Annotated in this window: 53 protein-coding genes and 2 pseudogenes (1 of these 55 cut by a window edge); 28 read left to right on the forward strand and 27 right to left on the reverse strand. The window is 31.7% G+C overall.

The annotated features are described in order from the left end of the window. From AC1Q8L_RS27085 to AC1Q8L_RS27110, 6 genes are all read left to right on the forward strand, one after another. A protein-coding gene (locus AC1Q8L_RS27085) for a fructose-specific PTS transporter subunit EIIC (protein ID WP_071714052.1) crosses the window boundary here: on the forward strand, positions 1-709 show its 3' portion. The gene continues 1,247 nt to the left of window position 1, outside the view; the window shows 709 of its 1,956 coding nt (coding positions 1,248-1,956); the start codon falls outside the window, past its left edge; it ends in the stop codon at positions 707-709. A gap of 17 nt (positions 710-726) precedes the next feature. Next, positions 727-1,671: a mannose-6-phosphate isomerase, class I gene (gene manA, locus AC1Q8L_RS27090; RefSeq protein WP_071714051.1), complete on the forward strand. Its 945-nt coding sequence runs from the start codon at positions 727-729 to the stop codon at positions 1,669-1,671. Between the two features lie 586 nt (positions 1,672-2,257). Then, complete coding sequence (locus tag AC1Q8L_RS27095) at positions 2,258-2,551, forward strand: ArsR/SmtB family transcription factor (protein ID WP_086392981.1); 294 nt, start codon at positions 2,258-2,260, stop codon at positions 2,549-2,551. A gap of 245 nt (positions 2,552-2,796) precedes the next feature. Beyond that, complete coding sequence (locus tag AC1Q8L_RS27100) at positions 2,797-3,075, forward strand: hypothetical protein (protein WP_071714049.1); 279 nt, start codon at positions 2,797-2,799, stop codon at positions 3,073-3,075. A 188-nt stretch (positions 3,076-3,263) separates the two neighbouring features. Then, a complete protein-coding gene (locus tag AC1Q8L_RS27105; RefSeq protein WP_071714048.1) occupies positions 3,264-3,665 on the forward strand; it encodes a BlaI/MecI/CopY family transcriptional regulator in 402 nt (133 codons plus the stop codon). Then, positions 3,665-5,575, forward strand: coding sequence for a M56 family metallopeptidase (locus tag AC1Q8L_RS27110; protein ID WP_431170623.1), 1,911 nt, complete (start codon positions 3,665-3,667; stop codon positions 5,573-5,575). The genes AC1Q8L_RS27105 and AC1Q8L_RS27110 overlap by 1 nt, the downstream gene beginning before the upstream one ends. A gap of 401 nt (positions 5,576-5,976) precedes the next feature. Here the strand turns inward: AC1Q8L_RS27110 and AC1Q8L_RS27115 are convergent, their stop codons facing one another. Further along, complete coding sequence (locus AC1Q8L_RS27115) at positions 5,977-6,222, reverse strand: hypothetical protein (RefSeq protein ID WP_492339529.1); 246 nt, start codon at positions 6,220-6,222, stop codon at positions 5,977-5,979. A gap of 164 nt (positions 6,223-6,386) precedes the next feature. Then, positions 6,387-6,785 (reverse strand): hypothetical protein, encoded by a 399-nt coding sequence (locus tag AC1Q8L_RS27120; RefSeq protein WP_492339530.1) that lies wholly within the window; start codon positions 6,783-6,785, stop codon positions 6,387-6,389. Positions 6,786-6,911: 126 nt separating this feature from the next. On the opposite strand from AC1Q8L_RS27120, the pseudogene AC1Q8L_RS27125 reads away from it, so the two are divergent. The 15 genes and pseudogenes from AC1Q8L_RS27125 to xerS form a co-directional block, all read left to right on the forward strand. Further along, positions 6,912-7,090, forward strand: a pseudogene (locus AC1Q8L_RS27125) (MFS transporter); the annotation flags it as partial. Positions 7,091-8,032: 942 nt separating this feature from the next. Continuing rightward, positions 8,033-9,067 carry a bis-aminopropyl spermidine synthase family protein gene (locus tag AC1Q8L_RS27130; protein ID WP_151614276.1) on the forward strand — a complete coding sequence of 345 codons (1,035 nt, stop codon included), beginning with the start codon at positions 8,033-8,035 and terminating at the stop codon, positions 9,065-9,067. 20 nt (positions 9,068-9,087) lie between these two features. Further along, a complete protein-coding gene (locus AC1Q8L_RS27135; protein WP_151614275.1) occupies positions 9,088-10,755 on the forward strand; it encodes a carbamoyltransferase family protein in 1,668 nt (555 codons plus the stop codon). 13 nt (positions 10,756-10,768) lie between these two features. Then, a complete protein-coding gene (locus AC1Q8L_RS27140; protein ID WP_151614274.1) occupies positions 10,769-11,527 on the forward strand; it encodes a DUF5591 domain-containing protein in 759 nt (252 codons plus the stop codon). Then, complete coding sequence (locus AC1Q8L_RS27145) at positions 11,493-12,272, forward strand: glycosyltransferase family 2 protein (RefSeq protein WP_151614273.1); 780 nt, start codon at positions 11,493-11,495, stop codon at positions 12,270-12,272. The genes AC1Q8L_RS27140 and AC1Q8L_RS27145 overlap by 35 nt, the downstream gene beginning before the upstream one ends. An 11-nt stretch (positions 12,273-12,283) precedes the next feature. Continuing rightward, positions 12,284-13,078, forward strand: coding sequence for a class I SAM-dependent methyltransferase (locus AC1Q8L_RS27150; protein WP_016083418.1), 795 nt, complete (start codon positions 12,284-12,286; stop codon positions 13,076-13,078). Positions 13,079-13,210: 132 nt separating this feature from the next. Continuing rightward, a complete protein-coding gene (locus AC1Q8L_RS27155) occupies positions 13,211-13,867 on the forward strand; it encodes a PIG-L deacetylase family protein (protein WP_016083417.1) in 657 nt (218 codons plus the stop codon). Between the two features lie 17 nt (positions 13,868-13,884). After that, on the forward strand, positions 13,885-14,883 hold the full coding sequence (locus AC1Q8L_RS27160) for an ABC transporter ATP-binding protein (RefSeq protein WP_151614272.1): 999 nt from the start codon (positions 13,885-13,887) through the stop codon (positions 14,881-14,883). Further along, positions 14,880-15,671 (forward strand): ABC transporter permease, encoded by a 792-nt coding sequence (locus AC1Q8L_RS27165; RefSeq protein WP_016083415.1) that lies wholly within the window; start codon positions 14,880-14,882, stop codon positions 15,669-15,671. The genes AC1Q8L_RS27160 and AC1Q8L_RS27165 overlap by 4 nt, the downstream gene beginning before the upstream one ends. A 2-nt stretch (positions 15,672-15,673) precedes the next feature. Then, positions 15,674-16,462 (forward strand): ABC transporter permease, encoded by a 789-nt coding sequence (locus AC1Q8L_RS27170; protein WP_000621954.1) that lies wholly within the window; start codon positions 15,674-15,676, stop codon positions 16,460-16,462. A gap of 12 nt (positions 16,463-16,474) precedes the next feature. Beyond that, on the forward strand, positions 16,475-17,140 hold the full coding sequence (gene queC / locus AC1Q8L_RS27175) for a 7-cyano-7-deazaguanine synthase QueC (RefSeq protein WP_151614271.1): 666 nt from the start codon (positions 16,475-16,477) through the stop codon (positions 17,138-17,140). Beyond that, the gene (gene queD / locus AC1Q8L_RS27180; protein WP_016513434.1) at positions 17,140-17,631 is read left to right on the forward strand and encodes a 6-carboxytetrahydropterin synthase QueD; all 492 of its coding nucleotides are present in this window, start codon (positions 17,140-17,142) and stop codon (positions 17,629-17,631) included. The genes queC and queD overlap by 1 nt, the downstream gene beginning before the upstream one ends. Next, complete coding sequence (gene queE / locus AC1Q8L_RS27185; RefSeq protein WP_098212073.1) at positions 17,624-18,340, forward strand: 7-carboxy-7-deazaguanine synthase QueE; 717 nt, start codon at positions 17,624-17,626, stop codon at positions 18,338-18,340. Before queD ends, queE begins: the two co-directional genes overlap by 8 nt. Before the next feature lie 43 nt (positions 18,341-18,383). Beyond that, positions 18,384-18,971: a GTP cyclohydrolase I FolE gene (folE, locus tag AC1Q8L_RS27190; protein ID WP_000054144.1), complete on the forward strand. Its 588-nt coding sequence runs from the start codon at positions 18,384-18,386 to the stop codon at positions 18,969-18,971. Between the two features lie 952 nt (positions 18,972-19,923). Then, entirely contained in the window at positions 19,924-21,000 is a 1,077-nt protein-coding gene (gene xerS / locus AC1Q8L_RS27195) for a tyrosine recombinase XerS (protein ID WP_000386596.1), read from the forward strand. Between the two features lie 334 nt (positions 21,001-21,334). Here the strand turns inward: xerS and AC1Q8L_RS27200 are convergent, their stop codons facing one another. Next, the gene (locus AC1Q8L_RS27200; protein ID WP_098312203.1) at positions 21,335-22,540 is read right to left on the reverse strand and encodes a serine hydrolase domain-containing protein; all 1,206 of its coding nucleotides are present in this window, start codon (positions 22,538-22,540) and stop codon (positions 21,335-21,337) included. Between the two features lie 150 nt (positions 22,541-22,690). On the opposite strand from AC1Q8L_RS27200, the gene AC1Q8L_RS27205 reads away from it, so the two are divergent. The 3 genes from AC1Q8L_RS27205 to AC1Q8L_RS27215 all read left to right on the forward strand — a co-directional run bounded on the left by AC1Q8L_RS27205 (position 22,691) and on the right by AC1Q8L_RS27215 (position 27,142). Next, positions 22,691-23,290: a TetR/AcrR family transcriptional regulator gene (locus AC1Q8L_RS27205; RefSeq protein WP_098312204.1), complete on the forward strand. Its 600-nt coding sequence runs from the start codon at positions 22,691-22,693 to the stop codon at positions 23,288-23,290. A gap of 312 nt (positions 23,291-23,602) precedes the next feature. Further along, on the forward strand, positions 23,603-24,157 hold the full coding sequence (locus AC1Q8L_RS27210; protein ID WP_098312205.1) for a recombinase family protein: 555 nt from the start codon (positions 23,603-23,605) through the stop codon (positions 24,155-24,157). Between the two features lie 24 nt (positions 24,158-24,181). Continuing rightward, entirely contained in the window at positions 24,182-27,142 is a 2,961-nt protein-coding gene (locus AC1Q8L_RS27215) for a Tn3 family transposase (protein WP_492339531.1), read from the forward strand. A gap of 1,024 nt (positions 27,143-28,166) precedes the next feature. On the opposite strand, the gene rfbD is transcribed toward AC1Q8L_RS27215, so the two are convergent. From rfbD to AC1Q8L_RS27295, 16 genes are all read right to left on the reverse strand, one after another. After that, positions 28,167-29,015 carry a dTDP-4-dehydrorhamnose reductase gene (rfbD, locus tag AC1Q8L_RS27220; protein ID WP_098212070.1) on the reverse strand — a complete coding sequence of 283 codons (849 nt, stop codon included), beginning with the start codon at positions 29,013-29,015 and terminating at the stop codon, positions 28,167-28,169. A 45-nt stretch (positions 29,016-29,060) separates the two neighbouring features. Then, the gene (gene rfbB, locus AC1Q8L_RS27225; RefSeq protein ID WP_151614270.1) at positions 29,061-30,017 is read right to left on the reverse strand and encodes a dTDP-glucose 4,6-dehydratase; all 957 of its coding nucleotides are present in this window, start codon (positions 30,015-30,017) and stop codon (positions 29,061-29,063) included. After that, positions 30,014-30,580, reverse strand: a complete 567-nt coding sequence (rfbC, locus tag AC1Q8L_RS27230; RefSeq protein WP_001226084.1) for a dTDP-4-dehydrorhamnose 3,5-epimerase — start codon at positions 30,578-30,580, stop codon at positions 30,014-30,016. The genes rfbB and rfbC overlap by 4 nt, the downstream gene beginning before the upstream one ends. Positions 30,581-30,605: 25 nt before the next feature. Beyond that, positions 30,606-31,472, reverse strand: a complete 867-nt coding sequence (gene rfbA / locus AC1Q8L_RS27235; protein ID WP_098212065.1) for a glucose-1-phosphate thymidylyltransferase RfbA — start codon at positions 31,470-31,472, stop codon at positions 30,606-30,608. A gap of 124 nt (positions 31,473-31,596) precedes the next feature. Next, complete coding sequence (locus AC1Q8L_RS27240; protein WP_492339532.1) at positions 31,597-34,053, reverse strand: beta-ketoacyl-[acyl-carrier-protein] synthase family protein; 2,457 nt, start codon at positions 34,051-34,053, stop codon at positions 31,597-31,599. 12 nt (positions 34,054-34,065) lie between these two features. Next, a complete protein-coding gene (locus tag AC1Q8L_RS27245) occupies positions 34,066-35,109 on the reverse strand; it encodes an aminomethyltransferase family protein (protein WP_098212062.1) in 1,044 nt (347 codons plus the stop codon). Next, positions 35,102-36,406, reverse strand: a complete 1,305-nt coding sequence (locus AC1Q8L_RS27250; protein ID WP_492339533.1) for a DUF6365 family protein — start codon at positions 36,404-36,406, stop codon at positions 35,102-35,104. The genes AC1Q8L_RS27245 and AC1Q8L_RS27250 overlap by 8 nt, the downstream gene beginning before the upstream one ends. Beyond that, positions 36,403-39,519 carry a GNAT family N-acetyltransferase gene (locus AC1Q8L_RS27255; protein WP_071714031.1) on the reverse strand — a complete coding sequence of 1,039 codons (3,117 nt, stop codon included), beginning with the start codon at positions 39,517-39,519 and terminating at the stop codon, positions 36,403-36,405. The genes AC1Q8L_RS27250 and AC1Q8L_RS27255 overlap by 4 nt, the downstream gene beginning before the upstream one ends. Next, positions 39,516-40,001: a 3-hydroxyacyl-ACP dehydratase FabZ gene (gene fabZ / locus AC1Q8L_RS27260; protein ID WP_151614267.1), complete on the reverse strand. Its 486-nt coding sequence runs from the start codon at positions 39,999-40,001 to the stop codon at positions 39,516-39,518. The genes AC1Q8L_RS27255 and fabZ overlap by 4 nt, the downstream gene beginning before the upstream one ends. Then, the gene (locus AC1Q8L_RS27265; RefSeq protein WP_071714030.1) at positions 39,998-40,294 is read right to left on the reverse strand and encodes an acyl carrier protein; all 297 of its coding nucleotides are present in this window, start codon (positions 40,292-40,294) and stop codon (positions 39,998-40,000) included. The genes fabZ and AC1Q8L_RS27265 overlap by 4 nt, the downstream gene beginning before the upstream one ends. Positions 40,295-40,349: 55 nt before the next feature. Then, a complete protein-coding gene (gene fabG, locus AC1Q8L_RS27270; protein WP_000481738.1) occupies positions 40,350-41,096 on the reverse strand; it encodes a 3-oxoacyl-[acyl-carrier-protein] reductase in 747 nt (248 codons plus the stop codon). Next, on the reverse strand, positions 41,089-42,039 hold the full coding sequence (locus AC1Q8L_RS27275) for an ACP S-malonyltransferase (protein ID WP_071714029.1): 951 nt from the start codon (positions 42,037-42,039) through the stop codon (positions 41,089-41,091). The genes fabG and AC1Q8L_RS27275 overlap by 8 nt, the downstream gene beginning before the upstream one ends. Beyond that, on the reverse strand, positions 42,036-42,455 hold the full coding sequence (locus tag AC1Q8L_RS27280) for an acyl-CoA thioesterase (RefSeq protein WP_000281617.1): 420 nt from the start codon (positions 42,453-42,455) through the stop codon (positions 42,036-42,038). The genes AC1Q8L_RS27275 and AC1Q8L_RS27280 overlap by 4 nt, the downstream gene beginning before the upstream one ends. A gap of 9 nt (positions 42,456-42,464) precedes the next feature. Next, positions 42,465-43,622 (reverse strand): ABC transporter permease, encoded by a 1,158-nt coding sequence (locus tag AC1Q8L_RS27285; RefSeq protein ID WP_071714028.1) that lies wholly within the window; start codon positions 43,620-43,622, stop codon positions 42,465-42,467. 19 nt (positions 43,623-43,641) lie between these two features. Next, positions 43,642-44,589, reverse strand: coding sequence for an ABC transporter ATP-binding protein (locus tag AC1Q8L_RS27290; protein ID WP_335467390.1), 948 nt, complete (start codon positions 44,587-44,589; stop codon positions 43,642-43,644). A 34-nt stretch (positions 44,590-44,623) separates the two neighbouring features. Beyond that, positions 44,624-45,646, reverse strand: a complete 1,023-nt coding sequence (locus tag AC1Q8L_RS27295) for a glycosyltransferase WbsX family protein (RefSeq protein ID WP_492339534.1) — start codon at positions 45,644-45,646, stop codon at positions 44,624-44,626. Between the two features lie 262 nt (positions 45,647-45,908). On the opposite strand from AC1Q8L_RS27295, the gene AC1Q8L_RS27300 reads away from it, so the two are divergent. Further along, entirely contained in the window at positions 45,909-46,955 is a 1,047-nt protein-coding gene (locus AC1Q8L_RS27300; RefSeq protein ID WP_000007498.1) for a Fic family protein, read from the forward strand. A gap of 347 nt (positions 46,956-47,302) precedes the next feature. On the opposite strand, the gene AC1Q8L_RS27305 is transcribed toward AC1Q8L_RS27300, so the two are convergent. Continuing rightward, complete coding sequence (locus AC1Q8L_RS27305; RefSeq protein ID WP_492339535.1) at positions 47,303-48,280, reverse strand: DNA-binding protein; 978 nt, start codon at positions 48,278-48,280, stop codon at positions 47,303-47,305. A gap of 349 nt (positions 48,281-48,629) precedes the next feature. Between AC1Q8L_RS27305 and AC1Q8L_RS27310 the strand changes: the two genes are divergently transcribed. Beyond that, entirely contained in the window at positions 48,630-49,790 is a 1,161-nt protein-coding gene (locus AC1Q8L_RS27310; protein ID WP_492339536.1) for a tyrosine-type recombinase/integrase, read from the forward strand. 226 nt (positions 49,791-50,016) lie between these two features. Here the strand turns inward: AC1Q8L_RS27310 and AC1Q8L_RS27315 are convergent, their stop codons facing one another. Then, positions 50,017-50,265 carry a SunI/YnzG family protein gene (locus AC1Q8L_RS27315; RefSeq protein ID WP_098014646.1) on the reverse strand — a complete coding sequence of 83 codons (249 nt, stop codon included), beginning with the start codon at positions 50,263-50,265 and terminating at the stop codon, positions 50,017-50,019. Between the two features lie 433 nt (positions 50,266-50,698). Here AC1Q8L_RS27315 and AC1Q8L_RS27320 point away from each other — a divergent pair, with 433 nt between their 5' ends. After that, complete coding sequence (locus AC1Q8L_RS27320) at positions 50,699-51,469, forward strand: class I SAM-dependent methyltransferase (protein WP_161114556.1); 771 nt, start codon at positions 50,699-50,701, stop codon at positions 51,467-51,469. Positions 51,470-52,747: 1,278 nt separating this feature from the next. On the opposite strand, the gene AC1Q8L_RS27325 is transcribed toward AC1Q8L_RS27320, so the two are convergent. The 5 genes from AC1Q8L_RS27325 to AC1Q8L_RS27345 all read right to left on the reverse strand — a co-directional run bounded on the left by AC1Q8L_RS27325 (position 52,748) and on the right by AC1Q8L_RS27345 (position 55,369). Beyond that, the gene (locus tag AC1Q8L_RS27325; RefSeq protein ID WP_153601866.1) at positions 52,748-52,921 is read right to left on the reverse strand and encodes a hypothetical protein; all 174 of its coding nucleotides are present in this window, start codon (positions 52,919-52,921) and stop codon (positions 52,748-52,750) included. Between the two features lie 517 nt (positions 52,922-53,438). Then, a complete protein-coding gene (locus AC1Q8L_RS27330; protein ID WP_492339537.1) occupies positions 53,439-54,065 on the reverse strand; it encodes an SMI1/KNR4 family protein in 627 nt (208 codons plus the stop codon). A 284-nt stretch (positions 54,066-54,349) separates the two neighbouring features. After that, positions 54,350-54,520 carry an RNA chaperone Hfq gene (locus AC1Q8L_RS27335; protein WP_231009677.1) on the reverse strand — a complete coding sequence of 57 codons (171 nt, stop codon included), beginning with the start codon at positions 54,518-54,520 and terminating at the stop codon, positions 54,350-54,352. After that, positions 54,505-54,840: a hypothetical protein gene (locus tag AC1Q8L_RS27340; protein ID WP_000788511.1), complete on the reverse strand. Its 336-nt coding sequence runs from the start codon at positions 54,838-54,840 to the stop codon at positions 54,505-54,507. The genes AC1Q8L_RS27335 and AC1Q8L_RS27340 overlap by 16 nt, the downstream gene beginning before the upstream one ends. Positions 54,841-55,090: 250 nt before the next feature. Next, positions 55,091-55,369: an AbrB/MazE/SpoVT family DNA-binding domain-containing protein gene (locus tag AC1Q8L_RS27345; protein ID WP_071714021.1), complete on the reverse strand. Its 279-nt coding sequence runs from the start codon at positions 55,367-55,369 to the stop codon at positions 55,091-55,093. Positions 55,370-55,563: 194 nt separating this feature from the next. On the opposite strand from AC1Q8L_RS27345, the pseudogene AC1Q8L_RS27350 reads away from it, so the two are divergent. Beyond that, positions 55,564-55,721, forward strand: a pseudogene (locus AC1Q8L_RS27350) (IS3 family transposase); the annotation flags it as partial. A gap of 283 nt (positions 55,722-56,004) precedes the next feature. Here AC1Q8L_RS27350 and AC1Q8L_RS27355 read toward each other — a convergent pair. Next, on the reverse strand, positions 56,005-57,624 hold the full coding sequence (locus AC1Q8L_RS27355) for an S-layer homology domain-containing protein (RefSeq protein WP_492339538.1): 1,620 nt from the start codon (positions 57,622-57,624) through the stop codon (positions 56,005-56,007). Between the last annotated feature and the right edge of the window lie 47 nt (positions 57,625-57,671).

Here is a 57,671-nt window from a genome sequence, read left to right on the forward strand (position 1 = left end):
AGGAGACAGAGTGGCACATGGTGGTCCAATTGTTGCTGTGTTAGGAGCAGTAGATAATGTATTTATGTTTTTTGTGGCTGTAATTGTAGGCTCTATTGTGACAGCTGTTGTAGTAAATGTATTGAAAAAAGACGTTTCAAAGTTAGAAAAACAAGAAAATGAACAAATAAAAGAAGTTTCAGCAACAATAGAAGTGCAACAACTGGGACAAGAAGCTCAAGCAAGAGGCGAACAAGTAGACAAGGTAGAAATTAAAAAATTAACAGATATTACAAGTTTAGAATTAATTGAAACGGACTTAAAAGGGGAAACACGAGATGACATCATTGATGAAATGATTCAAAAGTTAAAGCAGGTGGGTGCATTACATTCAGTGATAGAATTTAAACAGGCTATTATGAACCGTGAGCAAGAAAGTACTACAGGGATTGGTATAAACATTGCGATTCCACATGGGAAATCAGCTGCCGTTAGGAAACCGAGCGTGGTATTTGGAATTAAACAATCGGGTATAAATTGGAACAGCCTTGATGGAACGGAAGCAAAGTTAATATTTATGATTGCGGTACCAAAAGGAAATGAAGGAAATGAACATTTAAAAATCCTTCAAATGCTTTCTCGAAAACTAATGGATGATAGTTATAGAGAGCGGTTATTATCTGTTCAAACAAAAGCAGAAGCATACAAACTACTAGATGAAATTGCATAGAATGGAGGATTCAAATCATGACTGAACCATTATTTTTTGCACCTGTTTTTAAAGAAAGAATTTGGGGTGGGACACATTTAACTTCTTTTGGATACGAAATTCCATCAAATCAAACTGGAGAGTGTTGGGCTTTTGCAGCGCATCAACATGGACAAAGTATTGTTAAGAACGGAAAGTATAAAGGGCTATCCTTGGGTGAACTGTGGGATAACCATCGAGATTTATTTGGAAATATGGAGGGGGAGCATTTCCCTCTTCTTACAAAAATTTTGGATGCCAATCAAGATTTATCTGTTCAAGTTCATCCTAATAATGAATATGCTAGCGTGCATGAGAATGGAGAACTAGGAAAAACAGAATGCTGGTATGTAATCGATTCCACTAAAGACGCAGAAATTATATATGGGCATCATGCGAAAACAAAAGAAGAATTAATGTCTATGATTGAACAAAAAGAGTGGAACCAACTGTTACATCGTGTGAAGGTGAAACCTGGAGATTTCTTCTATGTGCCGAGTGGAACTGTCCATGCAATTGGTAAAGGGATTTTAGTATTAGAAACACAACAAAACTCTGATACAACCTATAGATTGTATGATTATGATAGAAGAGATTCTGATGGGAATTTACGTGATCTGCATCTTGAAAAGAGTATTGATGTAATAGAAGCTCCCTTTAAATCGAATCAGTTAACGGTTAAACATGAAAAAGTAGATGATTTAAGTATAACTAACTTTATCAAATGTCCATATTTTTCAGTTGAAAAATGGGAGTTAGATGGATCAGTTCGTTTGGAACAACAAAAAACTTTCCTTCTTGTTAGTGTAGTAAAGGGGGAAGGTGAGCTAATTAAAGAAGGTGAGCACTATTTCTTTAAGAAAGGAGACCACTTTATAATACCTAATTGCTTTGGAAGGTACGATTTGGTAGGTAACTCTATATGTATTGTTTCAAGTATATAGTAAATTTTATAATTTATATATATTTATTGTTTAATGAAATACTTAAACACAAATTAACCAGTTCTTGAATTTGAGGAGCTGGTTAATTTGTTTGAAGAGTATTGGTCTTATAATCTTTTTATATTACCTGTAACATTTAGTATTCATTTTCTTGTTCTTTGTTACTTGAAACATAATCTTGCCAAAAGGGTAAAGTTATGGCTCAAATTGTGACAGATGTATGCTACAACTCACATTTATAGAAAGACGTGAAAATAGTAATTAATTTTATAGTGTATGAACGTAAGTATATGTAATAGAATTGTAGAAAATTCCTTCATTTATGACTGAGCCTATCCATTATTATTTACAATTTTAAAACATTAGATATCAGATACAAATTTATTTAATTGCATATCAGAATATATAAAAATCACGTAAACTCCAGATGAACTTCACACTCGAATACAAAATGCGTTATATAATAACTATAGAGTTTATTAATGTTACTTTAATTTTTATCTATTACAATATATAAAATATAAAATCAAACATAAGATACTAGGGTAAATAACTTTTCATAAGAAAATAATAAAGGAGAATAACGATGACAATCACGGTTCTAGAATCAAAAAAAACTAATATTACAGAAGAAGATGTTGAAATTTTGAAAATAATGGCGCATCCAATTCGTTTACGTATTATAAACGAACTAAGTAAACATAATACTTTTAATGTTTCCCAACTAACAAAAATTTTAGAGATACCCCAATCATCTGTTTCACAACATTTATCGAAAATGAAGGGCAAAGTACTAAAAGCTGAACGTAAAGGCTTAGAAATTTATTATTCAATTCGTAACAACAAAGCAACTCAAATTGTCGGCATACTCGGATATTAAACCGTATATACAATAACACAAAGATAGAGTAGTACCTGAGAAAGGGTGTTACTCTTTTTTGATTCTATAAACACAATATGACAAATGTTACTTTTCCATAAAAGAACAGGAACAAACTAGGAATTATGTTTTCCTACATCGAATTTAAACGTACATGTCATTCAAAATAGATGCCAAACACCTGGCTGCACACAGCTAAACGCAACTCATCAAACCGCAACTCATCAAACCGCTGGAGGGATACAATGTCTTATAGAACAATTCATACCGATTTTCGAAATGACTATACAAATGCTCGAGATGCCTTGTTAAATGAAGGAATCGTTGAAAGTGGCCATGTCCAATATGAAAGTCAAAAAGGGCTAATCATACGTCCTGCCTACGAAATAGAAGGAGAAATTTATTTTTTCTCGGGAATGAGAGCAGCGGGAAACACGATATACAGTGTACAATTACGTCCTTTTCATCAGCTAAAAGAGGCGGAATACATTCCACTAGAAGAAAAATCTTGTAACACTGTATAAATGAGAGAGATAGCTATCAGCTAGGAAGAGATGGAGCAATCTGAGCGATGTTAATTTCCTCGTTCTTATGTTAATGGGCATAGGAAAGGATTTCACAAATATAAAACAAGATTGACACAGAGAGATTACAAGTGTAATATTCAGTTGTGGATTACAAACGTAATCCGCGGGAGGTGTAATTTAAACGAATGAAAGAATTACCTAAAATTTCGGAAGCTGAATTAGAAGTAATGAAAGTATTGTGGTTAAAATCTCCACAAACGGCAAATGAAGTGATTGAAGAGTTAGAGAAGAAAATGGATTGGAAACCCAAAACGATTCGAACTCTGATTAATCGATTAGTTCAAAAAGAAGCAGTTGCTTACCATCAAGATAAGGGGCGTATGTACGCTTATTATCCCTTAGTTTCACAAGATAGTTATTTACAAGTAGAAACGAAATCTTTACTTAAACGTTTCTATGGTGCCGCATTTAAGCCCTTACTAGTAAATTTCCTGAAAGAAGAAAAGCTGTCTTCAGAAGACATTAACGAACTTAAACGTATCCTGGATGAGAAGACTGAGGAAAATCAGAGGAAGGATAGATCATAATGATAGAAATGTTTATTAATGTCTATCTGCCTCATTTTTTCGATTGGTTGATAGAAACCACTATTATGGCGAGCATATTAGTGGGTCTAATCTTATGTATCAAGGTTTTGTTTAGAAATAAGTTAACTCCACGTTGGCAATACATGCTATGGATTATATTAATAATAAGACTTGTATTACCTTGGTCGCCAGATAGTTCCTATAGTATCTATTCTGTTCTTACTTACAAGAATAATGATGCATTCATTTCTAGCCGAACCCCTGTAGCTATTTTTCCTTCAAAAGAACGTATGCAAGAATTGAAAGGTATAGACGTTACAAAGGTTCTTACAAAAGAAGATACTTATACCTCAAGTTCAACACAAACTAATCAGGCAAACAAGACACAAACACACAATAATGAAAAGCAGGATGATGGGACGGTTCCATTCTATACAATCTGTATATACATCTGGCTTACTGGCGTTATTCTTCTAAGCTTTGCTACATTTATTATGAACAGGCGTTTACTACTTTACATAAAAAAACAACCTGATATTACAGATGAGAAAATTATCCGGATTTTTGAAAAATGTAAGCAATCTATGTCTGTTCAACGAGATATCCCTCTACTTGTATCTGGAAAGGTTTCCAGTCCAACAGTGTTCGGATTTATTCGGCCCAAGTTGTTATTGTCAACTGAACATATGAAAGTATTAGATGAACAACAGTTACGATATATTTTCCATCATGAATTGGCTCACATCAAGCGAAGAGATGTCGGTGTGAACTGGCTTATGCATGGTTTACTCATTTTAAATTGGTTTAATCCCATTCTTTGGTATGCCTACTCATGTATGCGGGAAGATCAAGAACTAGCATGCGATGCATTAGCTCTTACATGTATAGATTCAGAGGAACAAATTGCGTATGGACATACTATTATTAGCCTTTTGGAACATTACTCAAGTTATTATCAAGTACCGAGCGTGGCAAATTTCAGTAAAAACAAAAGGATGTTAAAAAGGAGAATTCTAATGATTAAAAAGTTCCAAAAAAAATCGTATCGTTGGTCTGCGCTAGGAGTTGTGGCAATTATTGCAGTATCATCTGTATCCTTATTAAATGCCCGTGCCGATAAGCCGACTAGCCCAAAGAAACAACAAATAGAAGTGAAAAATAGTATGAAAGATTTAAAAACACAAACCGATATTTCTATACAACAAATTGTAGAAAAAATGATTGGTACAAAAGAACAGGCAGAAGCGGAATTTTTAGTTTCAGGTGAGGAGTATAATACTTTACTTACAGAACTTGGAGTAGCAAGGAATCTATTTACGAAGGAAGAATTTGAGCAATTTATTAATTTAGAAACAGAATCACAGTTTTTGTATAAGAAAGTAAAATTAGCAGGAAGTCCTGAAAAGTTAGACCTAGAAGAGCGAAAAAAATATGAAAAAAATGTTGAAGAAATTGGACCATTTAGACAGAAAATTTATTCGTCTTTAAAATTGACTAAAAAGCAAGCAGAGGAATATCTTGGTTTTCAAATTAAGACACCAACGTATGTAGTAAAAGGGTATAAATTTACTGGAGAAGATATTCAAACACCGATGTCTATTAAAAAAATGAATCCCACTATTGCTTATGAATATCGCAAGGAAGATTCCGTATATATGGTGTATCAATCTGCAGTTAGAGATCAAGGAGAAGATTCGTTAAAGGGGATAGTAGGGACTAGTGAACAGATAACTAATTATGAATTAGTAGGTATAAAAATAACTTTATCTGAAAGCACAAAGGATAAATTTAAAGTGATGAGAATGATTGTTCCTGCAAAAGGAAAGAATAATACTTATCAAGTCACAATTCTTTCAGATAATTTAAGTAAAGAAGAGTTAGAGAAAATTATGTTGTCCTGTTTAAAATAAAAAATAGAGTCTCAGGAACGGTATCCTGAGACTCTATTTTTTATTTTAGAAAGAATCCTTATACGCAATTGTACCTTTTAATTAATAGATTTTCTATTAAAAATCATGGTAAAGATGTACTTAGATATATATATAACTAAAGTAATTCCTTTATAAAAAAGTATCCATTTTCATGTCTTTGTACAGGAGGGGACAAAATAAAATTAAACTATAAATTTCATCTTCGCGTTAAATCCTTATTTAACGAACAGTTTTGAGCAATCTCTCATCAAAATGGAGTTATCTTTTTTATAATTATAGGAATGCTTGTAAGAAGGTGTATTCTTTCCTTCAACCTCACACTGTACAAATCTAATACAGACAACCCTATAGCTTATCGAAAACGGAAGAAGCCGCAGTACTTACGATGTAGTTTTTACTTTTTCCATAAATTCTTTATTTAATTTCAAACCTTTTAGATACGAAGACATAAACGTACTACCTGTTTCTCCTTTTGTTAATTTAGGATCAGAAAACAGTGCATCTAGTGCTGCGTCAAACTCTTTATTTGCTTCTTTAAACTTTTCCGCTGCCTCATCTAACTCTTTAGGCGGAACTATAGCTATTATGTTTGTTAGATGCCCTCTAGCCTTGTTCACAAGGTCCATGACAGCAAGATGATCTACTTTACCATCAACTGTAGGAACTTGCGCTTCTTTAAAGCACTCAAGAAATTCTTTTATTTCTTTTTGATATACTTTAATGTATTCTTCTCTTGATACTCTACGTAAATCACGATTTTTCTTATAAAGTTTTTCGCGAGCATCAACTCCTAACTTTTCAAGAAATAACTTGTCATATTTATCGTATACTTCTTTGTCTTTATCACTATAGTCATCAAATATAGATGATGTACGACTAAGTTTTTTTTCGCCTTTTCAAGGTTTTCAATCTCTAGATCTAATTTTTTAACGTATTCTTTGTGTGCGTCTTTCCATTCAGAAGGGGCGGATAGTTTCTTAGAATCTTCTAAAAGAGAGATGCGTTTGTCAATGTTCTCTTTTCTTTCAGCAACCGATAGGGATTTGTCATTCCCTTTTTCTATCCCTCCGCTAACATCAACCTCTTCTTTTGATACAGCATCCAAGTACTCCTCTGCCGTTAATGTTGAACATGCAGACAAGAGTAGCATTGGAAATAGAAGTGTTGCTATAACTTTACGTAACTTCATATATTTCTCCTTTCGAATATACACATTAAATACTATTCTAACATACAAGTGTTCGATTGCGCACAAAAAAGGTGCTACAAATAGGTAACATAAAAGGCTGAGTGCAGTCTATATACTTTGTTATAATTATTTCTTTTTGTAATATTCAATATTTTATCGATATTTACAACTAACTTTACCATTGCAATTATTGCTCGAATAATTCCGGCTATTTTTCAGCTGCTTTTACAATGGCTGCTAACTCTGTTAGCAAAGAAGAAGCGCCAAAAGCTGTTTCAAAAGTTTTTATTGGAGTATCTGCGGGTAAGGAGGGAAAGTGAACTTACCTCATAGATTAGCGATGGCACCTATGACACGTTGTTATTTTTATAAGATTGAATAGATTTATTGAACTATAAATCATCTGCCGCCTTACTGTAATTAAAAGTATGGTGAATTGTCATGAGTTGTCTTCACTGAAATAACCAAATGGAATATATGACATAAAACTTTAACACCCTCTTTTAATTCTTTTTCACTCATATAAGAATAACTTAATCTCAAATGATGATTTTCTAATTTTTCCGGATAATAAGCCGAACTGGGCAAAAATGTGACTTTTTTCTTTTGTTTTTCTATAAGAATAGAATTTGTATAGTCCAAAGAGAAAGAGAACCATTTTATAATTTTGATAAAGCTAAAAAGGGTTTTTAAAGTGACGTGTTTTAAAACTATATAAGTTATTATATAGCTTCTTTCTGTCTTGCCCCCATAAAATAGACATCCCCCAATAACCCACGAAAATAAACATTTTTTGAAAAGTTTATAAAAATAAAAATCGACAAAAACCTCTAAGAAAAGGCTCTATACTGGGTTTTTAAAAAATCCTAATATAAAAACTTAAATAAAATAAATACCCATAATTATTCCTAGTATTGTTTTATCAGGAAAAATTTAACTTAATTTTCTGAACAAATTTTATCTACAAATACAATTTTTTTATTAATCAGAAAATTCTACTTTTATGCTAATATTGGTTTTGCAGCTCTGTTACAAACATTTGGAATACAAAATTATCTATAAAAGGGGGAATGTGAAATGGAAAAGGAATATATTCATGAAGAAATGCTAGAGCTTGAAGATCTTGAATTAGATGAAGAGGATTTACTAATTCGTGCAGGCAAGACATTAGGTTAAGTTTTAAAATAAGGAGGTTACATATGCAGTTTAACTGTATATGTAACTTTTTTTAAGGTAGGGTATACAGTATGAAAGAAAATAAAATTATTTTATTATATGAAAGATTTATTGAATTAGACTATGAAGAAGAGTTAGATAAAGTACCAAAATTAAAAAACAGAGGGGTACTTTTGAATTTTTGGAAAAAATGGTATGAAATTAGTGAAAAACAATTTGAATTTATAATTTGGAAGTCCATTAATACTGTAGATACTTTAGATGATCTAGTCAAAATAACTGGGACTTTAAGTGTGGCTTTAAGATTATTAAAAGTATTAAAAGAAAGAAATTTAGTTGAAATTATAGAAAATAAAATAAGGTTTTCACAAGATTTCACAAGTAGTATTTTATATGAACCAACCGCTTTTCCTAATACAGTATATACGAATAAAATAAACAAAAAAAATTATGCTCAATTTAAAGCTACTTGGGATAGTTCACTGAGGAGAGCTGAAATAATAAATCAAGAGTTATCATCTAATAAAAATATCTTTTTTTGCGGAGACGATGATTATACAAGTTTGGCCCTTGAACAATATAAAAACAGAGAAATAAGTGTAGGAGATATTGACGAAGAGTTGATTGAATATTTGGAAAGTGAAAGTAATGATATTAATTTTTATAATTTTGATGTTAGAAATGAAGTTATAGAAGATTTAAGGAATAAGTATGATGCAATACATTGTGACCCTATAGATGATGGTAGAGGGTTAGATTTGTGGTTAAATAGAGCTAATGAATTATTAAAAGGTCAAAAGGGTGATTTAATTTTTTTAAATATAAGTGTTAAAAGATTAGGCAATAGGGCGGTTTATTTGCAGAATTTCTTGACCTCTTTAGGCTTTTATTTAAAAGAAATTATTCACGATTTAAGTTCTTATAAAGTGGCTGAAGAGCCTTACATTGATGAAGAATTAATAAAAAAGGACTTGGATAGCATTGGTTTTTCCAAAGAGACATTCCAAAATTTATATATTCAAACGGATATGTTGGTTTTTGTACGATTAATAGATAAACCAATCCTATTTCCGCAAGAATATTATGAGATTAGAAGAAAAATATAAAATAACTGCGAGGTAATATAATGTATGTTTTAGGAGTCAATGGATGGGACTTTGATATTCATGATGCAAGTGCGTGTTTATTTTATAATGGTAAATTAATAGCTGCAGCTGAAGAAGAAAGGTTTATTCGTCAAAAAAAGGCATTAGATAAAATTCCATATAATTCAATAGCTTATTGTTTAAAGGAAGCTAAAATTACTCCAAATGAAGTAGAACATATTGTTATGGGATGGGATGTAGAACAACTATATTTTGAAAAGTATTCAAAGAAGCTTAACAAAGAAGAATGTCTTGAAAAGATTTTTCCGAAGGGAATTTTTAAGAGAGATAAAGATCCTCAAATCCATATGTGTTCTCATCATTTGGCACATGCTTCTGGTGCGTTCTTTAGTTCGGGATTCAATGAAGCTACCATAATAGTTATAGATGGAAGTGGAGAAGAAGAGTCAATAACGATAGCAAAAGGAAAAGGTAATATAATAGAAGTACTAGAAAAATACCCGTTGGAACATTCTTTAGGTATTTTTTATGAAGCATTAACTGTGTTTTCAGGTTTAGGGAGGCATAATGAAGGGAAGTTAATGGGCCTATCTTCATATGGGGAAGAAATATTTGAATTTCCTGAAATACTGGAAAATCCTTTGAAACCAAATAAAAATACAGTTAGTATGAATGGTAAATATTTTTCTGTATTAAAAGATTGGATAAAAGCTATTAATAGTATAACAAAAATGGCTCCTAATCATATTAAATATGAATATAATTCAATAGATTCAATCCTATTAATGAATTCATCAGTAATGGAATATAAAAATATTGCAGCCTCAGGTCAGGCAGCCTTGGAAAGAGCGATTGTTAAGCTTGTAAAAAAAGCTGTTCATCTAACTGGAATTGATAATTTGTGTCTTTCGGGAGGAGTAGCATTAAATTGTATAGCGAATAGAATTATAGCTGATTTACCAGAAGTGAATAATTTGTACATTCAACCAGGTGCCTCAGATAGTGGGGTAAGTATTGGAGCAGCTACATGGTTTCTTGCCGAAAATGGAATAGCGCCTATGTTCACTGAAAATCATGTATATTCTGGTCCGGAATTTCCTGATTCTAGTATCTTAAATATATTAAAAAAATATAATTTATCATATATAGAATTAGGTTCTAATAAGTATGATAAATGCTCCGAGTTATTAATTCAAAATAAGATAATAGGAAGATTTTCTGGAAAGATGGAATTCGGTCCTAGAGCTTTAGGAAATAGAAGCATAATAGCTAACCCTCAGAATAGGGATATGTTAAATAAAGTAAATACTATTAAGAAAAGAGAGCAATGGAGACCATTGGCTCCTAGCATCATAGATGAAAACGCTTCTGTAGTATTAGAAGAAAAAATAAATAACCCTTATATGCTGTTAAATTCTACTGTTAAAAAAGAGGTACATCATTTAGTTCCAGCGATAGTTCATGTTGATGGGTCAACAAGGGCTCAAGTAGTTACAAAGGGTATGAATTCTGATTATTATGAAACAATCTATAACTTTTACCAGAAAACAGGAATTCCAGCAGTTATGAATACATCGTTTAATGTAGGAAAAGAACCAATTATATGTAACCCAAGTGATGCCATTAGGTCATTTTATGGATCAGAGATGGATGCCCTTTTATTAGGTTCATTTTTAATTCTTAAATAAAGGAGGAGAGATTTTGAGAAATAGAAATTATTCTAATCTACAGGATGAAAGGGTAAAGGATTCGGTACTTAATAAAAAAGGTTATCCTAACTACCCAGAATATATACTATTAGATTTAATAAAAGAGGAAACAGTTTTTAAACGAGGAGCTTGCTCAAAGTATATTCATCACGAAGAGTTCAATACATGGCAGGAATATTTTTGTGGGGAATATTACGAAAAGCCTCAAGGGAAAAGAATTGCTTTTTTACAAGTTTGTTCTTGGGCTAAACCATATGATTTTTCATATATTGGTAAAAAAATTAGAGAAGTTACAAATAAATACCCAATGGTTCATCCAATTATTCTATCAAATGCGGGAATTATACCATATGAATACCAAATGAATCCTACTTTTTGTGCGTACGATTGGATGGATGACATTGAGGATCCAGTAATTTATGAAGAATTAATGAAAGAATATAGGGATAAATTGATACAAAGAATTAGGAGCTACCTAGAATCAAATTCATACGATGTAGTAGTACAATATGGTATACCGGTAAAAAAATATTCAATGGCTCCTGTGATTAAAGATATTTGTATGGATCTAGGAATTACTTTTCTTTTAACCCCCGATATAGAAACATATAGAAATAATAAAGATAAATTAGTCGAGTTAAAGGATTCAGGGGAATTTTATTGTTTAGATGAAGTTTTGAGTAGTATGGATAATTGTTTAAATAGGGTGAGTAGATATGTTGAATCTATCAATAGTAATACCAGCTTATAATGATGTTAGATTGGAAAAGTGTTTAAAAAGTATTGATGAAAATGTAGAGGTTGTCGTTGTCTTAAATGGTGCAACAGAAGAAGTAAAAAAAATCGCTTATTCTAGCAATGCAGTAATTGGGGAATTACCTACACCTAATTTAGCAAAAGCTTATAATTATGGAATTGAAATTTCTAGTAAAGATAATGTGTTAATTATGGATTCAGATTGTGTTTTTATGCCAGGTACCATCAATAAATTATTCGAATTATTAGATACAGGACCTTTGGCTAAAGGAAGGGTGATGTTTTCCTTTAACAGCAAAATTGGAAAAATCATTGCACGCGCAAGACATATACATACTTGCAAAAAAAATGCATATTCACCTCCATTGGCATTTAATAAAAAAATCTTAGCGAAGGTAAATGGATATTATTTTGATGAGAATTTATCTTGGACAGAGGATTATGATTTTGATATTAGAGTTAAATCTGCAAATCTTAAGATTTTATATGATGATAAAGCAAGAATTATTCATCCAGAGTTAAGCATTAAGCAAGATTTGAAAAGTTCATTTAATTATGGTGTAGGTCATGCACGTGGGGTTTTACACAAAAAAGATGGTTATTATGAACCTAAAAATAAAATGAAGTCCATTATTAACTCATATAAGTATATCAAAAAAAAATACGGTTATTTAACTGCTTTCTATCTCATCTTTTGGCAGCTTGCCTTTTATAGGGGATATAGAAAAGAAATGAATTAAGGAGGAAAACAATGCAGCAACAATACGATGAAATTTCTGAATTGTACGACATTATCATCCCAGAACCTGATGGTATTTTTGATTTTTACAGTGGTTTGGTAAAACCAAATGATGAAGTTTTAGATTTGGGGTGCGGTACTGGTAGATTGTCTTTTATTCTTGCTGAAAAAGGTGCGAATGTAACTAGTGTTGATATATCAGCAGGAATGATTGAAAAAGCCAGTAAGAAGTTAGAGGAGATGCCAAATATTAAGGATAAAATAGAATTTAAGGTTTCTTCTGCTACAGATTTTAAGTCTGAAAGAAAATTTGATTTTATATTTATGTCTGGTGGTGTATTTGAATATTTACTTACATCGTCACAACAAAAATTAGCTCTTAGGAACATTAAATTACTATTAAAAGAAGGCGGGATTTTTGTTTTCGATATTATTACACCTCCAACTATTCTTCCTTATTCTAAGAGAGTGAGTGATGGGGGAAATAGTCCTATTAAAGGAGAGAATTTTAAAAAATATAAAATTAAATCATGGGATGTCGTAAAAGCAGATCATTATAAGCAAATAGTTGAAACCACTTGTTATTTTGAGGTTTATGATATAGCAGATAATTTTTTAAGTGAAAAAAATTTTAGATTTCTTGCAAAATATACTTTACCATCCGAAATGCAGTATCTCTTAGAGATAGAAGGATTCAATATAAAAAATTTTTATGGTGATTACAATAAAAATCCTTTTGGAAGGAATAGTGAATTTATGGTGTACGAGTGTAGGCAGCAAGGGGAAAATTTTAACGATATACAATGAAAATAGACGCTTTTAAAAAAGTATATTTTTCTAGTGGAAATAAAATGTATCCAGTTAGTTTACTCCAGAGTAGATAATTTTTAATTTAAATAATAGGTAAGTAATTTACCTGTTCAATAAAGGTGATGCTGAGTGAAGGGTATTGTAAAAAAACATTTAGTTATAGCGCCACACCATGACGATGAAGTCATTGGCTGTGGTGGAACAATTGCTCAAGCTATTAGTAAGGGTGAACATGTAAAAGTAATAATAATTACAAAAGGAGATTTATCTGGGGGGAGAGGGGATTTAAATGAAATTATTTCAAATAGAGAGAACGAGTGTATAAATGCTTGTAATACATTAGGGATAGAAAAAGAAAATGTTAAATTTTTAAAGAAACAAGACAGATCACTTGTGTATTCTTTAGATTTTGTGGAAGAAATTATCCATGAAATCTCAAAATATAAGCCTAATTTTATTTATTTCCCCCATGATATGGAAAGTGATAGGGATCATCGGATAGTAAATGAAGTTGTATCAGAAGCAATATTTCTGTGTCAATCAGGGTTCTTAAAAGAGAATTGTGCTCCGATGTGTTTACAGTATGAAGTATGGACTCCCATGAAAAACTATCAGGTTGTAAAAGATATTACCAGGTTTATTGAACTGAAAAAAGCATCAATTAAAAAATATGAATCCCAACTTAAAACATTAAATTTGGTTGATGGAGTTTTAGGGCTAAATTCTTATAGGGGTATGCAGGCAGGAGTTCAATTTGCAGAAGTTTTTAGAGTGGTAAGTAAGTAGTAAAAAGGAGAGAGAAGATGGATATGATTGAAATTGAAAACGTATCAAAAACTTTTGAAAGAGTAAAAATTGAAGAAGGATTAATAAACTCTTTTAAAAGTTTATTTAAAAGAGAAAAAGTCAAGGTTACGGCTTTAAGTGATGTGTCATTTAAAGTAAAAGAAGGTAAAATAATAGGGCTTATTGGCGCGAATGGTGCTGGTAAGTCTACCTTAATGAAAGCCATGGTTGGGTTAATTAAACCTACTTCCGGGACAATCTTAGTAAATGGATTTAACCCCCATGATAAGAAGAAGGAATTTTTAAAGTCTATTGGTGTTGTTTTAGGTCAAAAAAATCAGCTATGGTGGGATCTTTCTCCTTACGAAACGTTTTTATTACATAAAGAAATATATGAACTGTCTGATACAGAGTTTAAAAAGAATGTAGATGAATTAGCTAAAAATCTTGGGGTATTAGAAATTCTTAAATCGCCAGTAAGGAATCTATCGTTAGGAGAGAGAATGAAATGTGAGTTAATTGCATCAATCTTACACTCACCTAAGATATTATTTTTAGATGAACCGACTATTGGATTGGATTTTCTCGCTCAAAAGAATATCAGGAATTTCCTCAAAAATTATTGCAAAGAAAGAAATACAACAGTTGTAATAACCAGTCATTATTTCCCGGATATATATGAGTTATGTGAAGAATTAATAATATTGAAGAATGGAGAAGTTGTTTTTAATAACAATTTCCAAAAAATAAAAGAAGAAATTAAGAGTTATAAATATATATATCTTAGCTTTGAAAATGAAATAGATTCTCAAAATCTTAAGAAATATGGAGAAGTTAAAGAGTCGGATAAATTTAGTGTAACAATAAAAGTGCAAGAAAAGTTAGTGAACGAGACCATTTCTAGCATATTAAAAGAGTTCAATGTTATTGACTACAATTTGACTGAAATGTCATCACAAGACCTCATTGAAGATATTTATTCAATGGAATCGACTGGAGTGAAAATAACAGTATGAAGAAGTATTTAAAACCAATGATGCTTTCATTTCAAGCGGTTTTTCAGTATCGCATGAATGTTGTATTATATATGATTTTTGGTTTAATACCGCTTGTGGCTTTAATACTATTGTGGCATTCCCTCTTTGAAACACAAAGCAATATTCAAGGTTATACTCTTGAAATGATGATTACTTATGTAATAATTGCTAAGTTAATTGAACTTTTGCTAATTCCTGAAATGCACTGGTCGATAAATGATGAAATACAATCTGGTGAATTATCAAAATATCTAATAAAACCATTTTCATATTTTGGATATTGGTTCAGTCATAATTTAGGTAACAAAATTATTCATTTAGTGATGTCAGTGATACCGATAATACCGATAATATTCCTGAACAGGGATTATTTCCTTTTGCCAACCCTAAAATATACTTTCCTGTTCATTCTTTCAATAGTAGGAGCATTAATACTATATTATATGATTTATTATTTGATATCACTCTTCTCATTTTACTTTGTAGAGATATCATCCTTTTTCTTTACTGTAGATATAGTATTAGAATTATTATCTGGATCGCTTATTCCACTTGAATTTTTACCAGCTCCGTTAAATACAATAACTCAGTTTTTACCTTTTTCATACTTAATTCACTTTCCTGTAAATGTATATTTAGGAAATTTAAGTAGCGCTGAAATTGTAAATGGATTAATTTCACAAGTGATATGGTCTTTAGTTTTCTATGTCCTTATTAGAGTACTTTGGAAGAAGGGGTTAAATAAATATGAATCTGTTGGTGCATAAATATGATTAGATATTTAAAAATGTTAAAAGCAATTCTTAAAATTAATTTAAGTAATATTATGATGTATAGAGTTAACTTTTTTTTAAATATAGTAGATAGCGTTGTTTGGTTCATTGTTACATTAGTATTCTTTAATAGTATATTTGATAGTTTTGGTAATATTAATGGTTGGAATACAAATGATATTTATTTGTTAATTGGAACAAGTGAGTTGATAAAATCTTTGATGTTTACTCTTTTTATTAATAATCTACCTTATATACCGAGTTTAGTTAACCAAGGAAGTTTAGATCAGATATTGTTTAAACCTATTAATAGTCAATTTCTAGTTTCATTAAGAAAGCTTGATTTAGGGAATTTAGGGAACTGTTTACCAGCCATACTGTTAATTAGTTATGCATTATTACAAAAGGGAGAGAGTGTTAGTATTGTAAATGGATTTTCTTTCTTGGGTCTATTGTTTTTAGGGATTATACTCTCGTATTCTATGTGGTTTATTTTAATGACTTTATCTATATGGTTAACCAAAGTTGAAGGTATGCATGAGTTATTTCTTGGTACTATGACATTACTTAGATACCCATCTTCCTTATATAAAGGAATAAGTCGTTTTGTTTTTTTATTTATTTTTCCTATTGTTATTGTTAGTAATATTCCAACTTATGCTTTAATTAATCGATTAGAACTAAACGATGTATTCATGTTAATAGGTTATTCTATTGGATTTTTTATTATTTCAATTTATTTTTGGAAGTTTGCCTTAAGATATTATAACAGTGCAAGTAGTTAAGGGGAGAATAAAATGTACTCTAATGATAAAGCAATAGTTGTTTTTAGTGGTGGACAAGATAGCACAACATGTTTATTTTGGGCAATGCAACAGTTTGCGGAGGTGGAGGCTGTAACATTTAACTACAATCAACGTCATGAGTTAGAAATTGATTGTGCAGAGAAAATTGGGAACGAGCTTGGCATTAAACATACAGTGATAGATATGAGCCTACTAAATCAGCTATCTCCAAGTGCGTTAACAAGAATAGATATGGAGATTACACACGAAGAAGGTGAATTACCATCGACATTTGTAGATGGGCGGAATTTACTATTCTTATCATTTGCTGCAGTATTAGCAAAACAAGTTGGAGCTCGTCATATTGTAACGGGTGTATGTGAAACTGATTTTAGTGGTTATCCAGATTGCCGTGACGTGTTTGTGAAATCGTTAAATGTTACATTAAATTTATCTATGGATTATCCATTTGTCATTCATACACCACTTATGTGGATTGATAAAGCAGACACATGGAAATTATCTGATGAACTTGGCGCATTCGAGTTTATTAGAGAAAAGACATTAACATGTTATAACGGAATCATAGGTGATGGTTGCGGTGAATGTCCAGCATGTCAACTTCGTAAAGCAGGGTTAGATACGTATCTACAAGAACGCAAAGAGGGGAATAAATAATGGAAAACTTTTTCGGGTTTCGCATTGTTGAAAATTTGCAAAAAATGGACAAGGATATTCAGCTTGAGCAATTAAAATACCATAATAAAAGAGTAATGGTCAGCAAGGAATTTACATTTGATGCAGCACACCATTTGCACTGTTATGAAGGGAAATGCAAAAATTTACATGGTCATACATATAAAGTTGTATTTGGGATTAGTGGATATGTAAATGATATTGGAATTGCAATTGACTTTGGAGATATAAAAGAAATTTGGAAAAATGAAATCGAAATTTATTTAGATCATCGCTATTTAAATGAGACATTACCAGTGATGAATACGACTGCGGAAAATATGGTTGTCTGGATTTATGAAAAGATGGCGGAAGCATTAACAAAAGGGTATCGAGCAGAAGAATATAAAGGAGCTCGTGTCGAATTCGTACGTCTTTTTGAAACACCAACGAGTTATGCAGAAGTAAGACGGGAGTGGATACTTGATGAGTAAGATTCCTGTGTTGGAGATATTTGGCCCAACCATTCAAGGAGAAGGAATGGTTATCGGACAAAAAACGATGTTCATTCGCACAGCAGGTTGTGACTATAGCTGCTCTTGGTGCGATTCAGCCTTTACATGGGATGGCTCAGCAAAACAACAAGTTAGACAAATGGCGCCAGAAGAAATTTGGAATGAACTTGTTGAAATTGGTGGAGAAAATTTTTCTCACGTTACAATTTCAGGTGGGAATCCTGTTTTGCTGAAAAATATTCAGTTTCTTCTTCCTGTATTAAAAGAGAATGGAATTCGTACAGCGATTGAGACGCAAGGGAGTAAGTGGCAAGAATGGTTACTTCAAATTGAAGAAGTGACAATTTCGCCTAAACCACCAAGTTCAAAGATGAAAACAGATTTTATAATACTAGATTCTATTATTCGTAAATTAGAAAGAAAAGATTTTAGTTTAAAAGTAGTTGTATTTGAAGATTACGATTTTGAATATGCAGTAAAGGTACACAAGCGATATCCGCATGTACCATTTTTTTTACAAGTTGGTAACGATGATACGAAAACGATGGATGATGCAGCGCTTATTAAAAACTTATTACAGAAATATGAACGGTTGATTGAAAAAACTGTACAGTGTAAAGAAATGAATGATGCAAAAGTATTACCTCAACTTCACGCGTTAGTATGGGGAAATAAACGAGGCGTATAAATAAGAGTATATAATGAATAAATTAATAAGGTGGAGATAATATATGAGCTTAAAAACAATCCAAAGTGTAGAAATAGATACTGACAAAATTGAAGTAGCAGTAAAAATGATTCTTGAAGCAATTGGAGAAGATATTAATAGGGAAGGTATTTTGGAAACCCCAAAGCGAGTAGCAAAAATGTATAAAGAAGTTTTTCAAGGTTTAGGTCAAAACCCTTCTGAACACTTGTTAAAAATATTTAATGAAAATCATGAAGAATTGGTATTAGTTAAAGAAATTCCATTCTATTCTATGTGTGAACATCATTTAGTACCTTTTTTTGGAAGCGCTCATATAGGTTATATTCCTAATAATGGAAAAGTAACTGGGTTAAGCAAATTGGCTAGAGCTTTAGAAACTATATGCAAAAGACCACAATTGCAGGAAAGAATAACCAATGAATTAGCTAATGTAATTTTTGAAACTTTAGAGCCAAAAGGAGTAATTGTAGTAATTGAAGCTGAGCATATGTGTATGACAATGAGAGGTGTAAAAAAACCTGGTTCAATGACTATAACTTCGTCTTATAAAGGAATATTTAAAGATAATAGTACACTTCGAAGTGAAACTTTAAATTTGATAGAGAGATAGAATTATATCGTTATTATGTTAAAAAAGAACATACAGAACTCGTGTTAAATACAAATTTGTATTCTATTCATGAGCAAACGTATAGAAGAAAGTAGACGTTCATTATCGTAGTACGTCTAATCGAAATGCATTGCTGAAGACTTTGGCAGTGCTTTTTCTAAATCAACTTTTTGATATTTTTCATTCTGCTTACAATATCACTTTATATTTTTTGAGTATATATCCTAAACATAATTGATATATGAAAGGGTGAGAGTATGATTTCATCATATTCAGTAAGATCCCTTGAGAAAGATATTAAAGATGTAATTGAAGCACTAGCTAGAAAACAAATAAGGGCTAATCAACAATAGGAAGATAATAGTAAAGCTACTATTTTTCTAATAATTATAAGTTTGCACGAAATACCGTTTTTACGAACAATAAGATATATAAATAAAAATCTAGTACAGTATTTAGGGATTTCGAGCTCGTTAGCATTGATCTTCACATATTGGTATGTGTCCATATAATTCATATTTTATATAGAAATTATCAAATACTAAATTACTCATTGCAAAATTTTATAGTAAATTACATTTAAATTTATAAAAGTTTTTCTTATGTTGATCTATTTAACTCTTTATAATCATGATTAAATTAACCAATTCATGTTAGATAACGAATTTTAAACTGTTTTCATATATTGATTTTTTGTATGAATTTATATATAAAAATTGTTTTATTTTACATACATTTATATGTAGTTTTTGCACTAATTTTTATGGTCTTATACAAATTTATCATTTAGTTAGCTATAATTTTCATTTGACTAACTACACATACCATTCAGTTTTGAGCATATTTTAGTATTCCATAATTTAATTATGTAAGTAAGTTTGTGTAAAAATTGAATTTTACGCGAACTTGCGTTCGTGTATTTTTCTGTTATAGTATATATGAGGTGATTTTTATGGATTACAGCAAGCAACGTCAAAAATCCGTACATCGTAAAAAATTATACGAGAATCTAAATGAAATGCCCTTTTACATAGAAGAATTTGTGGAGTACAAAGAATTGCATGATGCCTCTCCCTCCACCCTACTGAATTATGTATATGATTTTAGAGTCTTCTTTAACTGGCTATTATCTGAGCAAATTATTGAATTTAAGCCCATTAAAGACATATCCTTCTCTGATTTGGAGAATTTAAAGAAAAAAGATGTTGAGAACTTTATGAGATTTTTAAAACTACAACAAAACATGCAGAATTCCTCTGTTAATAGAAAAATTTCAGCCTTAAAGTCTTTATTCAAGTACCTTACTTCCCTATCAGAGAATGATGAAGGAGAATGTTATTTTTATAGAAATGTAATGGCCAAAATTGAAATACATAAAGATAAAGAAACATTAAATGCCCGTGCAAAACGTATGAGATCTAAGATATTTCATAATGATGACGATCAAGAATTTTTGAATTACGTTAAGTACGAACATGAAAAATCTTTAACAAAACATCAGTTGTTCTATTTTCTAAGAGACAAAGATCGTGATGTAGCTATCCTCTCCCTCTTTCTTGGTAGTGGTATTCGTGTAAGTGAATTAGCAGATCTTCGTATGGAGGATATAAACCTAAAAGAAAGACTAATTGATGTAATCCGCAAAGGAAATAAAGAAGATTCAGTATGGATTACCCCGATTGCATTGAATGATCTTGAAAAATATATGGAAATTAGAGATAACAAATATGCCCCAGGAAAAGAATTAAAAAATGTATTTTTATCGAAGTATAAACATACTGCTCAGCCACTTTCGGTTAGAGCTATCCAAGATATAGTAGAAAAATATACTAAGGCCTACGGTAAAAGAATGTCTCCCCATAAATTAAGACATACATTGGCAAACAAATTATATATGGAAGAAAAGGATTCATTACAAGTGATGCAGCAACTTGGGCATACCAGTCAAGATACAGCTTTGCTATATACACAACTTGGGGAAACAACTATTAAAGATAGTTTAGGCAGAATAGGAAAGAATAAAGAATAAGGGGTTAGCAATTTTGTATTGCTGAACTCTTATTCTTTTCCCTATCCAAAAACCAAAGGGTTTAAATATTATATATATTTCGCTTGAAATGAAGTTTTATTATATGAAAAATACATGATATAAATTTCACATTAATTAGTTTATGGGGTCCCGCCCACATTTTAACGAAAATATACGCTAAGCGAATGTCATCATAAAACGAGTCATCTTTTTTCTTAAAATAAAAAGATGACTCGTTCTATTTAAACTGTTGAATACTTAATGTTTATTTCACTATTCATAGCTAAAAACCGTATGAAATGAATATATCCCTAACTATTTTTACGTATTTTTTTCAGAGGCAACTGTATAAGGCTTTTCTTAGTGCGAGTTCTCTTGGTTCATTGGCCATGCCAAATCCATGTTTGTTCATCGCGTAAGCATAACCTAACTTTTCATCTGGATCGGCAAAACAGAATGATCCTCCTGCGCCTGGGTGACCAAAAGAGCTTTCACTTCGCCCGAATTTCATATCTGAAAAGTGTTTCCAAAATCCCAAAGAATAGGCTATGTTTATACAATTCACATGATCATAATACCCTGATGTCGGAGGGATAGCTCTTTTCCTTAATTCATTTATTGTTTCTTCCCTTAATCCGAGAGTTTTTGCACCACTGGCAAAAGCACCATAAATTTTTGCCATTGCTCTCACTTGCCCCACTCCATTTCCTGAAGGGAATTCTATAGATAAAATAGGACGATGATTAAAATTATCATTTGCTACGAATTTTTTTGGATCTACTAAACTTCTAGCTACTAATGACTTTGTATTAAGAAAACCAAGTAACATTTTTATAGGTAACTTTGTCATCCCCTTAAGTAACTGAATGGGGTGATTTATTCCTTCAATAGTTGTTATTTTCTCTTCAGAAATATCTTTAGGAAGACCAATATAAAACTCTGCCTTTAGTGGTTCTGCGATTTCTTCTTGAAAGAAATCTTTTAGGGTCCTATGTCTAGGGTCTGTTCTTTTAATCAGTTCTCCAATTAAGGTTCCAATTGTCCAGGCATGATAGCCTTGAATTTTCCCAACCTCCCATGCAGGTTTGCTTGCAGCAAGGGAATTTGATAGACGAGAGGTATCTAAGTCTTCTAACATATCAATTTTAAGTTCATTGAGAGGTGACAATCCAGCTTGATGTGCTAAGAGCTGTCTAACGGTTATTTTGTCTTTTCCATTCTGAGCAAACTCAGGCCAATATGAACACACTTTCTCATCATAGTTAATGTAACCTCTCGAATGCGCTAAACTTAAAGCCAATGCAGAAAAACCTTTTGTAGCTGAAAACACTTGAACAAGTGTATCTTTTTCCCATTCCGCACGAGTTTGTCGATCTCGATATCCACCCCATAAATCAACGACTGCTTCATTATTAATGTATACAGAAAAGGCCGCTCCAACTTCCCTTCTTTCACTAAAGTTTCTAATAAACTCATCCTTTACCAGTTCAAATCCCGGTGCAACAAATCCATGAATTAATATATTATTTTTTGTTGCCATGTCTTTTCCCCTTTATTTAGTATAATTTAACCTTTTATCACAGCTAACATTTATGTATTTACAAAATACAAATAATTCAATAAAATAAACCTATCAGATATTTGACTAAATGTCTATAAATAGTCAAATAAAAATAGGTGGGGATACATTATGGCAAGAATTTCATCTGAGCAGAGAAAACAGATACATGAAAATCTTCTCGTTAAGAGTAAAGAACTGTTTATTCAATATGGATTCTCTAAAACTAGTATTGATGACATAGTAAATGCATGTGGAATCGCAAAGGGTTCTTTTTATTCATATTATTCATCAAAAGAAGAGCTGTTTTACGCAGTATTGCGAAAAGAGGAAGAAGTAAAAAGTACAATTATTTCAGAAATTATGTGTGAGTCTCTACCACCAAAAGAACTTTTAATTCGTTTCTTTGAATTATCTTTTAAAACTATAGAACAAAACCCATTTTTACAAAGTCTTTATCAAAGAGGTGAATATGATCGAATTGTGAAAAGACTTCCTAAGGAACTTCTAGATAAACATGCAAATGAAGATTTAAATAGTTCTTTAGAGTTTGTGAAATTTTTACAGGAAAAAGGTGTTACAGAAGATGATCCCGAAGTACTTATTGGCCTTTTTCGGACAACCATACTTATTCCATTACATCGTCAAGAAATTGGAGAACCGACTTTTTCGAAGATGATGAAAAAGATGATTGAATGTTTATCAGAAGGTCTAACAAAACATAAAGAGTAATTTTCATCTATTATAAAGTTGCTACTTTTGGGCTTCCGTTTTCACTTCTATAAAAATTATGATTCAGGGATGTAAGCTTTCATATCGAAAGCTTAGTACTTTATTTTATTATCTAAAACATTGTTTATGGAACAGCAGATAAAAAATAAAGAAGTCTCAGAAACCTCCGTTTTTGAGACTTTTTTATTTTTTCTATTCGATGTTAAAAGAATGCTATATTTCCAGTCTCAAAACTTGTCTTAAAATCAAAATCTCATTATTCCTTTATCTTATGAGTTATGAGACAATACAAAAGAATATGGGGGTGATAATTTGTTAATTGGCTACGCTCGTGTATCCACACATGATCAAAATTTGGACTTACAGAAAGATGCTCTTATACAAGCTGGGTGCAAACGGATTTTTACTGATGTAGTAAGTGGAGCTACATCATCTCGCTCTGGATTAGATGAAGCTCTTGATTACGTACGCGAGGGCGATACATTAGTAGTTTGGAAATTAGATCGCTTAGGTCGTTCCCTTAAGCACCTTATTGAAACCATCAATATATTAAATGAAGAAGGAATTGCCTTTCGAAGTCTTCAAGAAAATATGGATACTTCTACAAGTGGAGGGAAACTCATTTTCCACGTATTCGGAGCATTAGCTGAATTTGAACGAGAAATGATTCAAGAACGTACACAAGCTGGATTGTCAGCAGCTCGTGCACGTGGTCGTCTGGGGGGGAGACCTAAAGTGATGGATACAACTCAGGTTTCTATGGCTAAATCTTTAATGAAGGATCCAAATTATTCTACTGAAGATATATGTAACACCTTAGGTGTTTCAAGAGCTACATTGTATCGATATCTGCAGAAAGCGAAATAACAAATACAAAGGGGATGGCTTCTAATGTATGTGAGAGTAAGAGAACTTCTTACAGCAGAAGAACGAAAGCAATATATGCAAATTCCCTCTGATATAAGCGAATGGATATTAAGTACATACTTTTCTTTCAGTCAGCATGATATCAAAATCATTAATCGCCATCGGAGGGACTATAATCGTCTAGGTTTTGCTATTCAATTAAGTGTTTTACGATATTCAGGATGGCCCCTATCTGATGTAGGAGATATTCCGAATGTCGTTTTAGAATTTGTAGCTACACAAATTGGTGTAAATACAGAAGATTGGGGACTCTATGCTCAACGAGATGCTACACGATATGAACATATAGAAGAGATTCGAAAAGAATACGGTTTTCGTAACTTTACAATTACTGACTATCGAAAGTTATCTAAATTTCTTCAACCACATGCATTAAATAATGGAAATACAACATATCTTATTGAAACAGCATTTCAAGAACTCCGTACTTGGAAGATTATACTTCCTTCGATGGCAATTATAGAACGAGCAATATGGGAAACACGTAAACGAGCAGAGAAAAGCATATTTAAGACGCTAACATCATCTTTAACCTTTTCACAAAAGGAAAAACTAAGTGGGTTGCTCCATTTCATGCCTAACTCTTCAAAAACTTATTTAGCTTGGTTAAAAGAAGTACCTGGGCAATTTTCACCAGAATCTTTTTTAAAGGTTATTGAGCGCTTAGAATACATAAAAGGACTACAGTTAAACATTAATACAAAAGGGATACATCCTAATCGACTACGACAACTATCTCGAATGGGAGCACGCTATGAAGCTTTCTCATTTCGAAGGTTTAAAGAGATAAAAAAGTATGCCATATTGGTGGCTTATCTATTCGATTTAACTCAGGACTTAATTGATCAAGCTTTTGAGATTCATGATAAACAAATGATGAATCTTCAATTAAAGGGAAGAAAGCAGCAAGAGGAGATCCATAAAAAAAACGGAAAAGCGCTAAATGAAAAAATTCTTCATTATGCAGACTTAGGAACTGCATTAATTAAAGCTAAAGAAGAAAATGTGAATCCTTTTGTGGTATTAGAAACAGTCATGCCCTGGGATAAATTTGTAGCTTCTGTAGAGGAAGCTAAACAACTGTCTCGACCTATAAATTATGATTATCTTGATTTATTAGAAAGCCGATACAATTACCTACGAAAATATACTCCTACATTACTTAGAGCCTTAGAATTTCAGTCTACAAATTATGCTAAGTCTGTATTAAACGCTTTAGACGTCATCCGTGAACTAAATGACTCAGGAAAACGTAAAGTATCACAAGGAGCCCCATTAGCTTTTGTTTCAAACAGATGGCAAAAACATATATACGACGAAGATGGAAACATTAATCGACATTTCTATGAATTAGCTGCATTTACCGAACTACGGAATTATGTACGTTCTGGGGATATTTCTATTGTGGGAAGCCGGCAGCATAAAGATTTTGATGAATACTTAGTACCATCTCAAGATTGGATTGATAGTAAAGAAATAGGGACACGTTTAGCAGTTGCTACACATGCCGATGAGTATATAGCGGAACGAACACAAACTCTATTAAAGCGAATTGAAACATTCTCTAACAATGCTCACTCACTAGATGGAGTTGATATTGACAAGGGAAACCTACACCTCCAGCGTTTGGAAAAGGATACTCCAGAGGAAGCCAAACAACTAAGTGCCAAGCTCTATCACATGTTACCTCGGGTTAAGCTTACAGACCTACTTCTAGAAGTAGCGAACTGGACAGGCTTCGAGCAACAATTTATTCACGCATCCACAAACAAACCACCTAAAGGGGAAGAAATCATTATTTCTCTTGCTTCACTTATGGCTATGGGAACAAATATTGGACTTACGAAAATGGCAGAGGCTACACCAAATATCTCTTATCATCAGTTAGCTAATGCAAGTCAGTGGCGTATGTACGATGATGCATTAAATCGTGCACAAGCAATATTGGTTAATTTTCAACATCGGCTACCCTTGGCTTCTTATTGGGGTGACGGTACTACTTCATCATCGGACGGAATGCGGGTTCAAATTGGGGTATCCTCTTTGAGTGCTAGCTCGAATCCACACTATGGATCTGGTAAAGGAGCGACTATATATAGATTCGTAAGTGATCAATTTTCTTCCTTTTACACAAAAGTTATTAACACGAATGCAAGAGATGCTATACATGTGATTGATGGGTTACTTCATCATGAATCTGATTTAATAATTGAAGAGCATTATACGGATACAGCCGGCTATACTGACCAAGTATTTGGCTTAACTCACCTGTTAGGATTCCGTTTTGCACCCCGATTAAGGGACTTATCGAGTTCTAAATTGTATACAATTGGTTCACCTAAAGATTTTTCAAATATAGAAGGTCTTATACGGGGACAAGTGAATATGAAATTGATCTATGAAAATTATGATGATGTTTTACGTATAGCCCATTCAATTCGAGAAGGAAAAGTGTCCGGTGCACTAATTATGGGAAAGTTAGGTTCTTATACTCGCCAGAATAAAGTAGCAAAGGCATTAAGAGAAATGGGTAGAATTGAAAAGACTATCTTTATTTTAGATTATCTTTCAGATAAAACGTTACGTAGAAAAGTTCAACGAGGATTAAACAAAGGGGAAGCAATGAATTCACTAGCAAGAGCAATCTTTTTTGGGAAACACGGTGAATTCCGTGAACGTGCTCTCCAAGATCAGTTGCAACGAGCAAGTGTATTAAGTATTCTCATTAATGCCATCATTATATGGAATACCGTATATTTAAGCAAAGCTGTAGAAATGTTAAGAAGTACGCATGGTTTTAACGAAGAACTATTAAAACATATCTCACCACTAGGATGGGAGCATATCAACTTTTTAGGTGAGTATCGATTTAATATGAAAGATACTACAACGTTAGAATCTCTTCGTCCTTTACAACAAGTCTAAAAATAAGAGCCGGATTTTTCTTAGAGTAGAAAATCCGGCTCATTTTTTGTCGAAATTTGCTTAGAGTATATTTTCGTTAAAATGTGGGTGGGACGCCTTTATAAAAACATTTCATAAATCCATGAACCTCCAGCTATATTAGAATGTGCTGATCGAATTGGGATTTGAAAGTTCACTAGATTGGAACATTCAATCGAATCCAACTATGCTAAAATAATTAATGTAAGCGGTCAACCTCTCAGTGAATGCGTAACGGATTGTGTTTCAATTTAGTATTTGATCTTCATTACCCACAAAAAAGCCACTAAAGTAAGCGGCTTTTTTTGTTTTGAAGCTATTAATTTAGAGTGACAGGTTTGCTGTTATAAACCGCAGAGTATAATTTAATAAAAATGCTTAAAAACTTTTGACTAGATTCTTTGTAATTCCCTCTTCTAACATAATATTCCATTGAAATCAAATAATTAAATAAATTGGAAAGGTTCTGGAGCTATCTACCTTCACGAAAGTTTAGGAGGGAATCTACTGGTGAAAAATTATAATCTTTAATTATTAATATTTGTTACATAATAAGCTTTTCAAATTATTAAAGCATTACTCCTGTGATTTCAATGTTTATACATGTTTAAATTGTTTTTACGCCATAATTGTTTTTTCTGTTTGATTCTTTGAGGGAAACTAATTCAAATACTAATTATTAATTTATGCCCATCTGTAATAATGAATTAATTACATAATAGGTATTATCTAAATCTATTCAAACTTGAAAGTTCACTAGATTGGAACATTTATTTGAATGCAACTATGCTAAAATAGTGAATGTACCGTTAATCTTTCAGCGAATGTATAATGGCTTTTGTTACGATTTAATGTATAGTTGTAAAATAAAAAACCACTACTTTAAGTAGTGGTTTTTTATTTTACAGTTAATACTTTATAAACGACAAATTTCTAAAAAATTCAACTGCAACTTACTAAAAAATAATGCTATATTTACTGGCTAATTTTATATAAATTAAAATGATTATCTACTATTAAATTGTTCCTTATACTCTTTTAATGCTTCTTTCCAATGTCTTAATGGTTTTAATCCATTCAGGATAATGCAATCTTTGCTTAACACTGAGTATTTAGGTCTATTGGCTATTTGCGGGAATTCTTCCGTCATTAAGGGAATTATATTTATGTCTTTATTGAAGCCTTTAAAAAATTCAACTGCAAACTCATGCCATGAACATATTCCTTCGTTTGTCACATGATATAATCCGTATTGATCCGTCTCTATTAACTCTTCAATAAAATTTGCTAAATCTAGTGCATAGGTAGGTGAACCAAACTGGTCAGATACCACGCGGACTTCACCGTATAGATTTGCTATTTTTCTTATCTTAGCGATAAAGTGACCGTCTCCCTTTCCAAATATCCACGAAGTTCTTATAATAAAATGCTTATTCGTGTATTTTGTTACTAAATGTTCTCCAGCCAATTTTGTTTCTCCATATATATTTAATGGATTAGGATGATCCACAAGATTGTATGGTGTATGCTTTTCGCCATCAAACACATAATCCGTACTAATATATACAAATTTACATTTTATTCTTCCTGCAGCTTGAGCAATATACTTGGTACCTAATACATTTACTTCATATACCAATCCTTTATTTTTCTCTGCCCCATCTACATTTGTAAATGCTGCACAGTGTACAATTACATCTGGCTTTAACCTATCAAGATAAGAGCTAACTCTTATTTTATTTGTAATATCTAACGTGGTACGATTCACACCATATAGCTCATGATGTGTTCTGCTGAGTACTTGCATTAAAGTTTGTCCTAGTTGTCCATCTACTCCCGTTATCAGTATCTTCATTTTAAAATTCCTCGTTTAACTTATGTAATTTTTAGTTAATAAAATTCATTCCCACCACGTACGGTTATCTATATACCACTTAATTGTTTGGGTAAGTCCATCATCAAATAGATAGTGTGGTGTCCAACCTAATTCTTCTTTCAACTTAGTAGCATCCATGGCGTAACGTCTATCATGTCCTAAGCGATCTGAGGTAAATGTAATTTGCGATTGATCTTTATTTAGGAATTTGAGTACTTTTTGTACAATATCTAGATTTGTATATTCATTATCTCCTCCGATATTATAAATGTGCCCATCTGCTCCACCATGCAGAACTAAATCAATAGCTACACAGTGATCCTCTACATGAAGCCAATCTCTTATATGTAATCCATCACCGTATAGAGGAATATTTTTATTATTTAACGCATGAGTTATTGTTAATGGTATTAATTTTTCCGTGAACTGATAGGGACCATAATTATTGGAACAACGAGTTATATTCATAGGTAAACCGAATGTCTCATGATACGCTCGTACCATTAAGTCCGCACTAGCTTTACTTGCACTATAAGGACTATTAGGAGCTATTATTGAATGCTCTGTAAACGCACCCGTTTGAGATAATGTCCCATATACTTCATCTGTAGAAATTTGTACAAACTTTTTCACTTTTGTTTTATATGCTGAGTGTAATAAGGCTTGTGTACCTAATATGTTAGTTTGGACAAAGATATGGGGATTTTTAATACTTCTATCAACGTGAGATTCTGCTGCGAAATTTAATACATAATCAAATTTCTCTTTTTTAAATAGCTTATCTATGAATATTTCATTTGAAATATCCCCTTTGATGAATTTATAATTTTGATTTAGTGATATTTCCTTTAAATTAAATAAATTTCCTGCATATGTTAATAAATCTACATTTACAATTTGGTATTGAGGATATTTCTTTAACATATACCGAATAAAATTACTACCAATAAATCCTGCCCCACCCGTTATTAATAATTTCAATTAAAATCATCTCCATAAACAAAGTTGACATTAGTATCTTTTAATCTAGGTAGTTTTTTATCTTTCTCTGATAAAATTGGTTGATTAGTTGGCCATAAAATCCCTATTGTTTCATCATTCCATAGAATTCCCTCTTCATGGTTAGGTGAATAATACTCATCTACTTTATACTGGACAATAGTATTAGGTTCTGTAGTACAAAAACCATGAGCAAACCCTTTAGGAACGGTAAGTAGACGGTTATTATACTCATTTAAAATTGTTCCGAACCATCGTCCATACGTTGGGGAGCCCTTTCGGATATCTACAACTACATCGTAAATAGAACCAGAAATGCAGCTCACTACCTTCATTTGGGCTTTAGGATTCAACTGATAATGCAGCCCACGTATCGTGCCTGTGTGAACAGATAATGATTGATTATCTTGTACAAAGTCTCCCTGTATATCTAAGAGTTCAAATTTTTTCTTATTACATGTTTCAATGAAGTAACCACGTTTGTCACTGCATTTATCAAGCTCTATAATAAAAACACCATCTAATGCTGTATGAATTTTACGCATTCTTCTCTCTCCATTCATTTAAATGCTATTGATGGGCAACCCTTAATAAATATCGGCTGTATTGATTTTCCTTTACCGAATTTGCCATTTTTAATAGTTGCTGCTTGGTTATATATTTCTTTTTAAATGCAATTTCTTCTAAACAAGCTACTTTTAAACTCTGTCTTTTCTCAATTGTCTCTATAAATTGTGCTGCTTCTAATAATGATTCGTGTGTACCTGTATCCAGCCATGCATAGCCTCTTCCCAATAATTCAACTTCTAATTCTCCCATTTCAAGATATTCTTTGTTTATATCTGTTATCTCTAATTCCCCACGATTAGATGGTTTAATATTTTTTGCTATTCCTATCACACGTTTATCATAAAAATACAGGCCAGTTACTGCATAGTTTGATTTTGGTTCCTTTGGCTTTTCCATGATATCAATCACATGCTTTTTAGAATCAAACTCTACTACCCCAAAGCGCTCTGGATCATTGACATAATAACCAAAAACTGTAGCTCCCCTAGTCTTCTTAACAGCCTTTTCTAGTAATTCTGTTAGTCCATGACCATAAAAGATATTATCGCCAAGAATTAAAGCTACATTATCATTTCCAATAAATTCCTCAGCTATAATAAATGCTTGTGCTATACCTTCTGGATAAGGCTGAACAGTATATGAAAGGGTAATTCCATATTTTGAACCATCACCTAACATTTGCTCAAATTTATTAATATCTTGTGGCGTTGAAATAATTAGTATCTCTCTTATACCCGCCAACATTAGTACTGATAAAGGATAATAAATCATGGGTTTATCATAGATAGGTAATAATTGCTTTGATACAATTTGGGTAAGGGGGTACAATCTAGTACCGTTTCCACCTGCAAGAATGATACCTTTCATGGCATTATGCTCCTTCATAGTTTTTCTGATATGCTCAATTAAGAGCTTAAGCTTTAAAAACTATATAGCTTATTTTGCAGGAGACCGATACATACTTAATAAAAGTGGCCTCCTACATAAATAATTAATTTAAATATTTTCCTATTACAACAGAATTATAATTACCACCATAAGAATATGTACTAATTAAGGCATTGCTCACCGGAGCCTTACGAGGATTTTCTGTGACGAGATCTATTCTTCCTCTATGACTCTTTACATTTTGCGTAGCTGGTATTTCACCATCAAATGCACATATTACACTAATGAGAGAAAGAAGGCCTGAAGTTGCATGAGTTTCCCCAAAGATAGATTTTGTGGCACTAACAGGAGCCCCGATACCGAATGTACGTTCTATAACTCTCTCTTCAATACGGTCAAAATATTTATGACCATTGGCAGCTGCACAAATATATTCTATCTCTCCTGGAGAAATCATCGCCTCTTTCATTGCTAAACGCATAGATTCCTCCCATGCCTTTCCTAGATGATTTAAGTCCCCAATTTTACTGTCATCAGATGTTAATCCAAAACCTTTAATTTCAGCTAAAATATTACCATTTCTTTTTAACGCTGCCTCCTCACTTTCTACAATAAAGGCAACGCTCCCTTCACCAAGTATGGTACCGCTACTATTACAATCAAAAGGCCTTATATTCTCAGTTGTTAAGTACCTTTTTATTTTTGAGTGTCCCTCTATTATTGGATTATTTACTTCATCTGCCGTTACCACAATGAATGTGTCATAATCACTAGATTGAATCATGGCATAGGCATAGTACAGTGCACTAATACCAGAAACCCCACCACATGAAATAGTTGAAGTAGGCCCTTTTATTTTAAAGTTTAATGAAATATGTCCAGCTGCTGCGTTCATAACTGTGTTTGGAAATAATTTAGCATTGGCGGCCTTAACACCCTCTTGGATAATAATTCGGTTAAATGATTCTACCGTTCCAACTGGTCCTGTACCAGTTGCAAAAATAATTCCTATCTTGTCCCTATTGTTTTTATCTATCTTTAAGTTCCCGTTTTCTATAGCCATTTTCACTGACAATACTGCATGTTTGCTAATTGAATCCATCTTCCTTAATAAATTAGGATGTATTAGCCTTCGATAGTTTTGTTCTGGTATTTTCCCGGCTTGTATGCACTTAGGATTGTCGTTCCAATGTTTAATCTTTGAGGTACCACTCTTTCCCTTAAACATACAATCTTTAATTTCTTGAAGGTTTGAAGAATTCCCAGCAAGTCCCCCTACACCAGTAATTACGACTTTTTTTTCTTTAATTAGCTTTTCCTTTGCCGCTGATAACTCAAGGTTCTCATTGTACTTACAGAATAAGATACTTGCATTGTTTCCACCGAAAGCAAATGAATTTGATAGTACATAACTCAAATCACTTACCCTACCTATGTTAGGTACAAAATCTAGATTAAACTTTTGACTTTCAACTTCAAAGTTTATAGTTGGAGGTAAATATCCATGTTGAATAGCAAGAATACTTGTTACTGCTTCCGCCGCCCCTGCTGCTCCTAACATATGTCCTATCATTGATTTAGTTGAAGAAACTGGTGTCTTATTTTCATTAATTAATGTACGAATTGCTTTTGGCTCTGATACATCATTTGCTGGTGTACCTGTACCATGTCCATTGATATAGCTTACTTCCTTAGCATCTATGCTGGCTTTTTTTAAAGCACCTCGCATGGATCTCAAAGCACCTTCCCCACCTGGATCTGGTGCTGTCTGATGATATGCATCTGAAGATAAATCGTAATCTACTACTTCAGCTAGGATATTTGCACCCCTTTTAATCGCATGATCTAATGATTCCAAAACAAGAATAGCTGCACCTTCTCCGATTACCACGCCATTACTCTTGCTATAGGGCGATGGTGGCGTTGGTGCTAGTGCTTGTAAACTATTAAAACCACTCATTGACAATTTAGATAAGGGATCTACACCACCGGTTATCATGATATCTGCTTTGTTATTTCGAATTGTATCCAGCGCAAATCCAATTGAATTTGTACCAGCGGCACATGCATTCGAAATAATCATTTTTGGCCCTTTTATTTTTAAATCTCGCGTAATATTGTCACAGGGCGTATGGATTGGATACTTAAAAAGTAACGTTTCATCTGCTTTTTCAATTCCATCTTTAATCCACTGATTATGAAATTCTTCCCCGCTCAACATGCCTCCTAAAGATGTGCCTAATGATATTCCAATTCGGTATGGATTAAAGTTTTCTATTTTTAATTTTGCGTTTTCTACCGCTTCTCTTGCCGCCATGACACCTAATTTTCCACAGCGATCCATATCCTTTATTTCATCCTTAAAGAAGTAATCATCTACCTGAAGGTTTTCAATCTCTCCACCATAATCTGTTACCATTTCAGCCATATCGATATTTTGGATTACTTTAATACCAGATTTCCCAGATTGAATATTATCCCAAAATTCTTTTACACTATTTCCGTTTGAACAAATAATTCCCATGCCAGTTACGACGATTCGTTGATTATTCATGTTCATATGCCATCACCTTTACAGTATTTTGATTGACCATGATTTAGGTAGAATATATGGTGAGGACTGAGTATGTGCCTCATACAAAGCATTTTCTTTATTTTTCACATAAAATCCAATTCCTGAAACAGCAAATGGTTCGTCTAATAAAGCAATTCCGAGTCTCATGTCTAATACAGGACTTTCTTTAAGTTCAATAACTTTACCAATTAATTGTTCCTCTATAAAAATTTCATCATTAACTGTAATTCTGCTCTCTATTCCTGTCGTGAATCCCACAATTCTTTTATTTACGCCAGCTTCAGATTGCTGTTCTAAGGATTCTCTCCCATAAAATTCATCTTTATAAAAATCAATAAACCATTCTAAACTAGCTTCGAAAATATTTAGTTCTTCTAAATGTTTAAATTCAAAATATGGATGTCGAATTTCTAACATTAACGTCTCTAATGTTTCCCAATCCACTCTTTTTAAGTTAATATCGTCATCTTTAAAAGAATTTATGGTTTCAACTACTATTGGTTCCAAGTATTTTTCAAACAATAATTGATAACCATACTCTGCTGTTACACCTGTTCTTGCCAATAGAATTTCCTTTCCAAATAATTGATTTAACACAAACGATTGAAATGGTAGTGATGATATTTCGAAATCTAAAAATTTTTGAGCTAATCTCCATGCATAAGGTCCTTCAAATCCAAGGAGAGAATGCGTTTGACTTATATCTATAATCTCAATGCCATTTGTCTTTTGATTTTCTAACCAAGCTAGTACAGTACCCTTTTTATGCGCTGTAGTAATAATTGTAATAGAATCCTCATTTTTAAATAGATTAATTATATCGATTACAGTCCCATCTTCTTGTAACAATAAGGTAAAGAGTGTAGTTTCTTCTTCCATAAACATAATATCTTTCGTAACTAAACGATCTAGGAATTCTACATGATCCTCCCCTTTTACAACAATTCTTCCTGTTTCTGATAAATCTATTACACCTATTCCGCTACGTACTGCATCATATGCTTCATTTTTCTCTTTTTGTATATTAATTTGATTACTCATGATTAAGTGCCCCCAATTCTCTCTTTATCACATCATTTATTGTCGGTAAATTACAGACATTATCTATATAAAGTTGTTGCATTTTCTTTAATTTATCAATCTCATTTTTGCTATACAGCATATTAAATATTGTTTGACTAGTTTCCTTTAAATCAAAAATTTCACAAGTATACACACATTTAAAATAATCATTTTGCTCCATCAATGGAGCTAATTCTTTATGCCATCCATTTGGAAATACAAGAAATGGATAAAGTCCATTAGGTATTATATAATTCCATTTGTCTATAATGCTTCTTAAGGTAGGTTTAAAGCTATCTCTTTGAGCCCTTAACTCTTCATTTCCCATATGGTTTACAAGACTAATCACAGGTATTTTTCCAAATACCGCTTTTCCCATTGAGCAGGATGTAATATTATCGGTGATAAATAAATCACACGATAATATTAGTTGCTCGTATTCTTCCAAATGAAGAAATGGTAGTGAAACAAATTCTATTTTCCCTCCATTTTTCATAGAAACAAATTTAGTCTTATCTGAAACCCCAATAAATTTAATACATGTATCACTCGGAAAGTCCTGAAGATATAGACTTAATAGTTCTTGTAATACAAATTCATAGCTAAACTTTGCATCATTGTACTGTTTCTTCTCCATGAGCCTCATTTTTACTAATAAGTTGGCCCATGATGATTTTGCAATCATAATTAACTTATCTTGTTCTCTACAACCAAGTTGTGCTCGTATTTTCATTTTTCTCTCTTCATCTACTTGTAAAGCTTCTTTATACAACTTGACAGAAACAATCTTCTTATTATCTTGTTTATGACTATTCACTGGACACGTTCTAATTAGCTTAAATTGAGACGGGATTTTAGGCAGTTCAATCACTGACCTTTTCTTTAAGCTATTGTAGTTTGCATTTTTAAATAGTTTATTTTCTAATAATCTGTCCTCACTACCCCAAGCTAAAGAATCAATAGAGAAGCAAGGTATGTGTAGGTTAAATAGATAATCAAGATCAATAATTGGAGACTCTAAAAATAAATTATGGTAATCAGCTAAAACAATTGCATCAGGCTGAAAAGAATTAATTATCTGTTTAATAACCTCTTTTTGTTTTAGCCCCTTTGTTAGTGATGTAACATTGGCTACAGATTTACTGGCATACCATGAGAATTTTTCGCTTGTTAAAAAATAAACTTCCCCGTCTTTTTGAATTTGTTTAGCTAGACATAAGGCATTATGCAACTCACCAATGCTAAAATGACTAGGTGCAATAAACAATACTTTCATGTCTTATTCCCCTCTACTAAAATTTGCGAAAAGTATTCACTATCAAGTAAAGTTTCTCCAACTGCAATATTAAAGCGAATATCTCCATCATTAAACTCATTCTGATTACCATATATTCCGATTTGTATCCCTTTTTTGGGCCATTCGTATATAAAACATTTTGTACTATGTGATAATGCTAAAATAGATACAAATAACCCATTAGATAATTCGAGAATTACCTTATTATCTAAATAAATCTTTCTTTGTTTGCCATTTGGTATTAACGTGTTTTGCTCTCCATTCTGCCAATAATACATCTTTTTAATTTTTGTTTTTCCTTTTTTCTCCCAGAATAAGTGAAAGACACTAGTTTTTATTTTATCTTTCTGTAGGCTTTTCAATTGTATTTGTAAAACAGGTAGATCATATACAGTTGTATATTTAACTTTCCACTCATCAGATTGACAGAAAATCTGATTAATAAATTCCTTATATGTATTTTCCGTTGCTACTACTGAATGATTACTTTTATTGAGATATATTGAATTAATGCTCAAATCTTTCCTACAATCTGGAGTATAAGAGTTAGCTGTTGGTATCATTACACCGGGTAAAAAATTATAAGAACTTAATACTGAGTTTTCTTTTAAAATCTCTTTATCTTTATACATAAATTCCGTTATTTTACTACTTTGGTTTACTTTAATCTTTAAATTTAGTACATTATTTTGAACTAGATATTCTTGTTTTTTTTCGCTATATGTTAATTTATTTCTTCCTTTAAGGAAAAGATATATTTTTTTAGTTATCGCATTTCTATTTAATTCATCTTGATACGTAAGTACGGCATAATGTGCTTTTGACCAATTAACCTTTCCACTAAATTCAAAATTAAAATTGCTTATAGATTCTATGTCTTGTATAAACAATTGTTGTTCGTAAGATGTCTGAGGGAAAAACAATGTTAATTTCCCCTTTAATATGGAAGAAAATAAGTTTTTTAGACTTCCATGAATATGAAATTCCCCGTTTTCATTTATAATATGAAATTGGTCAGTCTCAATTGAGTACGGAATCTTATTAGATATGAACTTGGATGTATGACTAGTAATATCGTTATAGATTTCTTCCACTTCATCTTTGCTATCATGGGAACATAAAGTATAATAGTGCGTTTTTGTTATACATTTTTCTTTATCATTCCGTTTAAATATTACCGCTGGCATCCATCTTAATCCAAATAGGATACGCTCTATATTCCCTTTCCATATAAATCCAACATTAATATTTTGAGATTCAAACAATGTATAATTTCGCTCATACATGTTTGGGTGACTAGGTAGATCAAATTGATTTACAAATTCATAGTCATGTAGTGCATATGGATACTCACCATATACCATAGGTTTAGAAACTAGCCCACTCTTTAGTGGTACCGTCATTTTCGCATCATATAGCATGCACCAAGGATATATTTTTATATATTTTCCTTCCTGTGCGAAATCATTTATTTGAACTATCTTATCTGACAAAAAACAAATGCTTCTCTTTAATCCTGTGGCCTCATGAATAATTTCAAAACATGAATCAGATGTTATTTCCCATGACAGCTCATTTACTTTCGGCTCTTTTACTGCATTTAAAAATGGATAATCTAGATCTGGCCATGCTTCTTTTGCCAATAATTGCTGCTTTCTAAGGTCATATATATATAAACAACCAGTACTTTTACTTATTTGTACGGTTATATACATATTTTCTAGAACTAAGTATTCTTTTGTTTCATAAACATGATTTTTCCCATGCGCATGAATCGGAATTATTGCCTTTAATTCCCCAATATTTTTATTTTGATGACTAACAGTCGAAAATGTCATATTAGTGATACCAATTTTTTTAGGATTCAATACAATAATATGATCCTTTATTTCACTCGGCTCTATGATACAGATTTGGTGTTTTTCTAGCGGTTTGAAATCTAGTATTTTCGAGTTTTCTTGTTGAATAAGTAGTTTGTAAATTAATCTATCTAAAGAATTATTTTTTACATTAACGATACATGCAGATTCTTTTCCATTAATTAACTTAGGATAATTAGCAACATTTACTTCTAACGGATTTGCTATGGTTACTCCAAAATGAACAGATAATTCTAGTTCTTTTGCTTTTAACTTAGTAACAAGCTCTCCCTCTATTTCCTTATTTACTGTTATAACTTCTTCCCACTCGTACTTTTTATTTGGATAAAAAGTTTTCTTTAAATCAATTAAGTAATCGTCCCCTATCTTCGATGTAATACTAACTTCAATAGGATTTGAAAAATGATTTTCATATACATAACAGATATGAATCTTCTCTCCAACAATTAAATTGTTTCCTTCTAAAATATAACTAGTGAATCTTACTTGTTCTGTTTCTACCTCAGTAATTTTTTCACTTTTTATATCCACCCAACAATTCACATCTTTTGCTCCAAGATTAATAGCATATTTTACAACTTCAACTCCATTTTTTGTTATGGCGTTACTCTGAATAGAACGTAAGGATTTCAATCCCCTAACTGTTTTCCAACCTCTAGATAACCATATATCTTGGTCACTTTTTGAAATAATCGGTTTAAATGCATCTAACAGATAACTAATAACATAAGGTAAATAGCTCCTTAAATTCAAGTAGCCATCATAGTCTATATACGACCTACTTGTTTGATATAACCCCACTCTTTTATAGAGTGCCATGGCTACTTTATCATCCGGATTCACTTCTGTATCAATATACTTAATATCTTGTTGAATAAGATTTTTAATTGCATAAGCAAATAATTTATCTGGTATATTTCCCGAACGAAATTCTGGATGGATTAAAAAGAATCCTGCCCAGGTTCCATCTGAAACTGCTGCTCTTTGACCTGACAAACTAGAAAATAATAAGGTGGCTATAATTTCATTTTCATATTCAGCAATTAAATATAACTGTATCTTCCGCTCTCGAAATAATTGCTTGATGTCTTGCTTATTTAAGGGATACCCATATTTAATAGGTCCATATTGATATTTATTATAAAAGTGAGCTAACTTTTCACTATCTGCCTCTGTACACTCACGAACTTGAACATCTATACCATGGATCATATTTCCTCAACTCTTTTAGAAACTTGAATACTACCAGTAGCAACTTTCTTTTTATCTACATAAGCCGTGATTTCTACTTGTGAGATTACCCCAAGTGATCTTCCAATTTGGACATGTAATTCTAGCTGGTCTCCTGGTACTACAGGTTTTAAAAATTTCATATTACGTACAGAAACTAAATAACCCACATATGAACTCGGATCTATTTTAGGTGAACATGCGCCATGTGCATCTATTTTTGCTAGTTCTCCTGTAACATAAACAACAGCCGTCATTTGTGCCAAAGCCTCAATAATTAACACTCCAGGCATAATTGATTCATTTGGAAAGTGCCCTTCAAAAAAGGGTTCACTTATTGTTACATTTTTAATACCAATTCCACTCTTTCCTGGCTCAAGTTGAATAACTCTATCTAAGAAAAGGAATGGCCATTTATGTGGTAAGATATTTCGGATTTGATCTGCATTTAATACCGGTCTCACTTCACATCATCCTCCCTATTTTCTTCAATAAAATCAGCAATTTTATTAATGGAACCCAGTACTGCCATATTCTCGTCATACACTGCAACTCCAAATTCCTCTTCAATTGCCAGAAATAGCTCTAATGCATCCAAGGAGTCCACTCCTAAGCCTCTTCCGAATAATGGCTGATCATCAGTAATGAAATGCGGTTCGACTTCTAAATCTAATCTCTCAGTAATAATTTCTTTAATTCTAGTAGTTAATTGTTTTCTTTTTGCAGCAATAATTTTTGTTTCTACATACGTAAACATCTGTTTTCCCCATTTCCTTGTTTAACTCAAAATTCGTCATTTAATCATCTATTGTTTAGCCATTAACTAATCCACCATCCACTGTAAAAACTTTCCCAGTGATATAACTTGCATAATTAGAGGATAAAAATGTTGTTAGATGTGCTACCTCTTTAGGTTCCCCAATTCTGCCAAGTGGCACTAGTTCTAACATCCTTTTTAATGTTTGTTGATCCATTCCTTTTGTCATATCTGTTTGTATAAAACCAGGTGCAACTGCATTAACCCTAATGCCGAATTCCCCACCTTCTAATGCTAAGGTCTTGGTTAAAGAAATAACCCCACCCTTTGAAGCAGAGTAATTACATTGCCCCCTTGCACCCGTTATTCCACTTGTCGACGTGATATTTACTATAGAACCTCTTTTCTGTCTCATCATGATTCTTAATGCTTGTCGACAACAAAGAAATGTTCCTTTTAAATTTAAATCAACCACATGATCCCACTTTTCCTCGCTCATCATTGCAGCAAATCCATCATTAATAACTCCTGCATTATTTACTAAAATATCTATTCTTTTTTCCTTTGAGCGTATGTGTTGAAACAATTTATGAATAGAATCTTCATTTGTAATATCTACATGCATAGGAAATGCCTTTCCACCTTTTGCTTCTATAGTGTTGGCTATTTCATTTGCTGATTTTTGATTACTTTGAAACGTAAAGTAAACAGTTAAGCCCTGATTGGCTAGGTCCATTGTTATTGCTTTACCAATGCCTCTTGATCCTCCGATAACTAACGCCACTTCGTTTCCATTAAACATAGACCCGTTCCTCCTTAAATTCTTTCTCTATCATATTAAGACTTCTTTTTAAATACATCGGTGTTTCTGTAGAGGATACAGATATGTTCTGTTTAAAGGAGCGACATAACTTGGTTAACGTATTTCCGGGACCTACTTCTATAAAGTGTTTCGTACCATTATTCAATAAAGTATAGATAGTGTCTTGCCACATAACTGGATCTACACATTGTCTTTTTATATCTTGTAAAATATTGATTCTATCTGTAGTTGATTTTCCTGAACAGTTTAAAACAATTGGTATTTGGGCACTTTTTAACGAAAATAAATTTAAATACTCCTTAAACTCAAGAACCATTTCTTCCATTAAACGCGAATGAAATGCATGACTAGTTGAGAGTATTTTAGTTTTTATACCGTTTTTTTGATCTAATACCTTTTGAAACCTAAGAATGCTCTTACTCTCTCCAGAAAAAATAACCTGTGTAGGGGAATTATAGGCAGCAATATCAATTTCATATTGTTTAGATTCCTCTATAACTTCAAATAATGTTTGATAAGTATTCGACACAACCCCTAACATGCATCCCTCTCTCTTTACATTACTCATCAGTTGACCGCGCTTTCGAACAATGGATAGCGCATCTGAAAATTGTAAAGAACCTACTTCTACTAGGGCAGAAAATTGTCCTAAGCTATGACCGGCCACTTTAGATGGCCTTATACCGTTCAAATGTAAAAGCCTTGATATTCCTGTGCTTACCGTGAGAATAGCTGGTTGTGTAACACTTGTTTCTATTAATTTTTCACTTGGCCCATATAAACATAATTGCTTTAAATCAAATCCAAGCGTATCATTTGCTTCTTCAAATAATGGTACAAATATGTCTGGGTATTTATCTAAATACCCTTTACACATCCCTACTGATTGGGACCCTTGTCCTGGAAAAATAAATGTAATCATATGACACCCCCGCTATTTTCAAATTGAATCTTTTCTAAAATTTCTTCTGGTAATCTACTAATTAATTGATTATTCGACCGTGTTAAAACATGTTTTGAAAATCCTTCCGCTAGCAAAACTCGGCATCTCTTGCGGAATAATTTATAAACAAATTCTATATAAATTTTACTTTCATTCTTAAGATAGGTTTCTACAATTAAGTCGTCTTGAAAACGAGCTGATTTTTTGTAGGTACATCTTATATCAATAATTGGAAAATACAATTTTTCCTGTTTTAAATACTGGTTTATACCTGTCATATCTAGCATTTGAAACCTACCCAGCTCAAACCAATGAAAATAATGAGAATGGTGAGCAATTCCCATAGGATCGCATTCCCCAAAACGAACATTCACCTCATTTTTTACTAAGTACACTTATTTCACCTACTTTTCATAAGAACGTCGAAATTTTTGTATGGAGATTGTTAAAAATAAAATTCCCATACCAATTAATGCAGCTGATGGAATAAGAACAGAGGAGAATTCTTTGTTATATACTAATAAATCGTTAAAGCCTCCCATTGCCCAGGCTGTAATCGTAATATGCGCTAGGTTTTGCATCCATTCAGGCTCTATATAAAGTGGCCACCAAGATCCACCTAAAGCAGACATGGTTAACACGATTAAAATTGAAATACCATTTGCTTGGGATCTTGTTTGACATATAGAGGCTAATAAAATTGCTAGGCTTGAAGCTGCAAATGCAGTACATATCACTAGTAATATAATTCCTAATACACTTTTCCCTAGCCACATTCCAAATACAAAATGTCCTACGCTAAAAAGGACTGCACATTGAACAATAGCTGTTATAAAGCATGAGAGCATCTTTCCAAAAATGATTGATAATGTATTAATAGGTAAAGTAAGAATTTTTCTTAACGTTCCATTCTCTCTCTCTTCTACTAATGCACCTGCAGCTGCAGCAGTACCTAAAAGTACAAACATTACGGCATATCCCGGTACATTAGATTCAAATGGAGTAGGTTTATGTTCATTATCTGATGCTAATTCTTTAAACTCTACTTTCACATTTACTTCCATTTGGGCAGAGGCTTGTTTTACAATCTCTTTAGTCATATCTCTTTGTATTTCTGACACAATTTGAGTTACAGCATTTGAAACAACACTTGGAATAATGCGATCAACTTCATCTTCTATGATGATGACTTTGGCCTCTGTCCCTGAATATACATTTTGTGTGAAATCCTTAGGGATGACGATTGCCGCTTTTTTAGTTTGAACTTCCTTTTTTACCTGTTCTTCTGTATATGCTTTCTTTTTACCATTTAGTTCATAAGTTTCTTCTATCTCAAGGGCAGGGATTTTTTTCAATTCCTCAATAACCCTTTTAGAAAGTTCTCCATTATCATTTACTACTATAGGAATCTTGAATTTTTCTGTCTTACTATCAAATACATTTGATAATGCAAAACTAGCAACTGCAATAACTATAATAGGTGTAATAAATAAATAGATTAGACCAGGGATATCCTTTAAAAGAATAAGTAGATCCTTCTTAGCTATATACCAAGCTTTCATTTTTACCATCTCCTTTCATTTAAGACCTTAAATTTTTACCAGTTAGATGTAAAAATACATTTTCTAAATTAGAATTTTTAACATTAAATAATTCGATTTTCAAATTATACTTTTGAATTAATTTCATAACTTCTCTTGTAACATTAAAACTATCTACGCATTGAATGATGACTTTTTTATCTACCAAAGTGCAGGACTTCACATCAGCAATCATTTTTGTTTTATGTATAAATTCTTCTGGAATATTTGATATTACAACCTCTAAATAATTTTCCCCATACTTTGTTATTAAATTTTTTGGGGTATCAATATCTAATATTTCACCCTTATCATAAATTGCTACACGATGACATAACATCTCAGCTTCTTCCATATGATGAGTTGTATATATGACAGTGATTCCTAGTTCTTCTACGAGATGGCGAATACAATTAAAAATATGGTTTCTTGATTGTGGATCAATTCCCACTGTTGGTTCGTCTAAGAAAATAACTTTTGGCTTATTTAACAAACCGATCACTAAATTAATTCTTCTTTTCATACCACCTGAAAATGTATCAATTCTCTTATGTGCCCAATCCTCAAGCTGTGCGAATTGCAAAGCTTCTTTTATGCGGCTTTTTTTCCTATTTCCCTTTAATCCATACAAATCTGCATAAAAAGATAAGTTATCATAGGCAGTTAAAGTCGGGTATAGCGCTAAATCTTGAGGTACTACACTCACATTTTTTTTAATCTTATTCCGTTCAGTATACAAGTCATAGTTACATACTGTACCATACCCTTCATCTGGCAGAGTAAGAGTAGATAAAATCGATATAAGTGTTGTCTTCCCAGCTCCATTCGGTCCTAGTAATCCTATAATTTCACCTTTACGGATATCTATGCTTAAATTCTTAATAACTGTATAATCTCCATATGATTTCTTAATGTTTCGAATGGAAATCATAGTATTTATATCAGTCATAATATTTCCCCCTTCTTCTTGCTGTTACAATTTATTAGAAGTGACTCTTCTTTATCTCCATTAAAGCTTCAAGGTATTTATATCCATACTTTTCATCTGGTTCTAGGTATGTGCCTTCTGCCCACTCATTCCAAGCATTAATAAATAAAAAGTCAGTGTCCTTACTATGTTGTAAAAGATATTTCTTAAACTTATCAGGATTAGCCCCTTTCATAATTAAAGCGCTTTCTTTTTTCCTTGGAGAGTTATCCCAATCTACAAATGCCCCTTTATATATGCTTTCACGTTCTTTAATTTGACGGTTTAATATTCTTTTCCATACAAAATCATAACTTAAGTGAAAATCTTTTTTTTCTTGATGTAGTGAAGTTGTATTACCTATTAGTTTTTTTAAAGTGTACATAGGTTCAAACTCTATAGCAGCATCAAAAGGAAAATCTGATTTATCTTCAAAAATTGTTAACATTTCTACAAAGTGTATCCCCAGAAGCCCTTCAGATTGAGCCCATTCATTCCATAGACTCAACATTTTATTTAGGTTTGGTATAGAAGCTGGTCGGTAAATTACAAATATCGGTTTATCTTTAATATTTAAATAGTTTTTGTTTTTAAAGAATGGCAAAAGATAATTAAAGTGTTCTTTCCAATCAGACTCATCCCCATATTCTTGTCGCATTAATACTTCTTGGTCTTTTCCATCCCATGATCTTGTCCAAGATTCATTTGCCCAACATAAGCAATATGGGAAATCAATCTCCTTACATTGATTTCTCAATTCTATTGGTTTTTCTAGTAATTTTTTCCCTTTGAACCAATAGTGATAATAGCAAAAACCATCTAAACCATACTGTTTTGCTAAATTTATCTGCCACTTATGTACATCTAAATTTAACAAATTGTAATAATAATCCCTTAATGGAGCCCTAGGCTGATAGTGTCCCAGAAAACGTGGTTTTGCTTTTTTTACATTGGTCCATTCTGTAAAACCCTTTCCCCACCATAAATCGTTTTCAGGTATTTCATGAAATTGTGGTAAGTAAAAAGCAATAGTCTTCATTAGTAAGGACTTCCCCCTTCCCCATATGCAATGACTCACTTATTGATAAAAAGCAATTACACAATATAAAACTCTGCTTTTTAACATGAAACTATTTAATCTGATGTTAAATCTTGTCACAAAATAAGGCAAAAAGACCCTAATTATTGTAATTTTCACACATAAAAAACTATATTTTTAATTTTTTTTAGAAAATTATTCAAAAAAACACTTTAAATCCAGTTAAGTATTGTATAGTTTTATATTATAGGAGGGGAAAAATATGTCGTTTTTTGGCGAAAAATTCACAAATTTATTGGTAAATTTAGATGTAGCAAGCCTAATTGGAAAAATAAAGCAATACCAAGGGAGATTGGAGGTCTATGAGAAGGAATTTCCATGTACATTAGAAAAGTTGCAAATATCTACTCAACTTCAACATACCAAAGATTTTGTCGCAATGTATAAAAACTTAAAAATAACAAATAAAAGGTTAAAAGAATTAATTACATATGATCTGTCGCCAAAAACAATGATTGAAGATGAAATATCTTGTTACGTTGATGCGCTATCACTCATTCATAATAACTATGAAAGGCTTACTATTGATCCAAGCACAATCTTAGAAATACATTTTCAACTTTTTAAATATGCTACTTCGGATAGTGGAACGTGGAGAAAACAGGACATCTTACTTGAAGAACATGAGCAACTTAATTTCTCATTTTATTGCTATCGCCCTTTAACAATTAAAGAAATCCCAGAAGCAGTAAAAAATTTATGTGAAGAATATAATTATTTATTAAATCAAAAAGATATTGATCCACTAATTTTAATTTGTAATTTTGTACTTAATTTTATATGTATTTTTCCTTTTGAATCTGGAAATGGAAGAATGGTACGTCTACTTATATCTTTATTACTATTACAAAGTAAACATTCACTAGTGAAATATATTTCACTAGATAAAATAATAAAAAAATACGAGAGAGATTATTATGATGCCCTATATAAATCTTCAGCAAATTGGCATTTTCAAGAGCACAATGTATCCTTTATATTAAAATGTCTATTACATATTATTCTAGAAGCATATAAAGAACTAGACGTACATATTACAAGTTACCAACTGAAAGGGAACAAAAGCTTTAAAATTAAAGAGTATATATTAAAACAAGAACTCCCTTTTACAAAAGAAGCAATACGGATGGTATTTTCAGATGTTTCACCAAGCACGATCAATAAAGCATTTGCATGTTTACAAGAAGAAAAATTAATTAAACTAATATCAAAAGGCCGTAATGCAGTTTGGACTAAAACAAAAATATAAATAATATCAAAAATATAGGGTAATTTTTTAACATTAATAATTAAAACATACATATAAATTTATTTCACATACACAATAGATATTTTTACATAATACATAAAGAGATAATTTGTCGCTACATTATTCATACAACTATTTTTGAATTTTTTCTTTCCTTCTATACTTCCGAAAGTCTGATAACAGACTTTATAGGAAGTATTAAATATATAAAAACTACATATTCAGTTTTTATATCCCAACTATTAGTAATAGGAACTTAGTATTTATTCCGTTTCACCTAAAGCATTTTAATAAAAGTAAAAGAGAAAATACCTAGATTTAACTTTAATTCATTAAAAAATTCGATTTCACTTAAGTAAGTGCCCATTAATCTTGTCTCTAATGGCAATGGCTATAAATTCTTCAATAGAGCTATTTGTTTCATTTGTAATTTCTTTCAAGTATTTGTATTCCTTACTTGTAAGTATGACAGACTTCGTTACTGTATTACTATCCAAATATACGCTATGATTCATTCTTGGAACAATTTTCCCTTCTATTATATAAGGCGTTAACTCCTCAATCCATTCCATTTGAATTCCTGGTGGTAATGTAATTAATGATTGACGAATCTCAAAATACCAAAATGTTTCTTCTTCTAAAATCTTTATATTTCTTGGAGATACGTACTGTAATATATTATCGATTATGTGAAAAATATTGTTTCGTAATTGCGCAGATTTAGGAAAACGAAACTTAACAAACCTTTGATGATGACTTCTAGGTTTATCCGACAGTTTATAAGCGGACTCATATCCTGCTTTTAATGCCTCACTAAGTGTCATATTAGTTCCAAATTCATCAAGAACTATAATATCACCACGTTTTGGAATAGAAATAACACGTGCCAATGTATTGCCTTTTACAAACTTTTGAAATAATACTACATTATATTTCTGCGAAAATGTATATATATGATTAACTTGTTCTACTTGCTGAACAAGTTCACGAACCTCCTCCTCCTTCACAAATTTCGTTTGTCGATTACGATGTTCTATTAAAAAATAAACTAACTTTCCTTCTTCTATCCATTTTTCAAGCTGATTCATACTAATATGATACTCTTTACTTGCTTGATATAAAGTAATCCCCTCAATTTTACGTTCTTCTTTTACTTTTTCTACTTCTTCTCTACTAAATAAAAAACTACCATCTAAACGCCACGTATCCTTATTGATTGGTGTTAGCTTTCCTTGCTTCATTAAATTATTAAAAATAAAGTGACTTATATCTAAATAATCTTTTACTTCATTTGTAGTCATAGTCATTTCATATGCGCTAATCATTCTAATTCCTCCTCGCACCTCGTAATTTACATAATAATATTATGTAAATTAAAATTTATAGTATTTACATTTTAAATAAATTATAACATATATCGATATATATATTAGATTCTAAATTAGAGTAATGTCTAATTTAAGTTTCTTTTTAAATTTAATTTTATAAAATATTAAACTATATAATAAAAACACTATTTTTAAAATTAAATAATAACCATAGAAAATGGGAGATTTTCTATTGTTACTATTTACTTATTACTTCATAAAATTTAATTTTAATATGTAATTTAATTTATAATTGATTACGTTATAATATTTAATATAAAAGGAATTTATAAGGGGTTGAATTACATTGAAATTTGAATTAGATATTATTCATAGTGAGACTTCTTTAAATAACATAGAGAAACAAAAACAAAATTTTACAAATCTAATTGCATTATGGAACCCTGATTATATAAATGAAGCGGAATTAAAAAAGGAAAATAACGAAAGAGAAGATTCATATACATATGAAGGATTTTCAGATGAAGAAATACTGTACTACTACTTGAATCGACAAACACATTTTGACCAAGGAAAAAGAATCAAGGATGCATCAAGAATCCTATATGCACGTGATTTAAGTCAGTTTTATTTCTTTATTAAACAAAGTGAGGAATTTCTACAGAAAGATGTAAAGAATTATAAATTTGGTCAAGTATGGAGAAACCTTAGAAAACGGCATATCCGTAATTATCAAAAATGGTTATCTCAAGAGGCAATCTCCTATCAGTCAAAAGATAAATACAAACCATCTACAATTAGTAGAAAGCTTGGTGTTATTCGTTCATATTTGAAATGGCTATATGAAATCCAATATATTCAGGATCCTCTACATGTTGAAATACTAAGTACAACTGTACATAAACAACATAAACCTAAACGTGAATTATCATATGAGGAAGTAAAACAGTTACTTCATTACTACAAGGATAATGAAATCAATTACGCTTTATTGTCAGTTCTAGCTACTACAGGGTTACGTGTTGCAGAAATAGCACATGCAAAATGGGAAGATCTTGAGTATGATGCTATACGAGGTCGATACTATTTAAAGGTTGATACAAAGGGGGATAATGAACGGATCGTTTCTATTAATAAGGAGATTTTTAATCGGATTGTAGCATTTCGAATTCGGCGAAGATTACCTATAGACATTGGGAATAGAAATGGTGGAAGAGTATTTCAAACTAAAAACCATACTCCTTATAGAGAGAATTATTTGTCACAATATATTTCTAAAATCATTAAGGATACCCAGCTATCCTTTACAGTAAATATTGGAATTACTCCCCACTTCTTTAGACATTTTTATGTGCAGTACTTGTATGATTACAAGAGATTACCACCTCATGTTATTGCAGCTGCAGTAGGTCATAAAAATGATAGAACTACAAAAGAAAATTACCTAAATCAGCGATTGACGAAAGATAATGATGCCGGTAATTTAATTTTAGAAGATGAATTTTAAATTGTCACCTTATAATTTAACATTAAATAAGTTGAATGTTGCTATTTATAGTTATGTATTTTTTATACAATTAAAAACGATTTACCTTCTATTTATTTTTACCTTTCTCATATCCATTCATTAGTTATTCGAAAAGGTTTCCTATAAATAGGTGATATTTTCAGAAATCTTTGCAGGCACTATTATAAAATACTTAGAAAAAATCGCACCATAACTTATCATAAGTTTATGGTGCGATTTTATTTAGAAGCGTTAATTTATCAGTAGTAAATAATATATAATCCAATTTTTTTGTTCTAATAAAGATAGTTTCTGAATGCTTAAACTTATTACCGATTTCCACTGCTTTGTTAGTACCCTTACACGTATTATTATTATTAATCTCAATTATATCTTCTAATGGAATACTTATTGTTGCGCTTTGCCATGTAATGGTTATTTTTTCTATTGATTTTATAATTTCTATCTCTTTCATATTTCTAGTAACTCCCTAATTCACTTGTATTTATCTATATAATAAATTATATATTTAGAATAGAAACCAGCCAATTTCATATATATTCACTCAGCCATTGTGTAAATAGGTAATTCTTGTACAAAGATTTTTAGATTTAGTTACAATCTAGGGCTAATTTGCAAATTTCTTTTTGGGTTGAGTTTTTGGATAATCTAGATTATGATGATATCATTTATAATATAAAATGCTATGAAAATATAAATAAATTCAGCAGAGCTCAAGTCCAGACAACATATAGAGCTATGAAAATGAGTTGAAGTGGCTTTAGCATTGCTTAATACCTATAACCAATTATTTGTTAATAGCTAAAAAATAATCTTATAGGAGGGGATAGATAAAAGTATCTTATAACGAATAAACCATATGTGAAAAATATCTAGGAATGGTGCTAATGAGAAAAAAAACTAAATATCAGACTTGGATTCGAATGAAAAAACTGATTGTATTTTTGATAAGCTCAATAATTCTTCTATTGATAACATTATTGCCTATTACTTTCTATCTGCGAATCCTATCAGGGGTTATAGCGATGCCTTTTATTTATATAACGTTTATACTTTCTTATTCTACTTACCAATTCGCAGCATTCGGAGAGGATTACCAATCAAAAATACATGATTTAATTGTTAAAAAAGTGAATTGGGATGGAGAAGGAAAAATATTAGATATTGGAACAGGTAGTGGGTCATTGATTATTAAACTTGCAATGACTTTCCCTAAATCCTTTTTAACTGGAATTGATTATTGGGGGAAGAATTGGGAATACTCACAAGATCAATGTCAACAGAATGCTAAAATAGAAGGTGTATCTGATAGGGTTAATTTTTTAAAAGCAAGTGCCGCTGCGCTCCCTTTGCAGGATGATGCATTTGATATAGTTGTAAGTTGCCTAACATTTCATGAAGTGAAAGATACAAACAATAAAATAGAATTAATTAAAGAGGCTATAAGAGTATTAAAACCTGGTGGTGAATTTATCTTCTTAGATTTATTTATGGATGAAAAAATATTTGGGGATACAGAAGAGTTATTATATAACCTAGAGAAACTCGATATATCTAAATTGAATAGCTACAAGCTTGCTGAAGAAATGAAATTACCAAAGCTTTTATTAAATAAAAAAGTATTAGGAAATGCAATGATTTTGATTGGCAAAAAGTAAAAGGGTATTAATTGCTTACGAAAGTATTGAAGAGTTTTCTAAATAAGGGTACTAACTTTATTTAACAAAGTGATGTAACTCTATGTATTTTTATTAGCGAGTGGACGTAGACCTATTTAAGCATTTAGTGTGTTTGGTAATCAAATATGAATTTTTCAAACGTAACGTAGTGAAGCACATTATATTAGGGGTAGCGCCACATAGCTATTAAGCTAAGATTATGTAAAATCAATTTCAGGTGAGAAGGTTTTGAAAAAGCTGATTTTGTATTAAATAAACCAAAAGATATTTTGAATTTACTTTAACCAAGCTCGTGTCTAATAAAGAAATTAAGTTACTCACTAAAAAGTCGATTTCTTAACGTACAGGAAATCGACTTTTTATTTATAGGATTAGCGAAAGGAATTTGGTTTTTGTTGGCGCTATCTTTCAGTGAAGGTTTTATTGATATTCTAATTTTATTAGCATAAAACACCTTAATTCTAGTTACCTTTATGCTTCTTATTAAAATTCCTGGCAAAGTTTATGGGTTAATAATTAACCTACGGCTAATTTATAGGTAAACTGATAATCAAAGTGTTAGCTTGATGGAAATAAAATAAAAGAACTCTTTTTAAATGTAGTTGGAAATTTAATTAAAAAATATGAGGTTTAATCCATAATAATTACAAATTAATTAATAAGAAAACAAAGAGTGATTCCTCTTTTTATACCGTTTTATTAAACCGGAAAAACTTCAATTTTTGTTGGCTTTGAAAACCTACGTTCTAATTCTCTTTTAATCTTATTAACAGCAAAAACTTCTGAGGATGCATGAACTTTAGCTACCTTTTTTATAGCAGTATTACCCGTGACTAAAATATAACTTACCGAATACGATGAAATCATATATTCACCCTTTCAATGTAACATGTTGTTATAATATATGATCCTTATCTTAACTCTATGAAAGAAATGTAAATTAATATTAAGTTTCCTTTTTAATTCATAGCATATACTTAACTAAATATTAATGAAAAAAGGCCTCTTTTCTCGTTGAAAAGAGGCCTTTTACCGTATCATATTAAGGTTTTTCGGGTACTAGTAATAGTAAGTAATGTACTGGGATACAATTTATTTACTATGCAATTAAGTATAGCATGTATATATCATAAAAGGCTGTGTCAAATTTACGAATAAATATAGTATCAAAATACTTATAGGTAACCAAGTACTGAAGTTAAACTATTTTCATACTTCTGCAGTTGACTAAAATTTAAATGAAACTTTAAATTGAGATTAATTATCCAATGTTCTTATCTCTTCGGGAGTATCTTTGTATTTTTTATTTTCTTTCAACAATCTATAAAACTCACTTTTTAATATATTTTTTTCGCGTTCTAGTTTCTTTTGATGGTTAGTTAATTCATTTATACGCTTCGCACTTTCTTGTATTTTTAAATACATGCTCATATCAACCTCCCAATAAATTATGCTTAAATATATGAGGTTTTTGTACAAAAAATACGGTGAAATTTTTCTACAAAGAGAGCTTTTCTTTGGTAGTCATTATAACCTTGCTATCTGGAGTTTATGTGGAGACATAAAAACTTCATAGGAAAATTATCTTTACTTCATATCAGCTTCAGGAGCATGCGATAATTTATGTGCATAATAACACTAAAAAGAAAGAGGTAATCAAGATGTCACTTGAAACAAACATTATTCTTTCTTTATTAGATGTACAACTGTGAATTGCTCATTATCGGGATAATAGTCGCATACAAGTAAAATTAATTCAGCACCATACTCAAATAAGTACGCAAGTGTAAATAAAGTAAATTAGACATTTATACATATTTTGTATATAAATTAACCAGTTCCTTATATGTTAAGGAACTGGTTGTTGACTTATTAGAAAAAGTTATATTTTATTAATTAGTTCTTGGGTCTTTAGTTTTCGTTATTGGAAGTTAAAAGTGCCTATGTTTTAAAATTCTGTGAAGAGTTTTTTCCATTTTTGTGCTATTTCACTATCTGTATTTATACCCTTAGAATCTATGAAGGTTTCCCATTGCCAGATCTCAGCCCCAATTAAATGCAAATCAGTAAACTTTTCAATAAACTCAATAAAATTATCTGCTACATAAGTGACTGAATCTTCTTCATGGTCCCAGTAAACAACAGCTGCATCTTCGTTATTAGAATTCAAATCTAAAGCAAGATAATCACCGTTGGGAACGGTATAGAATGCTAATTTTTGTCGTAAATTTTCACCATAATTATCTCCTACATCCTTTAAGCTATCTGCAACTTCTGCTAAGTCCTCAACCGACTCTAAATTCCAACATAGTTCACCTGCAAAGATATCATCAAATTCAGCTGGTATAGAAAGTTCATCTGGAAAGGACCATCTAAGCTCTACTTGCTTTGAAAATTTCACTAAAACTTCTTTGAAGCTAATAGGGAGAGGATAGCCTAATTGTTGTTCTGTTAATTTAATTTCTTCTTCTGTTGCTGATTTTTCAACAACGAAAGATTCAATATCCCCTTTAATTTTTTCTATTTGATGAAACGTTTCGTTCCAGTTATTAATCCAATTTTGACTGTTCAACATAGCCAGTCCTCTCTTTTTATGTATTTATAAGATTAGATTATCATGGTAAAGCTTATTTGTATTAAAGTTTTTTTAATGAATACTCTATTCATTTCTAGTTCACATAACGTCTCATTATCGGTAGCAAGGAAAAAGGAGAAATCCTAGTCTTACAAGGAAACCTCCTTTTTTGTTCTATCAATCTATGCAATTTTTAATACATTCCTAGTACGGTTTTAGGTTTTAGGTTTTAGGTTTTAGGTTTCTTGTTTGTTACTAGATCAGCCGAAATGCTGCGGTACCCATTAAATAGCAAGTGTAGAAATTGCTTGTTTGTAGATTAATTGTTGTTTATTACGAATCATCATTAGGATGGTAAATTTATCTGTTGCAAGAATCTTCCCACGTACTGGAACGCCATTCTTTAAAATTAATGTAACTCCCCCTTGTTTCTTTGTATTTACTTTTCTTCTAATACCTGCTGCTTTTCACTGTTGGATATTTGTGATTCCCATTCACTTTCTATTTTTCTAAACCATTTTCCTATTTTGCTTAGATAATATCTTTTTATTTCACCATTAGGAATCCAAATTTCACGTTCCTGTATTTGATTCATCACTTCATGAAGAATCTCATCATGTTCATACTTTCTAGGTTTTCTATAATGTGTTTTTACAAACTGTGTATATTCTCTACGTAACCAATTAGAAATATGTTGTCTTTGTCTTTGCTTGAGATGTGACCATTTTTTATTTGTTTGAAGGATTTTTCCATTTACTTTTATGTGGTTTTTCATCGACACTCATCCCCTTTTACTAGCAAAACGAATATATCACTATCGTATCACATTTAAATCGAAATACTGCTCTAGGTACATATTTTGCAAGAAATCTATCCAAAATATATACAATATATTCTCCATTTAGCTGATTAAGTCTACACAAGATTAAATGTAGACTATTATTGTATTGTTTTAGTTTTTTAAAGTATTACAGTATGTGAAATTATTATGCTAAGCATAATAAAAAGCCCCTTGAAAGGAGCACTTATTTGACAAGGTACTGTTCTATTTCTTTTATTAATAGTTCTGCACCTTCTGGACTTAATGAGATCTTACCATTTGCTAATGCCATGTTACGATTTGACACTTCTCCTGTTATTGCACAAACATGACCAGGCTGATACTTCTGTAAAATGATGTCTTCCCCTTCTACAAAAATCTCTAATGGTGATTTTTCTTTAATCCCAAGCGTATTTCTAAGTTCCTTTGGAATCACTATACGCCCTAATTCATCCACTTTTCTAGTTACTCCGGTTGCTTTCATCCAGCATATTTCCCCATTTCATTATCAATTTTTACCCAATTTATTCTTTACTATTGTAACAGGCTTTCACCATACATGAGAAACATAATAAACCAAAAACAGACAATCATAATAAAAAACTCTTTAAACCCTTGCTGAAAGGAAATACGACCTTCTTCCTCTTTTCGCAATACTGCATAAAATAACTATTCTTTTATGGATTAAGGCATGAATTTCCTGTCAAGGAGTTACTTCAACTCGTTAATATTACTCGTAGTACGTACTATTATTGGATGAAACAGCTCAATCATCCTAATCCAAATGCGGAGGTAAAAGAACTGATACAAGTGATTAAAACGATGGGTGTTATGGCTAGTAACAATACAGCTCATTCTTTCGTTTTGGAGTATTTCAAAATGTTAACTGGATGGGTATGTACGGTGACCTCTACTTAATTATCAGAAAAACATTAACCTTTAATTGTATACAGGGTAATTACCATGATTTTCCGATAACAGCATCATAATAAATCTTTCCTTTTCCTCTTTTTATCAGTATTGGAAGGTAAAGAGGGGGCTAGGCACAAAAACAGGTTGTGGAGAAAGTCTTCTTCACAACCTGAGAGTAAGTTATATATCCAAATATGATCTGTTCTTTTAACTATTTAGTCTTTTATAGTCGATATAACTAGAGTCATAATAAATCCACTGACCTGTTCCAATTCTTAGCCAGCCATTCTTTTCTTCATATACTGTAACTTTTTCACCTTTACTTGTCTTTCTAACAATAGAATAGTTTGTACCTGATCCGCTTCGAACATTTACCCCAATACCATTAATTTGAGCCGTTCCAATTACCTTTTCAACACTACCATTTTCAATTACTTGTAGCATATTTAGAATGAATGTTGCTGTTTCACCACGAGTTGTTGTTCCTTTAGGGTCGTATTGATTGTCACCCTTACCTCTTACAATACCTAGGCCATACAGTCTTTGTACGTCTTCTTTATAAATAATTTGGTCTTCGTCTGAGAATGGTAGGTTTACAACTGGTCCCCATATATCTTTATACTGTAAAGCCTTGTTTACAATAATTGCTGATTCTTCTCTTGTAATAGGTGTGTTTGGGTCAAAATAACCATCTCCTCTACCTTGAATGATACCTGCACTTGCAGTACGTTTAATACCATCTCGTAAAGTTGAATTTGCATCGTTCAGGTCTTTAAATGAAGCATCTCCAGCTGGCAGGTTTAGAGATTTAGAGATTAATTGAGCAAATTCGGCTCTTGTTATCGCTCTATTTGGTGCGAAAACTCCGTTTCCTTCCCCTATCATAATACCCCTTCTATTTAACTCTCGAATAGCTTCTTCATACCAACCTCCTGTAATGTCATCTTTTGGTTGATAAAGATTATTATAATACCCCTCAACGCTATTTACGAATACATCCCATTGCCCATTATTAATCATGTTAGCAGGGCAGATTTTACCGCTCCATTTTTGATGTTTTACAATGTTATTTAACGGTACACCAGTTTCTTTCATTAAATACGCTACAAGTTTCTTAGCGTTATCTACCGCTTTACTGTAGTTTCCGTCACTGTTAACTGCAATTTCAATTGCAATGGATTCTCTATTACCTGGACCATCACCGTCTCCTGCGTGCCATCCGTTCTCGTTTAATGGTAGATGTTGATAAATCTCTTTATCGTCTACTGTAAAATGCCACGATGCAGCTCGGTCTGTGTTCCCTACTGCTTGGTTATATAGGTATTGAGCGTGGTTTCTAGCACCTGCTCCTACACTTGTATTATCAGTCTCATGAATTGTAATATACTTTGGACTCATGTAGTTTTGAGGACGAATATTATCGTTACCTGCTGGAACAATCCATTCAGTGAATGGAACACCGTTTATTGTACTAGAGGTGCTAGGTGATATGGGAGACAGACTACGTTTTGTTCTGTTTGAATTGTTAGGAACAGTTAATGTACCTGTTTCTTCATGAATACCTTCTGAACGTTGAAGACTATCTACTTTCTTATTGTCGACAGTACCTCCACCACGTCCGTCTACCTCTTCAAAACTAGCTTCAATACTTTTTAAAGCCTGTTCATCTGTTGTTTGAAGTTGGTCTGTGTTACCTTGCACTTGAAGGCTTGTAGATTGCTTATTGTTTACTGATTGTTGTTCCTCTGCAAACGATACCAATGGTGAAGATAATACCGTTAATCCTGCCGTGAATGCTACTACTTTTTTATTAAATTTAATATTCATTTTGAATTTGGTATATCTTACTACTTTAATAGATATACCTTCCTCCT

It is taken from the genome of Bacillus sp. GW823-FHT06A11, assembly GCF_058795355.1.

Coding starts and splice junctions, on each gene's coding strand:
- manA (WP_071714051.1), top strand. CDS start 727: ATGACTGAACCATTATTTTTTGCACCTGTTTTTAAAGAAAGAATTTGG.
- AC1Q8L_RS27095 (WP_086392981.1), top strand. CDS start 2,258: ATGACAATCACGGTTCTAGAATCAAAAAAAACTAATATTACAGAAGAA.
- AC1Q8L_RS27100 (WP_071714049.1), top strand. CDS start 2,797: ATGTCTTATAGAACAATTCATACCGATTTTCGAAATGACTATACAAAT.
- AC1Q8L_RS27105 (WP_071714048.1), top strand. CDS start 3,264: ATGAAAGAATTACCTAAAATTTCGGAAGCTGAATTAGAAGTAATGAAA.
- AC1Q8L_RS27110 (WP_431170623.1), top strand. CDS start 3,665: ATGATAGAAATGTTTATTAATGTCTATCTGCCTCATTTTTTCGATTGG.
- AC1Q8L_RS27115 (WP_492339529.1), bottom strand. CDS start 6,222: ATGGACCTTGTGAACAAGGCTAGAGGGCATCTAACAAACATAATAGCT.
- AC1Q8L_RS27120 (WP_492339530.1), bottom strand. CDS start 6,785: ATGAAGTTACGTAAAGTTATAGCAACACTTCTATTTCCAATGCTACTC.
- AC1Q8L_RS27130 (WP_151614276.1), top strand. CDS start 8,033: ATGAAAGAAAATAAAATTATTTTATTATATGAAAGATTTATTGAATTA.
- AC1Q8L_RS27135 (WP_151614275.1), top strand. CDS start 9,088: ATGTATGTTTTAGGAGTCAATGGATGGGACTTTGATATTCATGATGCA.
- AC1Q8L_RS27145 (WP_151614273.1), top strand. CDS start 11,493: ATGTTGAATCTATCAATAGTAATACCAGCTTATAATGATGTTAGATTG.
- AC1Q8L_RS27150 (WP_016083418.1), top strand. CDS start 12,284: ATGCAGCAACAATACGATGAAATTTCTGAATTGTACGACATTATCATC.
- AC1Q8L_RS27160 (WP_151614272.1), top strand. CDS start 13,885: ATGGATATGATTGAAATTGAAAACGTATCAAAAACTTTTGAAAGAGTA.
- AC1Q8L_RS27165 (WP_016083415.1), top strand. CDS start 14,880: ATGAAGAAGTATTTAAAACCAATGATGCTTTCATTTCAAGCGGTTTTT.
- AC1Q8L_RS27170 (WP_000621954.1), top strand. CDS start 15,674: ATGATTAGATATTTAAAAATGTTAAAAGCAATTCTTAAAATTAATTTA.
- queC (WP_151614271.1), top strand. CDS start 16,475: ATGTACTCTAATGATAAAGCAATAGTTGTTTTTAGTGGTGGACAAGAT.
- queD (WP_016513434.1), top strand. CDS start 17,140: ATGGAAAACTTTTTCGGGTTTCGCATTGTTGAAAATTTGCAAAAAATG.
- queE (WP_098212073.1), top strand. CDS start 17,624: ATGAGTAAGATTCCTGTGTTGGAGATATTTGGCCCAACCATTCAAGGA.
- folE (WP_000054144.1), top strand. CDS start 18,384: ATGAGCTTAAAAACAATCCAAAGTGTAGAAATAGATACTGACAAAATT.
- xerS (WP_000386596.1), top strand. CDS start 19,924: ATGGATTACAGCAAGCAACGTCAAAAATCCGTACATCGTAAAAAATTA.
- AC1Q8L_RS27200 (WP_098312203.1), bottom strand. CDS start 22,540: ATGGCAACAAAAAATAATATATTAATTCATGGATTTGTTGCACCGGGA.
- AC1Q8L_RS27205 (WP_098312204.1), top strand. CDS start 22,691: ATGGCAAGAATTTCATCTGAGCAGAGAAAACAGATACATGAAAATCTT.
- AC1Q8L_RS27215 (WP_492339531.1), top strand. CDS start 24,182: ATGTATGTGAGAGTAAGAGAACTTCTTACAGCAGAAGAACGAAAGCAA.
- rfbD (WP_098212070.1), bottom strand. CDS start 29,015: ATGAAGATACTGATAACGGGAGTAGATGGACAACTAGGACAAACTTTA.
- rfbC (WP_001226084.1), bottom strand. CDS start 30,580: ATGCGTAAAATTCATACAGCATTAGATGGTGTTTTTATTATAGAGCTT.
- rfbA (WP_098212065.1), bottom strand. CDS start 31,472: ATGAAAGGTATCATTCTTGCAGGTGGAAACGGTACTAGATTGTACCCC.
- AC1Q8L_RS27240 (WP_492339532.1), bottom strand. CDS start 34,053: ATGAACATGAATAATCAACGAATCGTCGTAACTGGCATGGGAATTATT.
- AC1Q8L_RS27245 (WP_098212062.1), bottom strand. CDS start 35,109: ATGAGTAATCAAATTAATATACAAAAAGAGAAAAATGAAGCATATGAT.
- AC1Q8L_RS27250 (WP_492339533.1), bottom strand. CDS start 36,406: ATGAAAGTATTGTTTATTGCACCTAGTCATTTTAGCATTGGTGAGTTG.
- AC1Q8L_RS27255 (WP_071714031.1), bottom strand. CDS start 39,519: ATGATCCATGGTATAGATGTTCAAGTTCGTGAGTGTACAGAGGCAGAT.
- AC1Q8L_RS27265 (WP_071714030.1), bottom strand. CDS start 40,294: ATGTTTACGTATGTAGAAACAAAAATTATTGCTGCAAAAAGAAAACAA.
- fabG (WP_000481738.1), bottom strand. CDS start 41,096: ATGTTTAATGGAAACGAAGTGGCGTTAGTTATCGGAGGATCAAGAGGC.
- AC1Q8L_RS27275 (WP_071714029.1), bottom strand. CDS start 42,039: ATGATTACATTTATTTTTCCAGGACAAGGGTCCCAATCAGTAGGGATG.
- AC1Q8L_RS27285 (WP_071714028.1), bottom strand. CDS start 43,622: ATGAAAGCTTGGTATATAGCTAAGAAGGATCTACTTATTCTTTTAAAG.
- AC1Q8L_RS27290 (WP_335467390.1), bottom strand. CDS start 44,589: ATGACTGATATAAATACTATGATTTCCATTCGAAACATTAAGAAATCA.
- AC1Q8L_RS27295 (WP_492339534.1), bottom strand. CDS start 45,646: ATGAAGACTATTGCTTTTTACTTACCACAATTTCATGAAATACCTGAA.
- AC1Q8L_RS27300 (WP_000007498.1), top strand. CDS start 45,909: ATGTCGTTTTTTGGCGAAAAATTCACAAATTTATTGGTAAATTTAGAT.
- AC1Q8L_RS27305 (WP_492339535.1), bottom strand. CDS start 48,280: ATGATTAGCGCATATGAAATGACTATGACTACAAATGAAGTAAAAGAT.
- AC1Q8L_RS27315 (WP_098014646.1), bottom strand. CDS start 50,265: ATGAAAGAGATAGAAATTATAAAATCAATAGAAAAAATAACCATTACA.
- AC1Q8L_RS27320 (WP_161114556.1), top strand. CDS start 50,699: ATGAGAAAAAAAACTAAATATCAGACTTGGATTCGAATGAAAAAACTG.
- AC1Q8L_RS27325 (WP_153601866.1), bottom strand. CDS start 52,921: ATGAGCATGTATTTAAAAATACAAGAAAGTGCGAAGCGTATAAATGAA.
- AC1Q8L_RS27330 (WP_492339537.1), bottom strand. CDS start 54,065: ATGTTGAACAGTCAAAATTGGATTAATAACTGGAACGAAACGTTTCAT.
- AC1Q8L_RS27340 (WP_000788511.1), bottom strand. CDS start 54,840: ATGAAAAACCACATAAAAGTAAATGGAAAAATCCTTCAAACAAATAAA.
- AC1Q8L_RS27345 (WP_071714021.1), bottom strand. CDS start 55,369: ATGAAAGCAACCGGAGTAACTAGAAAAGTGGATGAATTAGGGCGTATA.
- AC1Q8L_RS27355 (WP_492339538.1), bottom strand. CDS start 57,624: ATGAATATTAAATTTAATAAAAAAGTAGTAGCATTCACGGCAGGATTA.